Annotated in this window: 49 protein-coding genes (1 of these 49 running past the window's edge); 35 read left to right on the plus strand and 14 right to left on the minus strand. The window is 63.2% G+C overall.

What is annotated here, in order from left to right; all coding sequences use genetic code 11:
* The first annotated feature begins 112 nt into the window (after positions 1-112).
* Positions 113-1,135 carry a LacI family DNA-binding transcriptional regulator gene (locus NKG99_RS10760; RefSeq protein WP_352867090.1) on the plus strand — a complete coding sequence of 341 codons (1,023 nt, stop codon included), beginning with the start codon at positions 113-115 and terminating at the stop codon, positions 1,133-1,135.
* A 351-nt stretch (positions 1,136-1,486) separates the two neighbouring features.
* On the opposite strand, the gene NKG99_RS10765 is transcribed toward NKG99_RS10760, so the two are convergent.
* Complete coding sequence (locus tag NKG99_RS10765) at positions 1,487-2,077, minus strand: TetR/AcrR family transcriptional regulator (protein WP_352626440.1); 591 nt, start codon at positions 2,075-2,077, stop codon at positions 1,487-1,489.
* Between the two features lie 260 nt (positions 2,078-2,337).
* Here NKG99_RS10765 and NKG99_RS10770 point away from each other — a divergent pair, with 260 nt between their 5' ends.
* From NKG99_RS10770 to NKG99_RS10815, 10 genes are all read left to right on the plus strand, one after another.
* Positions 2,338-2,592, plus strand: a complete 255-nt coding sequence (locus tag NKG99_RS10770) for a hypothetical protein (protein ID WP_352867094.1) — start codon at positions 2,338-2,340, stop codon at positions 2,590-2,592.
* A complete protein-coding gene (locus tag NKG99_RS10775) occupies positions 2,586-5,762 on the plus strand; it encodes an efflux RND transporter permease subunit (RefSeq protein WP_352867096.1) in 3,177 nt (1,058 codons plus the stop codon). Before NKG99_RS10770 ends, NKG99_RS10775 begins: the two co-directional genes overlap by 7 nt.
* Before the next feature lie 15 nt (positions 5,763-5,777).
* Entirely contained in the window at positions 5,778-6,929 is a 1,152-nt protein-coding gene (locus NKG99_RS10780) for an efflux RND transporter periplasmic adaptor subunit (RefSeq protein ID WP_352867099.1), read from the plus strand.
* A gap of 249 nt (positions 6,930-7,178) precedes the next feature.
* A complete protein-coding gene (locus NKG99_RS10785; protein WP_352867101.1) occupies positions 7,179-7,871 on the plus strand; it encodes a GntR family transcriptional regulator in 693 nt (230 codons plus the stop codon).
* 35 nt (positions 7,872-7,906) lie between these two features.
* The gene (locus NKG99_RS10790; protein WP_352867103.1) at positions 7,907-9,013 is read left to right on the plus strand and encodes a mandelate racemase/muconate lactonizing enzyme family protein; all 1,107 of its coding nucleotides are present in this window, start codon (positions 7,907-7,909) and stop codon (positions 9,011-9,013) included.
* Position 9,014: 1 nt separating this feature from the next.
* Complete coding sequence (locus NKG99_RS10795) at positions 9,015-9,149, plus strand: hypothetical protein (protein WP_352867105.1); 135 nt, start codon at positions 9,015-9,017, stop codon at positions 9,147-9,149.
* A 38-nt stretch (positions 9,150-9,187) separates the two neighbouring features.
* Complete coding sequence (locus NKG99_RS10800; RefSeq protein ID WP_352867107.1) at positions 9,188-9,952, plus strand: SDR family oxidoreductase; 765 nt, start codon at positions 9,188-9,190, stop codon at positions 9,950-9,952.
* A gap of 436 nt (positions 9,953-10,388) precedes the next feature.
* On the plus strand, positions 10,389-11,363 hold the full coding sequence (locus NKG99_RS10805) for an ABC transporter substrate-binding protein (RefSeq protein WP_352867110.1): 975 nt from the start codon (positions 10,389-10,391) through the stop codon (positions 11,361-11,363).
* A 77-nt stretch (positions 11,364-11,440) separates the two neighbouring features.
* Positions 11,441-12,526 carry a quaternary amine ABC transporter ATP-binding protein gene (locus tag NKG99_RS10810; RefSeq protein WP_352867113.1) on the plus strand — a complete coding sequence of 362 codons (1,086 nt, stop codon included), beginning with the start codon at positions 11,441-11,443 and terminating at the stop codon, positions 12,524-12,526.
* Positions 12,523-14,505 (plus strand): ABC transporter permease, encoded by a 1,983-nt coding sequence (locus tag NKG99_RS10815; protein ID WP_352867115.1) that lies wholly within the window; start codon positions 12,523-12,525, stop codon positions 14,503-14,505. Before NKG99_RS10810 ends, NKG99_RS10815 begins: the two co-directional genes overlap by 4 nt.
* Before the next feature lie 15 nt (positions 14,506-14,520).
* Here NKG99_RS10815 and NKG99_RS10820 read toward each other — a convergent pair whose 3' ends face one another.
* Complete coding sequence (locus NKG99_RS10820) at positions 14,521-15,879, minus strand: trimethylamine monooxygenase (RefSeq protein WP_352867117.1); 1,359 nt, start codon at positions 15,877-15,879, stop codon at positions 14,521-14,523.
* A 338-nt stretch (positions 15,880-16,217) separates the two neighbouring features.
* Between NKG99_RS10820 and NKG99_RS10825 the strand changes: the two genes are divergently transcribed.
* A complete protein-coding gene (locus tag NKG99_RS10825) occupies positions 16,218-16,934 on the plus strand; it encodes a helix-turn-helix domain-containing protein (RefSeq protein WP_352867119.1) in 717 nt (238 codons plus the stop codon).
* Here the strand turns inward: NKG99_RS10825 and NKG99_RS10830 are convergent.
* The 4 genes from NKG99_RS10830 to NKG99_RS10845 are packed head-to-tail and all read right to left on the minus strand — an operon-like array spanning position 16,931 to position 20,713.
* On the minus strand, positions 16,931-17,971 hold the full coding sequence (locus tag NKG99_RS10830) for a heme-dependent oxidative N-demethylase family protein (RefSeq protein WP_352867121.1): 1,041 nt from the start codon (positions 17,969-17,971) through the stop codon (positions 16,931-16,933). The genes NKG99_RS10825 and NKG99_RS10830 overlap by 4 nt on opposite strands.
* A gap of 9 nt (positions 17,972-17,980) precedes the next feature.
* Positions 17,981-18,946, minus strand: coding sequence for a PDR/VanB family oxidoreductase (locus tag NKG99_RS10835; RefSeq protein WP_352867124.1), 966 nt, complete (start codon positions 18,944-18,946; stop codon positions 17,981-17,983).
* Positions 18,943-19,539 carry a dimethylamine monooxygenase subunit DmmA family protein gene (locus tag NKG99_RS10840; protein WP_352867127.1) on the minus strand — a complete coding sequence of 199 codons (597 nt, stop codon included), beginning with the start codon at positions 19,537-19,539 and terminating at the stop codon, positions 18,943-18,945. Before NKG99_RS10840 ends, NKG99_RS10835 begins: the two co-directional genes overlap by 4 nt.
* Before the next feature lie 40 nt (positions 19,540-19,579).
* On the minus strand, positions 19,580-20,713 hold the full coding sequence (locus tag NKG99_RS10845; protein WP_352867130.1) for an aminomethyl transferase family protein: 1,134 nt from the start codon (positions 20,711-20,713) through the stop codon (positions 19,580-19,582).
* Between the two features lie 296 nt (positions 20,714-21,009).
* Between NKG99_RS10845 and NKG99_RS10850 the strand changes: the two genes are divergently transcribed.
* The 16 genes from NKG99_RS10850 (at position 21,010) to NKG99_RS10925 (ending at position 38,811) form a co-directional block, all read left to right on the plus strand.
* On the plus strand, positions 21,010-21,288 hold the full coding sequence (locus tag NKG99_RS10850) for a hypothetical protein (protein ID WP_502913063.1): 279 nt from the start codon (positions 21,010-21,012) through the stop codon (positions 21,286-21,288).
* A 12-nt stretch (positions 21,289-21,300) separates the two neighbouring features.
* A complete protein-coding gene (locus tag NKG99_RS10855; RefSeq protein WP_023759015.1) occupies positions 21,301-21,678 on the plus strand; it encodes a hypothetical protein in 378 nt (125 codons plus the stop codon).
* Positions 21,679-21,710: 32 nt separating this feature from the next.
* The gene (locus NKG99_RS10860) at positions 21,711-21,872 is read left to right on the plus strand and encodes a hypothetical protein (protein ID WP_352867136.1); all 162 of its coding nucleotides are present in this window, start codon (positions 21,711-21,713) and stop codon (positions 21,870-21,872) included.
* 14 nt (positions 21,873-21,886) lie between these two features.
* Complete coding sequence (locus NKG99_RS10865) at positions 21,887-23,281, plus strand: APC family permease (RefSeq protein ID WP_352867138.1); 1,395 nt, start codon at positions 21,887-21,889, stop codon at positions 23,279-23,281.
* Between the two features lie 45 nt (positions 23,282-23,326).
* Complete coding sequence (locus NKG99_RS10870; protein ID WP_352867140.1) at positions 23,327-24,016, plus strand: hypothetical protein; 690 nt, start codon at positions 23,327-23,329, stop codon at positions 24,014-24,016.
* Entirely contained in the window at positions 24,013-24,336 is a 324-nt protein-coding gene (locus NKG99_RS10875) for a hypothetical protein (protein WP_352867141.1), read from the plus strand. Before NKG99_RS10870 ends, NKG99_RS10875 begins: the two co-directional genes overlap by 4 nt.
* Before the next feature lie 85 nt (positions 24,337-24,421).
* Positions 24,422-25,318: a class II glutamine amidotransferase gene (locus NKG99_RS10880; RefSeq protein WP_352867143.1), complete on the plus strand. Its 897-nt coding sequence runs from the start codon at positions 24,422-24,424 to the stop codon at positions 25,316-25,318.
* A 4-nt stretch (positions 25,319-25,322) separates the two neighbouring features.
* Entirely contained in the window at positions 25,323-26,048 is a 726-nt protein-coding gene (locus tag NKG99_RS10885) for a GltB/FmdC/FwdC-like GXGXG domain-containing protein (protein WP_352867145.1), read from the plus strand.
* Positions 26,049-26,054: 6 nt separating this feature from the next.
* Complete coding sequence (locus NKG99_RS10890) at positions 26,055-27,383, plus strand: FMN-binding glutamate synthase family protein (RefSeq protein ID WP_352867147.1); 1,329 nt, start codon at positions 26,055-26,057, stop codon at positions 27,381-27,383.
* Positions 27,384-27,446: 63 nt separating this feature from the next.
* Positions 27,447-28,754: a type III glutamate--ammonia ligase gene (gene glnT / locus NKG99_RS10895; protein ID WP_352867149.1), complete on the plus strand. Its 1,308-nt coding sequence runs from the start codon at positions 27,447-27,449 to the stop codon at positions 28,752-28,754.
* 36 nt (positions 28,755-28,790) lie between these two features.
* On the plus strand, positions 28,791-30,044 hold the full coding sequence (locus NKG99_RS10900; protein ID WP_352867150.1) for a sarcosine oxidase subunit beta family protein: 1,254 nt from the start codon (positions 28,791-28,793) through the stop codon (positions 30,042-30,044).
* Positions 30,045-30,060: 16 nt separating this feature from the next.
* A complete protein-coding gene (locus NKG99_RS10905) occupies positions 30,061-30,336 on the plus strand; it encodes a sarcosine oxidase subunit delta (RefSeq protein ID WP_352867152.1) in 276 nt (91 codons plus the stop codon).
* 196 nt (positions 30,337-30,532) lie between these two features.
* Positions 30,533-33,514, plus strand: a complete 2,982-nt coding sequence (locus NKG99_RS10910) for a sarcosine oxidase subunit alpha (protein WP_352867155.1) — start codon at positions 30,533-30,535, stop codon at positions 33,512-33,514.
* On the plus strand, positions 33,507-34,133 hold the full coding sequence (locus NKG99_RS10915) for a sarcosine oxidase subunit gamma (RefSeq protein WP_352867156.1): 627 nt from the start codon (positions 33,507-33,509) through the stop codon (positions 34,131-34,133). Before NKG99_RS10910 ends, NKG99_RS10915 begins: the two co-directional genes overlap by 8 nt.
* A 343-nt stretch (positions 34,134-34,476) precedes the next feature.
* Entirely contained in the window at positions 34,477-36,846 is a 2,370-nt protein-coding gene (locus NKG99_RS10920; RefSeq protein WP_352867158.1) for a trimethylamine N-oxide demethylase, read from the plus strand.
* A 255-nt stretch (positions 36,847-37,101) separates the two neighbouring features.
* Positions 37,102-38,811, plus strand: coding sequence for a trimethylamine N-oxide permease (locus NKG99_RS10925; RefSeq protein WP_352867160.1), 1,710 nt, complete (start codon positions 37,102-37,104; stop codon positions 38,809-38,811).
* Positions 38,812-38,891: 80 nt separating this feature from the next.
* Here NKG99_RS10925 and NKG99_RS10930 read toward each other — a convergent pair whose 3' ends face one another.
* From NKG99_RS10930 to NKG99_RS10945, 4 genes are all read right to left on the minus strand, one after another.
* On the minus strand, positions 38,892-42,032 hold the full coding sequence (locus tag NKG99_RS10930) for an efflux RND transporter permease subunit (protein ID WP_352867161.1): 3,141 nt from the start codon (positions 42,030-42,032) through the stop codon (positions 38,892-38,894).
* 193 nt (positions 42,033-42,225) lie between these two features.
* Positions 42,226-43,374, minus strand: a complete 1,149-nt coding sequence (locus NKG99_RS10935) for an efflux RND transporter periplasmic adaptor subunit (protein ID WP_352867162.1) — start codon at positions 43,372-43,374, stop codon at positions 42,226-42,228.
* Between the two features lie 51 nt (positions 43,375-43,425).
* Positions 43,426-44,031: a TetR/AcrR family transcriptional regulator gene (locus NKG99_RS10940; protein WP_352867165.1), complete on the minus strand. Its 606-nt coding sequence runs from the start codon at positions 44,029-44,031 to the stop codon at positions 43,426-43,428.
* Positions 44,032-44,218: 187 nt separating this feature from the next.
* Positions 44,219-45,859, minus strand: a complete 1,641-nt coding sequence (locus NKG99_RS10945; protein ID WP_352867167.1) for an acyl-CoA synthetase — start codon at positions 45,857-45,859, stop codon at positions 44,219-44,221.
* A gap of 190 nt (positions 45,860-46,049) precedes the next feature.
* On the opposite strand from NKG99_RS10945, the gene NKG99_RS10950 reads away from it, so the two are divergent.
* From NKG99_RS10950 to NKG99_RS10965, 4 genes are all read left to right on the plus strand, one after another.
* Positions 46,050-47,015, plus strand: a complete 966-nt coding sequence (locus tag NKG99_RS10950) for a sugar-binding transcriptional regulator (RefSeq protein WP_352867169.1) — start codon at positions 46,050-46,052, stop codon at positions 47,013-47,015.
* 90 nt (positions 47,016-47,105) lie between these two features.
* The gene (locus tag NKG99_RS10955; RefSeq protein WP_352867171.1) at positions 47,106-49,160 is read left to right on the plus strand and encodes a bifunctional aldolase/short-chain dehydrogenase; all 2,055 of its coding nucleotides are present in this window, start codon (positions 47,106-47,108) and stop codon (positions 49,158-49,160) included.
* 123 nt (positions 49,161-49,283) lie between these two features.
* The gene (locus NKG99_RS10960; RefSeq protein WP_502910873.1) at positions 49,284-49,544 is read left to right on the plus strand and encodes a type II toxin-antitoxin system ParD family antitoxin; all 261 of its coding nucleotides are present in this window, start codon (positions 49,284-49,286) and stop codon (positions 49,542-49,544) included.
* On the plus strand, positions 49,537-49,824 hold the full coding sequence (locus NKG99_RS10965; protein ID WP_352867175.1) for a type II toxin-antitoxin system RelE/ParE family toxin: 288 nt from the start codon (positions 49,537-49,539) through the stop codon (positions 49,822-49,824). Before NKG99_RS10960 ends, NKG99_RS10965 begins: the two co-directional genes overlap by 8 nt.
* Positions 49,825-49,894: 70 nt before the next feature.
* On the opposite strand, the gene NKG99_RS10970 is transcribed toward NKG99_RS10965, so the two are convergent.
* The 3 genes from NKG99_RS10970 to NKG99_RS10980 all read right to left on the minus strand — a co-directional run bounded on the left by NKG99_RS10970 (position 49,895) and on the right by NKG99_RS10980 (position 53,585).
* On the minus strand, positions 49,895-50,947 hold the full coding sequence (locus NKG99_RS10970) for a substrate-binding domain-containing protein (protein ID WP_352867177.1): 1,053 nt from the start codon (positions 50,945-50,947) through the stop codon (positions 49,895-49,897).
* A gap of 50 nt (positions 50,948-50,997) precedes the next feature.
* Positions 50,998-51,993 carry an ABC transporter permease gene (locus tag NKG99_RS10975; protein WP_352867179.1) on the minus strand — a complete coding sequence of 332 codons (996 nt, stop codon included), beginning with the start codon at positions 51,991-51,993 and terminating at the stop codon, positions 50,998-51,000.
* 80 nt (positions 51,994-52,073) lie between these two features.
* Positions 52,074-53,585: a sugar ABC transporter ATP-binding protein gene (locus NKG99_RS10980; RefSeq protein WP_352867181.1), complete on the minus strand. Its 1,512-nt coding sequence runs from the start codon at positions 53,583-53,585 to the stop codon at positions 52,074-52,076.
* 135 nt (positions 53,586-53,720) lie between these two features.
* On the opposite strand from NKG99_RS10980, the gene mtnK reads away from it, so the two are divergent.
* Positions 53,721-54,995 carry an S-methyl-5-thioribose kinase gene (gene mtnK / locus NKG99_RS10985; protein WP_352867183.1) on the plus strand — a complete coding sequence of 425 codons (1,275 nt, stop codon included), beginning with the start codon at positions 53,721-53,723 and terminating at the stop codon, positions 54,993-54,995.
* Positions 54,992-56,086, plus strand: a complete 1,095-nt coding sequence (gene mtnA, locus NKG99_RS10990) for an S-methyl-5-thioribose-1-phosphate isomerase (protein ID WP_352867184.1) — start codon at positions 54,992-54,994, stop codon at positions 56,084-56,086. Before mtnK ends, mtnA begins: the two co-directional genes overlap by 4 nt.
* A gap of 18 nt (positions 56,087-56,104) precedes the next feature.
* Here mtnA and NKG99_RS10995 read toward each other — a convergent pair whose 3' ends face one another.
* Complete coding sequence (locus tag NKG99_RS10995; protein ID WP_352867186.1) at positions 56,105-56,644, minus strand: Lrp/AsnC family transcriptional regulator; 540 nt, start codon at positions 56,642-56,644, stop codon at positions 56,105-56,107.
* A 48-nt stretch (positions 56,645-56,692) separates the two neighbouring features.
* Between NKG99_RS10995 and NKG99_RS11000 the strand changes: the two genes are divergently transcribed.
* Positions 56,693-57,671, plus strand: the 5' portion of a protein-coding gene (locus NKG99_RS11000; protein ID WP_352867188.1) for an MFS transporter. It continues 197 nt past the right edge of the window; only the first 979 of its 1,176 coding nucleotides appear in the window; the start codon lies at positions 56,693-56,695; its stop codon lies off the right edge, out of view.

The raw sequence follows: 57,671 nt of genomic DNA on the forward strand, positions 1-57,671 counted from the left end.
TGCGGCATGAAAGCCACCGTCTCGGATATCGCCCGCTATTGCGGGCTGTGGGTTGCGGCATGAAAGCCACCGTCTCGGATATCGCCCGCTATTGCGGGCTGTGGGTTGCGGCATGAAAGCCACCGTCTCGGATATCGCGCGCAATTGCGGGCTGTCGACCGCAACGGTCGACAGGGTGCTCAACAACCGGCCGGGTGCGAGCGCCGCCAACCGGCAGCGCGTCATGGAGGCGGCCAAGCAGCTGGGCTATCTGCCGGTCGCCGATCAGGTGACGCTGCCTTCGCGGCCCGCGCACCTCGAATTCCTGCTGCCTATCGGCAGTAATGCCTTCATGCGCGATCTTGCCGGGCATATCGAGGACTACGCCGCGCGCCTGCCGCTCGTCGCCTCGTGCCGGATCCACAATCTCGCTGGCATCTCGCCGAACGCGCTGCAGAGTGCCGTCGAAAATCTCTCACTGCGGGCCAATGGCGTCGGTGTCATCGCCGTCGATCATCCGCGTACGCGCAACATCCTGCGCGACATTGTCGACGCCGGCATGCGCCTGGTGACGCTGGTATCAGATGTTCCGGCGGCACCGCGATCGGCCTATGTCGGCATCGACAACCGGGTGGCGGGACGAACGGCGGCGCTGTTGATGGGACGCTTCCTTGGCGGCCGCACCGGCCATCTGGCGATGGTCGTAGGTTCCCGCTCCTATCGCGGCCACGAGGAACGCGAAATGGGTTTCCGCTCGGTGCTCAATGAAGAGTTTCCCAACCTGACTGTGAGCAGCGCCGTCGAGATCAACGACGAACCCGACGTCAGCTACATCGAAACCATGAAGGCACTGCACAACGAGCCGGAACTGCTGGGCATCTATTGCGTCGGAGCCGGACACTCGGGCGTTGCAAGGGCGATCCGGGAAGCCAGGCCGAACCGCAAGCCGGTGTTCATCTGCCACGACCTTACCAAGGACACGCGCGGCCATCTCGTCGACGATCTGCTCGATGTCGTCATCGACCAGAATGCCAGGCTGATCGCGGAACAGTCGGTCATTCGCCTGCTCGGCTCGATTGCATCCTCGGCGCCCTATCTGACGCGGAAGTTTATCGAGCCGCGGTTGATCTTCAGGGAAAACGTTCCAGTGCAGTGAAGGCGCGTCTGATTGCAGACTGAGCTTTTCCTGCCACAACCCGCAACTTTCGCGGGCGTCACGGCAAATCTGCACAGCAGCTATGCACGATTCATTATTGCCGAATCATTGGGCAAATCGTAGTTTCTGGTTGTCGGCCATCTACTCCTCCCAGATGCGATGCCGACGCTGAATGGGGCGCACCTCCTCCCGCGCCACATTCGAAATCGAGCCCGCTGCCACCTCCTCCCGGCAGCGGGCTTTTTTCGTTCCAGCGACGGTTTGCAACATTGCTCACGTCAAAAGACGCGAGACATCGTTCACTCTCGGTCGCAAGATCGAATAAGGCCAGTCAGCTGCCGCAGTAAGACTTCAGCCGGCAGCGGTGCCTCTGAAGGAGACGATCAGCCCTTCCGCCATGCGGACGAACTGCGCGCTCGGGCCTTCCGTGCCGACGCTCTGAACACTGACACGGGCGCCTTCAAGCAGAAGCGACAGAGTGTCGGCGAGCAACTCGGCCTGGCCGATGCCGGCATCCCTGCACAGCGTCACGAGGCGATCGCGCTGTGCTTCCTTGAGTTCCTTGATCACGCGCCTGGCCGGATGATCGGTCTCGCTCAGTTCGACGGCGGCATTGGCCATATCGCAGCCGCGGCCGTCCGCCCTGAGCATATCGGCGGCAACCCGGACCCAGGCATGCAGTTGCGCCAGCTTGTCGCCAGGGTGCTCGGTTTCGAACTTTTCCCACATTGCACCAGCCTTGCAGGCGGTGGCGCGCAGGCATTGGATGATGAGGTCGTCCTTTGAATCGAAATGACGATAGAGCGTCATCTTGTTGGTTCCGGCGGCCTCAGTGATCGCGTCGATGCCGACGCCCTTGATGCCATGCTTGTGAAACATGTCCTGCGCCGTCTCCAGGATCCTGTCCCGGGGGCGGGCGCGCTCCACAGTGCCGTCTTCCATCAAAACCTCCTTGGTTTCCCAAAAATCCCTCGGTACGCCTCTTGACTAGGGTGTTACCGGTCTGTAACGTCACGAATGTTACTTACTGGTAACACCTATGTCGCCTTTCGTCAATCACAAGGCCGTGATCTGGTCCTACCAGATCAAAACAGGCCAGATCGAGACAGGCGAAAAATTGCAGATCATGCGGCCTCGGCCGGTGAAGAGATGAAAACGGTTCGCGAGCATGGGCTGCGAATCGATAGACAAGGAGCCGGCCAATGCCACAGCGCCGCGATCTTACCATAGATGAAGCCGTCCGGGATCCGATGATCCGGCTGGTCATGAAAGCCGATGGCGTCGACCCGCGCGCCTTCGAGACGATGCTGCGCTCGCTCGCCGATGCACAGCGCCGCGAGGTGCCGTTGCTGCGTTCCCTGGAGGAACACAGTGACGGGCGCGGCCAAAGGCTGTCCAGGGTTGCCAGCGCCTTCGGGCGGGCAAGAGCAGCCGGGGAGGCGTGCGTGTCGTGGTAAACTTTTTCATCCACCGTCCGATCTTCGCCTCGGCGATCGCCATCATCATGGTGCTCGCCGGGACGATTTGTTATTTCCTGCTGCCCGTTTCGCAGTTTCCCGACATCACGCCGCCACAGGTCGTGGTCAGCGCCCACTATCCAGGCGCCAGCGCGCAGGTGGTCGCGGACACCGTGACGACGCCGCTCGAGCAGCAGATCAACGGCGTGCAAGGCATGACCTACATGTCGTCGACGAGCTCCAATGACGGCTCCTCGACCATCACCATCACCTTCGATGTCGGTTATTCGCTCAGCACCGCCGCCGTCGACGTCCAGAACCGCGTCTCGCAGGCTGCCTCATCGCTGCCGGCGATCGTCAACCAGGGCGGCGTGACCATCAAGAAGCAGAATCCGAACTTCGTCCTCATCGTCAACCTGACCTCGCCCGACAGTTCGGTCGATCCGGTGGCGCTGAGCAACCTTGCCTATCTGCAGGTGGTCGATCCGCTGAAGCGGTTGCCCGGCGTCGGCGACGTGCAGATCTTCGGCGAACGGCGATATTCGATGCGCGTCTGGCTCGATCCGGACAAGCTCGCCAATCTCGGCATTACCGCGGTCGACGTTCAAAACGCCATCTCCGAGCAGAACGTCCAGGTGGCGGCCGGCAAGATCGGCCAGTCGCCGGCCCCGGCCGGCACCGCTTTCGAATTGCAGGTCAATGCCGTCGGCCGCTTGAGCGATCCCAAGGAATTCGGCGACATTGTCGTGCGCGCCAACACGGACACCGGCTCGCTTGTCAGGCTGCGCGACGTCGCCCGCATCGAGCTCGGCGCGCTGCAATATTCGTCGTCGGCCTTCTTCGGCAAGGACCCGACAGTGGTGCTCGCCGTCTACCAGATGCCCGGCTCGAACGCGCTCGATCTGCAGCAGCGCGTCAAGGACAAGATGCAGGAGCTTTCGGGCCGTTTCCCGAAGGGCGTCTCCTATGCGATGCACTATGACACGACCCGCTTCGTCTCGGCGTCGATGCATGACGTGCTGATCACGCTCGGCGAAGCGCTGGTGCTGGTCGTCGCCGTGGTGTTCCTTTTCCTTCAGAGCTGGCGCACGACGATCATCCCGACTATCGCCATTCCGGTGTCGCTGGTGGCGACGCTGGTCGTCATGGAGATGCTCGGCTTCTCGCTCAATATGCTCAGCTTGCTCGGCATGGTGCTGGCGATCGGCCTCGTCGTCGACGATGCCATCGTCGTGGTCGAAAACGTCGAGCGGCAGCTGGAGGCCGGGCTCAGACCGCTGGCGGCGACGAAGGCCGCGATGGCCGAGGTCACCGGTCCGATCATCGCCACCACAGCCGTGCTGATGGCGGTGTTCGTGCCGGTCGCCTTCATTCCGGGCGTCTCCGGCAAGCTCTACAACCAGTTCGCGCTGACGGTGGCGATTTCCGTCGGCATCTCCGCCTTCAACTCGCTGACGCTCAGCCCCGCGCTCAGTGCCGCTTTCCTGCGGCATCGCGAGCCGACGCAGTTCGTGCTGTTCCGCTGGTTCAACACCGGCTTCGACAGGCTGTCGCATGCCTATGCCAATGGCGTGCGCATTCTCATCCGCTTGCGTTGGATCATGCTCGGCCTGTTCGCCGCCGGACTGGTCGCCACTTACTTCGTCTGGCAGCGACTGCCCTCGACATTCCTTCCGGTCGAGGACCAGGGCTATTTCTTCGTCGTCATCCAGTTGCCCGACGGCGCTTCGCTGGAACGCACCGACGCGGTGGCGCAGAAGGCGCGCGACATCCTGCAGGCAACGCCCGGCGTCGACATCGTCGGCTCGATCAGCGGACTGAACTTCCTGACCAGTGCCGCCCAGTCGAATTCGGCGGTCGAATTCGCCATCCTCAAGCCATGGGAGGAACGCGGTCCCGACCAGAGCGCCTCGAAACTCGTCGCCGACGTGCGCGGCAAGCTGATGCAGATTCCGGAAGCCTTCGCGCTGAGCTTCGATCCGCCCTCGATCCCCGGTATCGGCACCACGGGCGGCTTCGAGTTCGTCGTCGAGGATCTCACCGGTCGCGGCAGTTCAGCCCTCAACGATGCGACGCAAGCCGTGATCGCCGAGGCGCGCAAGCAGCCGGAGATCAATCCGCAGCAGCTGTTCTCGCCGTTCTCGACCTCGACGCCGCAGTTCAACTACGACCTCGACCGCAGCAAGGCCAAGCTGCTCGGCCTCAACCTGCCCGATGTGTTCAGCACGCTGCAGATCTATCTCGGCTCACTCTACGTGAACGATTTCAACCTGTTCGGCCGCACCTTCCGTGTGACCATCCAGGCTGACAAGGATGCACGTGCGGGTGCCGCCGACATTTCGCGGCTCTATGTGCGCAATGCCTCCGGCGGCATGGTGCCGCTCAGCACGCTGGGCAAACTCGTGCCCTTCGTCGGCCCGGAAACCGTGCCGCACTACAACAACAACGCCTCGGCCTCGATCAATGGCGGCGCTGCACCCGGCTTCTCCTCGGGCCAGGCGGTCGCCGCGATGGAACGGGCCGCTGCCACCGCGCTGCCCAGGGATTTCGGTTTCGAATGGACCGGCATCACCTTCCAGGAGCTCAAGGCAGGATCGATCGCGTCCGTCGTCTTCGGCCTCGCCATCGTCTTCGTCTTCCTGATCCTGGCGGCGCAGTATGAAAGCTGGGCGATGCCGTTCATGGTGCTGCTGGCGGTGCCGCTCGCTCTGTTCGGCGCGTTCGTGGTGCTGTGGGCGCGCGGCATGCAGATCGACGTCTACTCGCAGATCGGCTTCGTCATGCTGATCGGCCTGGCGGCGAAGAACGCGATCCTGATCGTCGAGTTCGCAAGGCGACGGCGCGAGGAAGGCTTGAGCATTGTCGAGGCGGCGATGGAAGCCGCACGGCTCAGGCTGCGGCCGATCCTGATGACGGCCTTCGCCTTCATCCTCGGCGTGCTGCCGCTGATGTTTGCGACCGGCGCCGGTGCCGCGAGCCGGCAGTCGATCGGCACCACCGTCTTCGGCGGCATGGTCGCCGCGACCATCCTGTCGCTGGTGTTCGTGCCGGTGTTCTACGCGGTCATCGAACAGCTGCGCGAACGCCGCGGCAATGACGAGCCCGCTACTCAAGACAATGAGCCAACGACTGACCACGCCTTCCCGCCCCTGGCGGAAGCGGCCGAATAAGATTGGAGACTGATCATGCGTAAATGGAAAATCGCGTTGGGAACAGCCGTCGCGCTGGGTGCGATCTCGGTGGCCAGTGTCCACCTGCTCGACATGGGCAACCTTAGCCTCAATGCCGGCACGGCCGGTGCCGCACCCGCTCCGGCGGCGTTCGTCATGCCGGTGCCGGTGGTCAGCGTCGTCAGGAAGACGATCCCGATCTACCTCGACTACGCCGCGCGGACGGAACCGATCCGCAGCATCACGTTGCAAGCCAGGATTCCAGGCTATCTGCAGGAACAGACCGCTGCTGACGGCGTTGACGTCCGGCAAGGCGATCTTCTCTACAAGATATCGCCTGACGACTTCCAGGCCGCTCTTGACCAGGCGAAGGCGCAGGTGCAGCGCGACATGGCGACGCTCGACTATGCCCGCTCCAATCTTGGCCGTGGCACCGAGCTCGCCAAGAGCGGTTACCTCGCCAAGGATGGCTTCGACCAGCGCACCAGCACCTTGCGCGAGGCACAGGCGTCGCTCGCGCTCAACCAGGCGGCGGTCCGCACGGCAGAGCTCAATTTGAGCTATGCCGAAATCCGGGCGCCGTTTGGCGGACGCCTGGGCCGCAACCAGGCCTCTGTCGGAACGCTGGTCAGCGTCGCCGGCACGGTGCTCAACACGCTGGTGCAGCTCGATCCGATCTACGTCACCTTCAATCCGAGCGAGACGGATCTGGCCGAGATCGAGCAGGCCCGCGCCAACGGCCCGATCGAGGTCGAGGTGCTGCTTCCCGGCCAGACCGAGGCGAGCCAGAAGGGCGAGCTGACCTTCATCGACAATTCGGTCGACCGTTCGACCGGCACCATCACCGCGCGAGCGACGATCGGCAATGGCAAGTTCACCCTGTTGCCCGGCCAATATGTTCGTGTCCGGCTGCATGTGAGGCAGCAGCCCGATGCGCTCATGGTGCCGCAGACGGCGCTGGGCTCGAGCCAGCTCGGCAAATATCTCTATGTCGTCGGCAAGGGCAACACGGTCGACCAGCGGCTGGTTTCGCTCGGCCCGACGAGCGGCGGTCAGGTCGCCATCTTGAGCGGCGTCGCCGAGGGCGATCAGGTCATCACGGGCAATCTGCAGAAGATCGGACCCGGAATGCCTGTATCGCCAATGCCGGAAAAGCCGGCCACCTGAACACCCCCGTCAGGACCGGCTTCAGCGCGGCGCCCCGGCCTTCCCACAGGTCGCGGGCGCCGTTTTCGTGAGCAATTCCACGAGGCGGGCGACATCGGCGCGGTCGGCCTTGGCCGGCTGCTTCAGCGGCCGCGCAGTCTGAGGCTGAAGAGGCAACATTCCAGCGGTCCCCAAGAATCCAAAGATGACCTCTTGTTAGATTGTCGACAATCTGCTTGTCTTGCTTTCGGTTACCTTGGGAGCAGCCGAATGGGGAAAGCGGACTTCAGTCCGATTGCGGACACGACGCGCCGCGCCGAGATTGTCGCGCTGCTGCGGCGCGCGATCCTGACCGGGCAGCTCGAACCCGGCCAGAAGCTCAACGAGCTTAGGATTTCCGAACAGATGCGGGTCAGCCGCGCGCCGCTGCGCGAGGCGATGCGCGAGCTGGTCCAGGAAGGCATCCTGACCAGCATTCCCTATGCCGGCACCTTCGTCATCGAGGTCACGGCCAAGGACATCGACGACGCCTATTCGTTCAACAAGGTGATGGACGAGCTGGCCATCGAGCGGGCGTGGCCGCTGCGCGACCAGCGCTTCTTCGACGAGCTCGACCGGCGCCACGAAGCAGTGAAGCAGGCGACCCGTGAGTTGGACACGACGCGCCAAATCGAAACCGCGCTGCAACTGCATGGCCTGATCTACGAATGGGCCGACAATTCGGTGCTGCTGGAAACCTGGCATCGGCTGACCAGCCGGCTGCAGATGTATTTTGCGCTCCACCAGCATGCCCGCAATGAGCCGGTGCCGGCCGAAGACGCTCACGAAACCTATGTGCGGTTGCTGAAGGGCAAGGACATGCGTGCAGCGCAACGCCATGCCAGGGAGCACATCGATCTCGATTTCGAGGAGTTGCTTTCCTACGCGCGCGGCCTCGAACAACGCCCATCGAAGGGCGCCTGACCCGTTCCCAACATCACAGACAACGGAAAAGACACGTGCAGATCGAAATCATCAAAGCCTACCATGTCGTGCAGCCCTTCGTGGACGGGCCCTACCGCATGTCGAAGGGGCGCGTTGCCGACGCCTTCGACGCGGTGATCGTGTCGATTACATCAGACAGCGGCATCACCGGCTGGGGCGAAATGGCGCCGCTCGGTAATTTCTACTCGCCCGCCTTCGCCGCCGGCGTCCGTGCCGGCGTGGTGGAGATCGCGCCGCATCTGATCGGCCAAGAGCCGCGCGGACTGGCCGGCATTGGCCGGCTGATGGACACGGTGTTCAAGGGCCATCCCTACATCAAATCGGCGCTCGACATGGCCTGCTGGGATCTCGCCGCACGTGCCGCCGACGTGCCGCTGGTGACACTGCTCGGCGGCCGGGAGAGCGAGACCACCGAACTCTACAAGGTCGTCACCCATGGCAGCGTCGACGCCATGGCCGCGCTGGCCAAGCGCATCGTCAAGGACGGCTTTCACCGGCTGCAGGTCAAGGTCGGCGGCAATGTCCATGACGACATCGAGCGCGTCACTGCGGTCGCCGCTTCGGTGCCGAAAGGCACGGTCATCTTCTGCGACGCCAATGCCGGCTGGACACCCTACCAGGCGCGCCAGTTCGCCGATGCGACGCGCGCCATCGACTACACGTTCGAGCAGCCCTGCACGACGATCGACGAATGCATGTCGGTGCGCCGCTCGCTCGACAAGCCGATGGTGCTCGACGAGTCCGTCGCCTCGCTGGATGACATGCTCGACATCCGTCGCAAGGGTGCGGCCGACGGGCTGACCTTGAAGATTTCGCGGCTCGGCGGCGTCAGCAAGACACGCCAGATCCGCGACCTCGCCGTCGACCTCGGTTTCATGATCACCGTCGAGGACACCGGCGGCGCCGAGATCGACACCGCTGCCATGGCGCATCTGTCGCTGTCGACGCCCGAAGAGCGCCGGCTGCACGCGATCGCCTTCCATGAATGGGTGACCGTGCGCACGGCGTCGAACGTGCCCCCGGTCACCGGCAGCCGCATGGGCATTCCGGACGGACCGGGCCTTGGCATCGACGTCGTTCCCGACCTGCTCGGAAAACCTTTCTTCGAGGTCGGTCGCTGAGATGAAAATCCGCGGCATCAAAGCCACGCCGATCAGCTTGCGCCTCGAAGCGCTCTATGCCTGGGCGTTCGGCGAGTTCGACGGGTTTTCACCGACCATTGTCGAGGTGGAGGATGGGAGCTTGCTCGGGACATAGCGCGGCGCGTACCCTCCCGAAGGCAGGGAGGGCTATCGATGGATCTTTTCAAACTTAAAGGCGATGTCGCGCTGGTCACGGGCGCCGGCAGCGGCATCGGCCAGGCGATCGCGATCGGGCTGGCCGAGGCGGGTGCCGACGTCGCCTGTTTCGGCCATGCCTCGAAAGGTGGACTGGACGAAACCGCGCACCGGATCACGGCACTCGGCCGCAAGGCGCTCGTGCTGGCCGGCACGGTGACGTCTGAGGGTGATCTCGCGGCGGCGATCGAACGCGTCGAGAGCGAACTCGGTGCGCTGACCGTCGCCGTCAACAATGCCGGCATTGCCGGCTCCGAGCCGGCCGAGACGCTGTCGCTGGAGACATGGCGGAAGGTGCACGAGGTGAATGTCGCCGGCGTCTTCCTGTCCTGCCAGGCCGAGGCCCGCAAGATGCTGGCGCGACGCAAGGGCTCGATCATCAACATCGCCTCGATGTCCGGCACCATCGTCAACCGCGGCCTGACGCAGGCGCACTACAATTCCTCGAAAGCCGCCGTCATCCACATGTCGAAGAGCCTCGCCATGGAGTGGGCCGACCGTGGGCTGCGGGTCAACGTCGTCAGCCCGGGTTACACGCTGACGCCGATGAACAAGCGGCCGGAGGTGGCGGAAGGGGTCAAGATCTTCAAGCGCGACACGCCGATGGGGCGCATGGCGGCGCCGGAGGAAATGGTCGGACCGACAGTGTTCCTGGCCAGCCGCGCATCGAGCTTCGTTACCGGCCTCGACCTGATTGTCGATGGCGGCTACGTCTGCTGGTAAGGCTTTTCGTGGACCGGGTGCCGTGACCGACTTCGCCCTCAGTCTGGAATTCCGCAGTGCGCAGAGGCGTCAGCCGTTGCGCCGCATGAACGTTGGTATATATACTTTCATCCTATGAAACGGCGTCGACGAGGATGGAGCTCGCCGGCCGAGATCATGGGATTTTGATGGCTCGCACGTCTCAGAGCGCCGCCGGAGCGGCGATCGATCCGTTGACGATTGCTCGCGCAGCAATCCATCCGATGCCATGACGCGGATCCACCCGATATCACACCATCACCAGATTGAGCACCATTTTGCCTGCGCCGATCGCGGCTGCAGCATGGGCATGGTGCGAACGAGCTTGCGTAACGACCAGCCTTTCCAACACAATTAAGCAAAGACGCAAGAAGGGAACGACTGAAAACATCCACATGGTTTGATAGGAGAACCAAGCATGTCATTTCGCAGTGTGATTTCGAATCTATCAATGGGAGCCTTCGCGCTTGCCGCCGCAAGTGCGCTTACATCGCCGGCCCAAGCCGCCGCACCGGAATCCAACGACCCGATCAAGATCGCGCTGTTCGACTGGACCAGCGTCAATCTGAACGCCAAGATCCTCGGCGGCATCCTGGAAAAACTCGGCTACACTGTAGAATATCCGACCGCCGACTACCTCTCCAGCCTGACCACGGGTCTCACCAATGGCGATCTCGATGTCGGCCTGGAGTTCTGGGACACGACCGCCGGCGAGGCGATGAAGGCTTCCGATGCGACCGGCCAGACCGAACGGCTGGGCAAGCTCGGACCTAAGGCCAAGGAAGAGTGGTGGTTTCCCGAATACATGAAGGAGAAGTGTCCGGGCCTGCCCAATTGGGAAGCGCTGAAGGAGCCGAAATGCGCCGAAGCCTTTTCAACGGCGGAGACCGCACCGAAGGGCCGTTATCTCGGCGGCCCGGTAACATGGGAAGGCTTTGACGACGAGCGCGTCGAGGCGCTGAAGCTGCCCTTCACCGTCATCCATGCCGGCACCGACGCGGCGATGTTCGCCGAACTGGACTCCGCCTATCAGCGCAAGGCGCCGATCATGCTGTGGATCTATTCGCCGCATTGGGCGCCGGCCAAATACAAGGGCGAATGGGTCGAATTCCCCGAATATACGCCCGAGTGCTACAACGATCCGAAATGGGGCACCAACCCCGACGCCAAATACGATTGCGGCAAGCCGCATGGCGAGATCTGGAAGTACTCCTGGGCCGGCATGAAGGACAAATGGCCGGTCGCCTACAAGGTGGCGAAGGCCTACACGGTCGACACCGACGAACTCAACAAGATGAGCGGCGACATCGATCTCGGCGGCAAGACGCCCGAAGACGTCGCCGCCGCCTGGATTGCTGCCCACGAGGCCGACTGGAAAGCCTGGGCGCAGTAATCGTTCCAACTGGAAAAATGAGACCCGGCTGTTGATCAGCCGGGTCTCAATTCTTGATGTTCCAGAAGGACGTTTGAATGACGGACAAGACTGAACAGGGACCAAGCGCGGCGGGCACGCCAAAGGATGCCCGCCCGATAAAGCTTGCCTGCCGCAATGTCTGGAAGCTGTTCGGATCGAACGCGGCCAACTTCATCCGCGAACGCGACGGCAAGGCCAGCATGGCCGATGTCACTGCCGCCGGACTGGTCGGCGCGGTGCGCGCCGTCGACCTCGAAATCCGCCAGGGCGAGATCTTCATCATCATGGGCCTGTCGGGCTCCGGCAAGTCGACGCTGGTGCGCTGCATGTCCAGGCTGGTCGAGCCGACCCACGGCAAGGTCGAATTCGAGGGCAAGGACCTCCTGAAAATCTCGGATGCCGCGCTCATCGAACTGCGGCGACACCGCATGGGCATGGTGTTCCAGAATTTTGCGCTTCTGCCGCATCTCAACGTGCTGGAGAACATCGCCTTCCCGCTCAGCATCCAGGGGCAGGACCGGGCGACGCGCGAGGCACGGGCCCGCGAGGTCATCGAGCTTGTCGGCCTGCGCGGTCGGGAACATTTCTATCCGCGCGAGCTTTCCGGGGGCCAGCAGCAGCGTGTCGGCATCGCCCGCAGCCTGGCGACAAAACCGGAGATCTGGTTTCTCGACGAGCCGTTCTCGGCGCTCGATCCGCTGATCCGGCGCGAGATGCAGGACGAGCTGATGCGGCTGCAGACCATGCTGCACAAGACCATCGTCTTCATCACCCATGATTTCGACGAAGCCATCCGGCTGGCCGACCGCATCGCCATCATGAAGGACGGCGAGGTCATCCAGATCGGCACGCCGGAGGAGCTGGTGGTCAATCCGGCGACCGACTATGTCGCCGAGTTCACCCGCGACGTCGACCGCGCCAAGGTGATCTCGGCACGCAGCCTGATGCGCGCCTGCGACGGCTCGGAGCATGGCGGCACGGTGGCGCCGGATGCCAAGATCGCAAGCTTCTCGGCCGGTATCGTTGCCGCCAACAAGCCGTTCGCGGTGGTCAACGGCACCGGCAAGCCGATCGGCGAGGTGACGCCGCAAGCGGTGATCGATCTGCTGGTCGGCATCGACCGCTCGAGGGCCGGCGCATGACGGTGACGGCAAGCGCCAGCGAGGCAAGGTCGCGCCCGATTCAGGTCTGGCTGCTGGTCTGGGCGTTCGCGCTTGCCGCCGTGCTTGTCGTGTTCCTGCTGCAGGACCGGCTGCCCTGGGCCGTCAACTATCCGGCAAGCGCGGTTGTGCCGGTCGCCGACTGGGTCAGCGCGCTGATGCGCTGGATCAAGTCGAACCTGTCGTGGCTGACCCGCTCGATCACCGCGGTGCTCGGCGTGCCGCTCGATTTCGCGCTTAACCTACTGGCCAAGAATTTCAAGATCGGCCATGGCACTGATGCCTATGTCCTGCCGCGCCTGTCCTGGGTCGGTGCCTGCGCTGCCGCTTTCCTTGCTGGACATGCCGTTGGCGGCCGGAAACTCAGCCTGCTGGTTGGTGGCTGCTTCCTCTACATCGCGCTGTTCGGCCAATGGACCAGCGCCATGCTGACGCTGGCGCTGATCTCCATCGCCGTGCCGTTCTGCATCGTCACCGGGCTGTTCGCCGGCATCTGGGCGTGGCGCAAGCCATGGGCGGAAAGGCTCATCGTCTCCCCGGCGCTCGACCTGATGCAGACGATCCCGACCTTCGCCTACCTGATCCCAATGCTGCTGCTGTTCGGCAACAGCCCGGTCTCGGCGATGATCGCCACCGCAATCTTCGCCACCCCGCCGATGGTGCGGGCGACGATGCTGGGCCTGTCGCGGGTGCCGTCGGAGATCGACGATTTCAGCGAAATGGCCGGCTGCACGGCGCGGCAGAAACTGTGGCGGGTGCTGCTGCCGTCGGCGCGACCGACACTGATGGTCGGCGTCAACCAGGTGATCATGCTGGCGCTGAACATGGTGATCATCGCCTCGATGATCGGCGCCGGTGGCCTCGGCTACGACGTGCTTCTGGCACTGCGCGCGCTGAAGGTCGGCGAAGCGATGGAAGCCGGTCTCGCCATCGTCGCGCTCGCCGTCGCGCTCGACCGGCTGAGTCAGGCCATCGCGCACAAGCAGGCCAAGGGTCATGTCCATCAGGAGATGAGCCCGAGCCTCTGGCGGCGCTACCCCAATCTGACGCCGGCCATCGCCATCCTTGTCGTGACAACGCTGCTCGGCCTGTTCGTGCCGACCTTCGCGGCGGTGCCGAAGGCGATCACCTTCACCACCGCGCCGCTGTGGAAGGCGGCCGTGAACTGGATAACGATCAATTTCTTCGATGCGATCGAGGCGTTTCGCGTGGCACTGATCCTCAACGTGCTGAACCCGCTGCGCGCCTTTTGCGAAGGCTTTCCGTGGCTGGGTGCCGTCTTCCTGCTCGGCCTCGCCGGCTACCAGCTCTCCGGCCTGCGTCTAGCCGCCCTGATCGCCGCTCTGACCGCCTTCTGCGCCATCACCGGCCTGTGGGAAAAAACCATGGCGACCGTCTATCTCTGCGGCATCTCGGCCTTCATCGCTTGCCTGATCGGTATCCCCATCGGGCTGATGGCCTCGCGTAGCGACCGCTTCGAAAAGATCGTCACCCCGCTCATCGACACGCTGCAGGTGCTGCCGTCCTTCTGTTTCATCATTCCGGTGGTGATGCTGTTCCGGGTCGGCGACGTCACGGCGATGATCGCAACGATAGCCTTCGCCGTGGTGCCGGCGATCCGCTACACCAATCATGGCATCAGGCAGGTGCCGCCGGCGCTGATCGAGGCCGCCAAGGTTTCCGGCTGCACGCCGCGCCAGACCTTCTTTCGCGTGCAACTGCCGCTGGCACTGCCGGAAATCATGCTCGGCGTCAACCAGACGATCCTGATGGCGCTGGCGATGATCATCATCTGCGCCATGGTCGGCACGCGCGATCTCGGCCAGGAAGTATTCATCGCCCTGTCCAAGGCAGATTCCGGCCGCGGCATCGTCGCCGGCCTGGCGATCGCGTTCATCGGCATCGTCGCCGACCGGCTGTTCAGCGCCTGGACGGCAAGGGCACGGGCAAGGCTAGGGTAGCTTGAGGCGCGACGGCTATTCCGCCGCCACGCCTTTGACTTCCAGATAGCTCTCCATCGAATCGTCCAGCGCCTGCAGCCACGGCGTATGGTGCAGCGGCGCCATGGTGCCGGTCATCAACGAACGGTAGGCGTGGTCGCGGAAGCTCATAATGTCTTCCACCTTGTGGTGTTCCCACTCCATGAAGGTCTGGTTGACCGCCTCGACATCGAAACCGGGATAGTCGGTCTGGTCCATCAATTCCTTGGTGTAGTCGCCCTGGAACCAGATCATCTGCTCGGCGTCTTCCAGCGTTTCCTCGCGCGCGCGCCACTTCGCGCCGTGCTCGGCCATCGCCTCGGCGGACGGCAGCTTGATGCGGCCCAGGATGACGTCTCGCGCGAACCATGCCTGCGCGTCGAACATATTGAAGGTGTAGAACTGGTCCTGCATGCCGATATAAGAAAGCTGCGGGTTCTTCTCCCAGACGACGCCTTCATAGAGATCGAGCGGCCACATGCGGTTGGCGGTCTTGAGCTTCAAATCGTCGGTCAGGAACGGGAAGGAATGCAGGTAGCCGGTGCACAGGATGATGGCGTCGACGTCCTTGGTGGTGCCATCCTTGAAATGCGCCGTCTTGCCGACGACCTTCTGCAGCAGCGGCACCTCTTTCCAATTCTCCGGCCATTTGAAGCCCATCGGCTTCGAGCGGTAGCTGGAGGTGATCGATTTGGCACCGTATTTGTAGCATTGCGAGCCGATGTCCTCGGCCGAATAGGAACGGCCGATGATCAGGATGTCCTTGCCCTTGAACTCCATAGCGTCGCGGAAGTCGTGGCTGTGCAGGATGCGGCCGTTGAAGGTCGAGAAACCCTCGAAGTATGGCACGTTGGGCACCGAGAAATGCCCGGAGGCGACGACGACGTTGTCGAACTCTTCCGAGTAGGTGACGTCGTTGGTGCGGTCATGCGCGGTGACCGTGAATTTTTTCGTCGTGTCAGAAAAGGTGACCATGCGCACCGGGCTGTTGAAGCGCACCCATTTGCGCACACCTGATTTTTCGACGCGGCCCTTGATGTAGTCCCACAGCACGGCGCGCGGCGGATAGGAGCCGATCGGCCGGCCGAAATGCTCCTCGAAAGTGTAGTCGGCGAATTCCAGGCATTCCTTCGGGCCGTTCGACCAGAGGTAGCGGTACATCGAGCCGTGCACCGGATCGCCATGCTCGTCGAGACCGGTGCGCCAGGTGTAGTTCCACAGGCCGCCCCAGTCCGACTGCTTTTCGAAGCAGACGATCTCGGGAATGTCGGCGCCCTTGTCGGCCGCCGACTTGAAGGCCCTGAGCTGTGCCAGGCCGGATGGCCCGGCTCCGATGACGGCAACGCGACTTTTCATTGCAGGCCTCCCGATCTGATTTCGGCTTTTGTCTTGACGCAATCCCCAAGGGAAAGCGCTATGGGCTTTTCCCGGGAAAACCGGTTTACGCTTTTCCTGGAATTGCTCTTACGAAACAAATTTCACTCACAGGACAGTAATTGGCCGTTTCGTGCTGTCAACAGGCCGGTGCTGAAACAAGGTTGCACCGTGGTGGATTTTCGCAAAAAACTGGCGCGGCCAAACGCGGGATCACGCGCATGCGCCTTCAGGCAACTTGCCGTCGCAGTTGCTCTGCTGTATCGGCAGCTTACATGTTCACCTAGAGTGAAATAAATCCGCGGAGTCCCGGGGCCGACATGGCGAAGACAGTTTCCGATTCCAAGGCTGATCCTGCGGCCGCGAAAGCCAAGCCGCTGCCAAAGGTTTCGGCCGACGGGAAGACCATCCGCGCGCCGCTGACGCAGAACCCGCATGCCATTCGCGACACGCGCGAAAAAGTGCTGGAGGTCGCGATCGGCCGCGAGGTGCGGGCTTTCCGCAAGAAGCTCGGTATCACCGTCGCCGACCTGGCGGTCGCCACCGACATTTCGCTAGGCATGCTGTCCAAGATCGAGAACGGCATCACCTCGCCGTCGCTGACCACCTTGCAGGCACTGTCGCGGGCGCTCGGGGTTCCCGTGACCGCCTTCTTCCGCCGCTTCGAGGAAGAGCGCAGCGCCGTCTTCGTCAAGGCCGGCCAAGGTCTCGATGTCGAGCGCCGCGGCACCCGCGCCGGCCACCAGTACAATTTGCTCGGCCATATCGGCTCCAACACCAGCGGCGTCGTCGTCGAACCCTATCTGATCACGCTGACCGAGGATTCGGATGTGTTCCCGACCTTCCAGCATGAGGGCATGGAGTTCCTCTATATGCTCGAGGGCGAGGTCGTTTACCGGCACGGCAGCAACCTCTACCCGATGAAGCCCGGCGACAGCCTGTTTTTCGACGCCGATGCACCGCACGGGCCCGAACAGCTGACCAAACTGCCGATGCGCTATCTCTCGATCATCTGCTATCCGCAGAGTGCGAGTTAGTCCGGCCCAAACCCCGGGCTCGTCAGGCTGCCATCATCGAGCTTCGACAGCCATTCGACCAACGCCGGGCGATAGCGTGTCAGGCCCTTGTAGTTGGCCAGTTCGTCGGGCAGGTCGCGGATGACGCGGTGCAGGCGCCGCGCCCATTTCGGCTGGGTCACCAGTTCGTCCATCTTGATCAGGTAGCAGCGGATCGGAAAGACGATGCCGTTCGAGCGCGGCAGGCGCCAGAAGCTCTGCAGTTCGACCCGCAGATGCACCTTGTCGCCGACATTTTCGGGCGTCACCGTCGCCCGGTCCGGACCCCATTTGTGATAGTTCTCAGGGCTCGTATCGAGGCGTGGATTGACGGTCATCGTCCAGTTCAGGCGCCGCGCCGGCTTGCCTTGCTGGATGTTGGTGAGGAATTTCAGCGCCCTGACGAAAATCCCCTTCTCATGCGCCAGCGGCACCGGCGCGTGCCATTCGAAGAAGTTCATGCCGATGTCGAAATCGAGTGACCAGTCGGCCTGGGTGGTGACCATGCCGGCATCCATCCACAGATTGCCGTCGCGCTGGTCGAGGATGCAGAAATCGCCCTGGCTCTGGCGAGTGATGTACTCCATCGGTCCGTAAGGCAATGTCGAGGTGTCGCCGAAGGTGAAGGTGTCATCGATGCCGAGCGGCCGGTTGATCCAGCGCCAGCGGTCGCCATCGCGCGTCAGCGTGAAGTGCTCGGGATAGCCTAATGCCTGCTGCTCCATCAGGAGTTCGAGCAGGTCCCAGCCGGCCAGCGTCATGTGCGGCAGCGACTGGCAGCGCAGCGGATCCTCGGCCAACACCAAGGCACGGTCCTGCATCTCGGCGACATAGTGCTCGTCGACGTCGATCAGGTTTTCCAGCACGCTGCCCTTCGGCCCGACGACATGCGGCTCGATGTTCACCGCGTACATGTAGGCATCTTCGTGGAACGGGAACGGAAACCGCCTTATGTGTTCCGGGCTGTTCTTGAAGGTGAAATCGTCGCGGAACGTTTCCTTGCGAAAGGTGATGCCCATGATTTCCTCCTAGCGCTCCAGGACCAGCGACCGGCCCTCGAAGCGCGACACGCACGGCATGATCTTTTTGCCTGAACGGTGCTCTTCCTCGCTCAGCCAGTGGTCGTTGTGGATGAACCTGCCGTCCGAAGAGATGACGTTGGTTTCGCATTGGCCGCAGACGCCGCCGCGGCAGAGATAGGGTGGATCGACGCCGGCCGCCTCGATCGCCTCCAGAAGGCTCTGCTGTTCATCGACACGGATCGTCTTGGCGCTGACGGCAAGCGTCACGTCGAACGGCAACCCGGGCTGAGGTGCCGCGAAATGCTCGAAATGCACGGTCTCCCGCGGCCAGCCAAGGGCTGCTGCGCGATCCCGCGCCCAATTGATCATGCCGGCCGGGCCGCAGACATAGAGATGCGTGCCGAGCGGCTGCGTCGACAGCAAGCGGTCGAGCTCGATGCGTTCCTCGCGGTCGTCGTGATAGAGCCTGATGCGGCTGCCGTAGCGCTCGCGCAGCACATCGGCATAAGTGCCGAGCGATGCGGTGCGGCAGGTGTAGTGCAGCTCGAAATTGCCGCCTTCGGCCGCCAGCTGCGCGGTCTGCGCCATGAACGGCGTGATGCCGATGCCGCCGGCCAGCATCAGGTGCTTCCTGGCGCGCAGGTCGAGCGAGAACAGGTTGACCGGATAGCTGACCACCATCTCCAGTCCAGGCCGGACATTACGGTGCATGAACAGCGAGCCACCGCGGCCGACATCGTCGCGGCGCACCGAGATCGTGTATTCACGTGTGTCGAGCGGCGAGCCCATCAGCGAATACGGATTGAGCCTGGTGCGCTCGCCGTCGCGCATCTCGACCACGACATGGGCGCCGCCGGAAAAGGTCGGCAAAAGCTCGCCGTCGCGGCGGCGGAAATGGAAGCGGGTGACCAGGTCGTTGACCGGGACGACATCGCTGACGACGACGTCGAGTTTTGTTGTTCCGGTGCTCATCGAAAAATCTCCTCCATCGGAGGAATCTCCGAGCGATCTTCCGCATTGATGCAGACGCCCTGGAAGGCGGCGATGCGCCGGGAATAATGATCGCGCACCAGGAGCAGCAGCCCGCAATGCGCGCAGGGCGCCGGCTGCGTCGTCACATTGTCGGTGATGCCCTTGCAGTGCACGCACTGCATGCGCCGCGCCAGCGAGCCGCGGTGCTCGGTCTGGATCGAGGTGTGGTCGATGCCGGCTTCAAGCGCCACCTGCATCGCCTGGCCGATCAGGCCTTCAGTGCCCGAGAGATAGAGGCGCAGGCCCATATGCGCGTTGGCGAGCGTCTGCCTGAGCCGTGGCAGCAGGCTGGCGAAGGATGGCGCCTGGTGAAACCGCGCCGGCTTCAGCGCTTCGAGCGCGGCGATGTGCTTGCCGTCCGACCCTGGAATGAAGATGATTTCGGCATCGTCGAAGAACCCGGCGGGCGCGCTCCCCGCCATGTCCTTTATCGCCAGCGCCCCTTCCGCATCCGCGATAAAAAGATGATGCTTGCCAGGCTGCGGAGACAGGGTTCCGTAAACGGGCCGGCTGATGATGCTTTTGACTGCCATCTAACTCTTCGTGCCTCGAACCTCTCGACCTGACTATGCCTCAACCTTTCGCCGTGCGCTTGGTCTTCTTGGGATCATCGAAGGGAAGCGGCTGCGCCGTCGCTTTGATGGCACCGCTCTTGTTGCGGATTTCGAGTTTGGTGTCCTTGACCGCGCAATCGACGTCGAGCCGGGCGATGCCCATCGATTTCTCGACCAGCGGCGAATACATGGCGCAGGTCACCACGCCGACCTTTTTGCCGTCGCGATAGACCGGCGCGCCCTCATCGGCCGGCTCCTTGCCGTCGAGCAGAACCCCATAGATCTTGAAGCGCTCCTTGCCCTTCAGGCGGTGGTGCTCCTCGGCGCCACGAAAGCCCGTCTTGCCAGGACTGACGGTGAAGTCGAGGCCGAGTTCCCACAGCGTGTCGCCGGGGCCTTCATTGTCGAACGGATACTTCTGGGAGTTGTCGTAGGGATAAAAGAGCAGATAACTTTCGACGCGCAGCATGTCGAGCGTGGTGAAGCGGCACGGAATGATGCCGGCGCTCTTGCCCTCGTCGAGGATCCTGTCCCAGATCGTGCCGGCATCCTGGCCGCGGCAGAAGATCTCATAGCCGCGCTCGCCGGTGTAACCGGTGCGCGAGATCATCACCGGAAAGCCGAACAGTTGCGTCTGCATGTGATGGAAATAGTTGAGATCGCGAATGCCCGGCACGTGCTTGGCCAGGTAGTCGACTGATGTCGGCCCCTGCAGCGACAAATCGTGGAGATTGTCGTCGAAGCGGAGTGATACGTCGCGGCCCATGGCCGCGCGCTGCAATTCCTCATGGCCGGTGCCCGAGCCATGCACGACCATCCAGGCATTGGGGCCGGTGCGGTAGAGGATGCAGTCGTCGGTGAATTTTCCCGCCTCGTTCAGCATGCAGGCATAGGCCGACTTGCCGGGATAGATCTTTTCGACATCGCGCGTCGTCGCCAGATCGATCAGGTGCGAGGCATGCGGTCCGGTGATGTGGACCTTCTTGAGGCCGGAGACATCCATCAGACCGGCCTGGGTGCGGATGGCGATGTATTCCTCGTCGGCATCCTTGTCGTAGGTCCAGGCGGTTCCCATGCCGCTCCAGTCTTCGAGCTTCGAACCGAGCGCGCGATGGCGATCCGCCAGGGTCGAAAATCTCCAGGATGCCGTCATCCGCTCGTCCTCCGTTTCGAAAATTCTTTAGCTGTTCCCTGCCCCCTGCGCAGCGGCGGGAGCTTTGACCGAATATTGACCGCAAACGTCGAGGCGCCGCAATACCCATAAGCAATTAATTTCATTGTCAGGCAAAATCCGCCACGCTAGGCAAACGGTTAACCCCACGTAAATCGCGCTTGACAATTGCGGAATTCGGACGGAATTTATGAAAAAAATTTCACTCTCTTGAAAGAGGGCAGCGGGCGGCCAATTCGGGGTCGAGCGTTGGAAAAGGGGAAAAACCGATGTCAGACATGCAGCAGCGCATCGAAACGCTGTACCGCTCCGACGTGCGCGGGTCCGCGCTCCTGATCGTGTGCCTGTGGGCGACGATCCTCTTTGTCCTCTTCATGACATGGCCGTACGTCCCGAACGCGGGGATCAAGGCGGTCGTCGCCGCCGCCGCCGCTGCCGTGCTGATCTTCAACACGGCAGCCATCCTGGCGATGGTCAAGCACTACAAGGAAGACAAGGAATTCATCTACGGGCTCGATATCAAGAACGCCGACGCGTTCCGCAACCGCAAGTCCTGAGGGGTAGAAGAGATGCCGCGCTACACGCCACCGGAGCAGAGCAAGGCCGGGCAGGTTTTCGACATCGCCGTCGTCGTGGTCGCCATTTTCGTGGCGCTGTGGCTGCCGCTCAAGCTGGGTCTTGCCGGTGCGGCGAAATCAATCGACGCGCTCGACGCCAAGACGTGGGAAGCGCTTGGCCAGAACCCGACAATGGCCTCGATCTGGGAAAAGCTCGGCTACACACCCGAGACCGCGCATGACATCATCCAGAACCGCTTCCACTATGTCATCGACTGGCCGACGCTGATCATCATGGCCGCGGTGCTGATCGGCTATTTCGTCTTCCTGTTTCGCGCGTCCGACCGCGAATATCGCGACGTCATCAACGAAAAATTCGACGACAAGTAAAAGATTCGACGGCAAAAATTGGGGGACGCACCATGTGGACCGCACTCTCTTACGCATGCTGGGGCATCTCGATCGTGCTTGCCCTGTGGATGCTCTATGACTGGTTCAAGGTCGATACGACCTTCTCCGAAGAGGTGCTGACCTCATCGCGCGAAGGTGAGCTGGAAGCCGTTTCCGAAAAACACCGGATCTGAGTGGGGATTGAACAATGACGGTTACACTTGAACCGGCAATCCACGGAGACAGGGTTTCACTGCTCCGCGTGCTTGGCCCGGCCCATGTCTGGGCGCTTGGCGTCGGCATCGTTCTCGTCGGCGAATTCACAGGCTGGAATTTTGCCGCCGACAAGGGCGGCGCGCTGGCCGCGCTGATCGTCTGCTGGGTCGTCGGGCTGCTCTACACCTCGGTCGCGATGATCGATTCCGAGGTCACATCGACCGTCGCCGCCGCCGGCGGCCAATATGCGCAGGCCAAGCACATCGTCGGACCGCTGATGGCGTTCAATGTCGCGCTGTTCCTGGTCTTTGCCTACACCATGCTCGAAGTCTCCGACGCCATCCTGCTCGGCGACACGATCGTCGCCAAGGCGGGGGTCGAAGGGCTGACCCACAATTCCTTCATCGCCGCGACCATCGTCGTGCTGGCGTGGCTGAACTATCGCGGCGTGCTGATGACGCTCAACGTCAACTTCGTCATCACCGCGATCGCCTATGTCTCGATCGTCATCCTGTTCTTCTCGGTCACCCCGTGGACGCAAGGCGCCGTGCTGAAGCTCAACGAACTGGTCACCCCCGGCAACGCCCTGCCCTATGGCTGGATCGGCGTCATCGCCGCCTTCCAGTTCGGCATCTGGTACTATCTCGGCATCGAGGGCACCACGCAGGCCGCCGAGGAAGTGCGCTCACCGGCCCGCTCGCTGCCTTACGGCACCATGGCCGGCATGATCACGCTTTTGATCGCCGCCGCCATGACCTGGTATGTCTGCGCCTCGATGATGCCGTGGGAATATCTGGGCATCACCTATTATCCGCTGTGGGACGCGGGCAAGCTGACCGGCAGTCCGTTGCTTGAGAACCTGCTATTCGTCGCCACGCTGCTTGCCGCGCTGGCCTCGGCCAATGGCTGCATCAACGACGCGGCGCGCGCCTGGTTTTCGCTCGGCCGTGACCGCTATCTGCCGACCTGGTTCTCGGCCGTGCATCCGAGATATCGCACGCCCTACCGCTCGATCCTGTTCCTGCTGCCGATCGCGCTGGCATTCGCCTTCATCGCCGACCTCAACCAGGCGATCACCTTCTCGATCCTGTCGGGCGTGCTGCAATACACGTTCATGAGCATCAACATCATCATGTTCCGCAAGAAGTGGCCGCTGGGCTCGATCCGCCGCGGCTACACCCACCCCTTCCACCCGGTCCCGGCCATCGTACTGTTCTGCCTTTGCGTGGTGACCTTCTTCGCCATCTTCCTCGGCTTCGGTTCGCAGCTGATCGCGATGGTCGCCTTCTATTTCCTGATCTCGCTGTGGTTCCATTTCTACCGCTACAGATTCGTGCGGCGCGGCGACCAGTTCACCATGCCGTGGCCGAAGCCGCAGGGTTATTGATGGGGGTTGGCCCGTCTGGATCCCGGGCGGGCCTGGCATGAGAACATGTCCGAGGTGACATCAGCACTGCTTGCCGGGGCCATTGTCCTGGCTCTCGTCCTCCACCTTGCCTGGCAGGCGCGTACCAGCCGCAACAGGGCATCGATGGCGCTCGCCGTCGAGCAGGGCCAGATCCGCACGGTCATCGCCGACGCAGCCGATGTTTCGGACGGCACCGCCGGTGTCACCACCTGGCAAGGGTCATGGAACAGTCAACGCGTCCAGGTGCGCACCATCGTCGATACGCTGGCGACCAGGAAACTGCCGGCGCGCTGGCTCAGTGTTTCGGTCACCGAAGAGGTGGCGGTGCCAGCTACCTTCGACATGATGATGCGGCCGGGTTCGCCGACGACCTTCTCCAATTTCGATCACCTTGAGCATACGCTGCCCAAGGCCCCGGGGTTTCCTGCCGAGGCGGTGCTGCGCACCGACCGCAGGGCGGCGCGCTTTCCCCAGGGCCTCATCGCCAGCCATATCGAGATCTTTGCCGAGGGGCGTGCCAAGGAACTGCTGATCACCCCGAACGGAGTGCGTATCGTCTGGCTGCTGGCCGAGGCCGAGCGGGCGCGCTATGGCGTCTTCCGGCAAGCCGAATTTGGCGGTGCCACTCTCGATCCGTCCCTGATCGAAAGGCTGCTGGTTTCGGCGTCGGCGCTGCGCGACGCCATCAACAAGAACGAGCGGCAGGCCGCATGACCAGTTCCATCCCCGCACCCACCAATCCCTATCTGGTTCTCGGCGCCGCAATCGTGCTGCCGGCAAGCGGACATGTCATTCTCGGCGTGCCGGTGCGCGGCTTGCAGTTCCTCTTCTTCATGGTGATCCTGGCATGGGTCACGGCCAAGATCGCGCCGCCTGACGCCAGCTTCGTCGGCCGGCATGCCGGCGGCTTCCTGATCTATGCCTTGTCGATCCTCGACGCCTACAAGACCGCCCGCATCCGCACCGCCAAATGGGTTCACAATGCCCGGCGGGACGGCGACAATGCACAGAGCGGCATTGGGCCGCACACGTAACTAGAGGAAAATTTTTTTCATATGATTGAATTTATGAGACTCATTCGATACATCATCTCTTAGCTGCAAACGTTGGGAGGCTGACATGTGTGGAATTGTCGGACTGTTCTTGAAGGACAAGGCGCTGGAACCCCAGCTTGGGGCGATGCTGTCGCAGATGCTGATCTCGCTCAGCGATCGCGGCCCGGACAGCGCCGGCATCGCCATCTATGGCGCGCCTTCCAAAAATGAGGCCAAGATCACCATCCAGTCAGCCAAGCCAGAGCGCGATTTCCGAGATCTCGAGGCGGAACTCGCCAAGGCCATCGGCACGCCGGTGACGATCGCGGTGAAATCCACTCATGCGGTCGTCAGGATCACGCCCGCCAAGATCGACGAGGCACGCGAGACCATCCAGGCGCTGCGCCCCGACATCCGCATCATGGGCGCCGGCGACGTTGTCGAGATCTACAAGGAAGTTGGCCTGCCCGAGGCTGTCGTCGATCGCTTCGATGTCCGCAAGATGACCGGCACGCATGGCATCGGCCATACCCGCATGGCGACGGAATCGGCGGTGACGACTATGGGTGCGCATCCGTTCTCGACTGGGGCCGACCAGTGCCTGGTTCACAATGGTTCGCTGTCCAACCACAACAATGTCCGCCGCGAGCTGATCCGCGAAGGCATGACCTTCGAGACCGAGAACGACACCGAGGTCGCCGCCGCCTATCTCTCCTCGCAGATGGCGCATGGCAAGAATCTCGGCGAAGCGCTGGAAGGCACGCTCTCCGATCTCGACGGCTTCTTCACCTTCGTCGTCGGCACCAAGAACGGCTTCGGCGTGGTGCGCGACCCGATCGCCTGCAAGCCCGCCGTGATGGCCGAGACCGACCAGTATGTCGCCTTCGGCTCGGAATATCGCGCGCTGACCAAACTGCCCGGCATAGACAATGCGAGGGTCTGGGAACCCGAGCCCGCAACCGTCTATTTCTGGGAGCACTGAGTTCATGTCGGCAATCACCCTTTCAAAGACGGCGGCGCACGACCCTCGGGTCTTCGATCTCGACCAATTGTCGCTGCGCGAACTCAATCAGGCGCTTCACAATCTGGCTCCCGGCTCGAATGAAACAGCCTGGGAGGTGCTCCATCCGAAAGGCAGTCACTCGGTCGCCGTTGGCGTCGACCAGCCTGTCGCCATCGATGTGCGCGGCAGCGTCGGCTATTACTGCGGCGGCATGAATTCCGGCGGCACGATTACCGTGCATGGCTCGGCGGGGCCCGGTGTCGGCGAGAACATGATGTCGGGGTCGATCACCATCAAGGGCGACGCCAGCCAGTATGCCGGCGCCACCGGCAGGGGCGGCCTGCTGGTCATCGAAGGCAACGCATCGTCGCGCTGCGGCATTTCGATGAAGGGGATCGACATCGTCGTGCATGGCAATATCGGTCACATGTCGGCATTCATGGCGCAGTCGGGCAATCTGGTGGTGCTGGGAGACGCGGGCGACGCGCTGGGCGATTCCATCTACGAGGCGCGGCTGTTCGTGCGCGGCAAGGTCGACAGCCTGGGGGCAGACTGCATCGCCAAGGAGATGCGAGCCGAACATCTGGAGTTGCTGCAGGGTCTGCTCGACCGCGCCGGCGTCACCGGCGTCAAGCCGTCGGAATTCAAGCGCTACGGCTCGGCGCGCACGCTCTACAATTTCAATATCGACAACGCCGACGCGTATTGAGGCAGCATGACCTACAGGAACCCGCCGACGACGCCACGCAAATCCGCGACCTTCGACGACTACACGCTTTCCGAAATTCGCCGTGCCGCGGCGACCGGAATCTATGACATCCGAGGCGGCGGCGCCAAACGCAAGCTGCCGCATTTCGACGATCTCTTGTTCCTCGGCGCCTCGATCTCGCGTTACCCGCTCGAAGGCTATCGCGAACGCTGCGACACCAGCGTGGTGCTGGGTTCGTGCCATGCCAAGAAGCCGATCGAGCTGAAGATCCCGATCACCATCGCCGGCATGAGCTTTGGTTCGCTGTCGGGGCCCGCCAAGGAAGCACTTGGGCGCGGCGCCACGCTGGCCGGCACCTCGACCACCACGGGCGATGGCGGCATGACCGAGGAAGAGCGCGGCCATTCCAAGCAGCTGGTCTATCAATACCTGCCCTCCCGCTATGGCATGAACCCGCGCGATTTGCGCCGTGCGGATGCAATCGAGGTGGTCGTCGGCCAGGGCGCCAAGCCCGGCGGCGGCGGCATGCTGCTTGGCCAGAAGATCTCCGACCGCGTCGCCGAAATGCGCACGCTGCCGAAAGGCATCGACCAGCGCTCGGCCTCGCGCCACCCGGACTGGACCGGACCCGACGATCTCGAGATCAAGATCCTCGAACTGCGCGAAATCACGGACTGGGAAAAGCCGATCTACGTCAAGGTCGGCGGCGCGCGACCCTATTATGACACCGCCCTTGCCGTGAAGGCCGGCGCCGATGTCGTCGTCGTCGACGGCATGCAGGGCGGCACCGCCGCGACCCAGGAAGTGTTCATCGAAAATGTCGGCATGCCGACGCTTGCCTGCATCAGGCCGGCGGTGCAGGCGCTGCAGGATCTCGGCATGCACCGCAAGGTGCAGCTGATCGTCTCCGGCGGCATCCGCAACGGCGCCGATGTCGCCAAGGCGCTGGCGCTCGGCGTCGATGCGGTCTCGATCGGCACGGCTGCCCTTGTCGCGCTCGGCGACAACGATCCCCATTGGGAGGCGGAGTATAACGAACTCGGCACCACGGCCGGCGCCTATGACGACTGGCACGAGGGGCGCGACCCGGCCGGCATCACCACGCAGGACCCAGAACTGATGAAGCGGGTCGATCCTATCGCCGCCGGACGCCGGCTGGCGAACTACCTCAAGGTGATGACGCTCGAGGCGCAGACCATTGCGCGCGCGTGCGGCAAGAACAGCCTCCACAATCTCGAACCCGAGGATCTCGTCGCGCTGACGATCGAGGCAGCCGCCATGGCCGGCGTGCCGCTGGCCGGCACCAACTGGATACCGGGGAAGAACGGCTTCTGATCAACGAAGGGCCGAAGCCCACATGCTCTGGGGCCAACAATCGACAAAAAATGGGGAACTGCGGTGACAATTGATCTTGCTGAATTCGCAAGGGCGAAAAACGTCAAATACTTCATGATTTCCTACACCGACCTGTTCAGTGGCCAGCGTGCCAAGCTGGTGCCGGCGCAAGCGATCGCCGACATGCAGAAGGACGGCGCCGGCTTTGCCGGTTTCGCCACCTGGCTCGACCTGACGCCGGCGCATCCCGACATGCTGGCGGTGCCGGATCCGGATTCGGTCATTCAGCTGCCGTGGAAGCCGGAGGTCGCCTGGGTCGCAGCCAACTGCATCATGGACGACAAGGAGGTCGATCAGGCGCCGCGCAACACGCTGAAGCGGCTGATCGCGGAAGCCGCCAGTGATGGCATGCATGTCAAGACCGGGGTCGAGGCCGAGTTCTTCCTGATCTCACCCGACGGCAAGACGATTTCCGACGAATACGACACGGCGTCGAAACCTTGCTACGACCAGCAGGCGGTGATGCGCCGCTACGATGTCATCGCTGAGATCTGCGACCATATGCTGGCGCTCGGCTGGGGCGCCTACCAGAACGACCACGAGGACGCCAACGGCCAGTTCGAGATGAACTGGGCCTTCGACGACGCGCTGGCGACCGCCGACAAGCACTCGTTCTTCAAGTTCATGGTCAAGTCGATCGCGGAAAAGCATGGCCTGCGCGCCACCTTCATGCCCAAACCCTTCCAGGGGCTGACCGGCAATGGCTGCCATGCCCATATCTCGGTGTGGGACAAGGCCGGCAAGACCAATGTCTTCGCCGACAATGCGATGGAACTCGGCCTGTCGGCCAAGGGCAGGAATTTCCTCGGCGGCATCATGAAGCATGCTTCGGCCCTGGCTGCGATCACCAACCCGACGGTGAACTCCTACAAGCGTATCAACGCGCCGCGCACCATTTCGGGTGCGACCTGGGCGCCGAACACGGTGACCTGGACCGGCAACAACCGCACCCACATGGTGCGCGTGCCCGGCCCCGGCCGCTTCGAACTGCGCCTGCCGGATGGTGCCGCCAACCCCTATCTCCTGCAGGCCGTCATCATCGCGGCCGGCCTAGACGGCGTCCGTTCGAAGGCCGATCCCGGCAAGCGCTACGACATCGACATGTACCAGAATGGACATACTGTGAAGGGCGCGCCGAAGCTGCCGCTCAACCTGCTCGACGCGCTGCGCGAGTTCGACAAGGACAAATCGCTGAAGGCGGCGCTGGGTGAGGAATTTTCGTCGGCCTACCTAAAGCTGAAGCACCAGGAATGGAATTCCTATGCTTCGCACTTCACGCAATGGGAGCGCGACCACACGCTGGACATCTGACCACCAGCGCGATGCGAGCGACCTCGGAATGAACGCATGAAATACTCGATCTTCTCGCTCGCCCGCGCCGCCCTGTCCGGCCACAAGAACTGGCAACGCACCTGGCGCGACGCCACGCCGAAGGACCGTTACGACGTGGTGATCATCGGCGGCGGCGGCCACGGGCTGGCAACCGCCTGGTTCTTGGCCAGCGAGTACGGCATCAAGAACGTCGCTGTGCTCGAAAAAGGCTGGATCGGCTCCGGCAATGCCGGCCGCAACACCACCATCATCCGCTCCAATTACGGCCTGCCCGGCAACACCGGCTTCTACGAGCTATCGATGAAGCTGTGGGAAAGGATGGAGCAGGACCTCAACTACAACACGATGGTCAGCCAACGCGGCGTCATCAACCTCTACCACTCCGACGCGCAGCGCGACGCCTATGCGCGGCGCGGCAACACGATGCGCATCAACGGCATCGACGCCGAACTGCTCGACCTTGCCGCTGTCAGGAAGATGATACCGTTCCTGAACTTCGATAATGCGCGCTTTCCCGTGCAGGGCGGCCTCTTGCAGCGGCGCGGCGGCACGGCACGGCATGACGCCGTTGTCTGGGGCTACGCGCATGCGGCGAGTGAACTCGGCGTCGACATCATCCAGAACTGCGAGGTCACCGGTTTTACCCGCGACGCCAATGGCAAGGTGACCGGCGTCGAGACATCGCGCGGCAGGATCGGCGCCGGCAAGGTCGGCATGGCTGTTGCCGGCAGTTCGTCGCGCGTGGCGGCGATGGCCGGCCTGCGCCTGCCGATCGAAAGCCATGTGCTGCAGGCCTTCGTCTCCGAGGCGATCAAGCCACTCATTCCCGGTGTCATGACCTTCGGCGCCGGCCATTTCTATGTCAGCCAGTCCGACAAGGGCGGGCTGGTCTTCGGCGGCGACATAGACGGCTACAATTCCTACGCCCAGCGCGGCAACATGCCTGTGATGGAGGACGTCTGCGAGGGCGGCATGGCGCTGATGCCGATGATCGGCCGCGTGCGGTTGCTGCGCCAATGGGGCGGCATCATGGACATGTCGATGGACGGTTCGCCGATCATCGACAAGACGCCGGTCGACGGGCTCTATCTCAACGCCGGCTGGTGCTATGGCGGCTTCAAGGCGACGCCGGGCTCGGGCTTTGTGTTCGCCCACCTTCTGGCCCGCGATGCGCCGCACGAAGAGGCGGCGCGGTTCCGCCTCGACCGCTTTCGGCGCGGCGCGATGATCGACGAGAAGGGCCAGGGCGCCCAACCGAACCTGCATTGAAGGCGGTTAGAAGCAAATGCGCATTGTCTGTCCCTTCTGCGGTGAACGCGAACTCGGCGAGTTCACCTATCTCGGCGACGCCAAGCCGGTGCGGCCAGTGGCCGGCGCCTCGGAAGACGAAGTCTTCGACTATGTCTATCTGCGCGACAATGTCGCCGGGCAGACCAGCGAATACTGGTACCATGGCGGCGGCTGCAGGGCCTGGCTGAAGGTTGCACGCAACACGCTGACGCATGAGATTTCGGCCGTGGAGCCGGCCGCGGGTGCTGGGGCGAGGCAGGTCGCGAAATGAGTTTTCCTGTCCAAGTCAGCGCTGCCCCTCATCGCCCTGCCGGGCACTTCTCCCCGTATAGTGACGGGGAGAAGGGAGCTGGCCGCAACGAGAGCGCCCCTCTCCCCGTCACTATACGGGGAGAGGATGCCGGCAGGCAGGTGAGGGGCAGCGCCACGCTCCCGCATGACATCGAATCGATGAGAGGCCGGCAATCGTGACGTCCAGCCAATCCCATCGTCTCCCTTCCGGCGGTCTGATCGACCGCTCGGCGCCGCTGAACTTCCGCTTCGACGGCAAGGCTTTCTCCGGCTTCCAGGGCGACACGCTCGCCTCGGCGCTGATCGCCAACGGCGTCAAGCTGGTCGGCCGCTCGTTCAAGTACCATCGCCCGCGCGGCATCCTCACCGCCGGTTCGGAAGAGCCCAACGCGCTGGTCGAGTTGCGCACGGGCGCACGGCGCGAGCCGAACACCAAGGCGACGACGGCGGAGCTCTATGACGGGCTCGAGGCTGCCAGCCAGAACCGCTGGCCGTCGCTGCGCCACGATGTGATGTCGGTCAACCAGCTGTTCGCGCCGATCTTCGTCGCCGGCTTCTATTACAAGACCTTCATGTGGCCGGCGAAGTTCTGGGAAGCGATCTACGAACCGGCGATCCGCCGCGCCGCTGGCCTTGGCCGCGCTGCCGGCGTTGCCGATCCCGACCACTACGACAAGGCATGGGCGCATTGCGATGTGCTGATCGCAGGCTCCGGCCCGGCCGGTTTGGCCGCGGCATTGGCAGCCGGCCGCGCCGGCGCCCGCGTCATCCTGTGCGAAGAGGATTTCACGCTCGGCGGCCGCTTGCTGTCGGACGGCGGCACAATCGATAGCCTGCCGGCAGCCGAGTGGCTGTCGCGGTCACTGGCAGAACTGGCTGATATGCCCGATGTCCGCATCATGACCCGCACGACATTGTTCGGCGTCTACGATGGCGGCACCTATGGCGCGATCGAGCGGGTCAACGACCACCTGCCCTCGCCGCCTGAGCATCAGGTGCGCCAGCGCTTGTGGCGGATCGTGGCCAGGCGCTGTGTCGTCGCGGCCGGCGCCATCGAACGGCCGATCGTCTTTGCCGGCAACGACACGCCCGGCGTGATGATGGCCTCCGCCATGCGGACCTATATCGCGCGCTACGCGGCAACGCCGGCCAAACGCATCGCGCTGTTCACCAACAATGAGGATGGCTGGCGAACGGTCGAGACGGCCCTCGGTGCCGGACTGCGGATTGCCGCGGTCATCGATGCGCGGCCTGATGTATCTCCAGCCCACCGATCGCTCGCCTCCAAGGGCGGCTTCGCGGTGCTGCACGGTTCCGTCAGTGGTGTCGAGGGCGGCAAGGACGGCGTCAGGAAAATCGGGGTGTCGCTCACCGGCGGTGCGCGCGCCGAGGTCGAAGCCGACGGGCTCGCTGTCTCCGGCGGCTGGAACCCGGCGGTCGGGCTGACCTCCTACCATCGCGGCCGGCCGACATGGCGCGACGATATCGCCGCCTTCGTGCCGGACGGTGCCCCTCCCGGAATGGTTGCCGCCGGCGCCGCGAACGGCGACTTCGGCCTCGGCGCCTGCCTGAGCCAGGGATTTGCCGCCGGCGCGGCAGCGGCGCGTGACGCGGGGCACAATGGTACGGCCGGCGCTGCTCCTGTCGCCGACGACGAGGCGTTTTCACTGACGCCGCTATGGCATGTCGCCGGAAAGGGCAAGGCCTTTGTCGATTACCAGCACGATGTGACCGCTTCCGACATCGAACTGGCGCAGCGCGAGGGCTTTGAATCCGTCGAGCACCTGAAGCGCTACACGACGCTCGGCATGGCCACGGACCAAGGCAAGACCTCGAATGTCGCCGGTCTCGCCATCATGGCGGCGGTCAGCGGCCGTTCCATTCCAGAGACCGGCACGACGATCTACCGGCCGCCCTATGTGCCGGTCGCCATCGGCGCCTTCGCCGGTCATCACCGCGATGAGACTTTCCATGCGACGCGGCTGACGCCGTCGCATCACTGGGCGGCCGAACAAGGCGCGGTGTTCGTCGACACCGGCCTGTGGAAGCGTGCGCAATGGTATCCGCGCGCCGGCGAAAAAGACTGGCTGGAATCGGTGACCCGCGAGGTCAAGGCGGTGCGCGGCGGCGTCGGCTTCTGCGATGTCTCGACGCTCGGCAAGATCGACGTGCACGGTCCGGATGCCGGCGCCTTCCTCGACCGCGTCTACATCAACACCTTCTCCAGTCTTGCGGTGGGAAAAGCGCGCTACGGGCTGATGCTGCGCGAAGACGGCATCGTCTACGACGACGGCACGACGTCGCGGCTGGCCGAGGACCACTATTTCCTGACGACGACCACCGCCAAGGCCGGGCTGGTGATGCAGCATCTTGAGTTCTGCCGGCAGGTGCTGTTCCCCGAACTCGACGTGCAGCTAACCTCGGTCTCCGACCAGTGGGCGCAATTCTCGATCGCCGGACCCAAGACTCGTGACCTGCTCCAGGAGATAGTCGATCCGTCGGAAGACCTGTCGAACGAAGGCTTTCCGTTCATGGGCGCGCGCGAGGTCAGCTTACGCGGCGGCCTCAAGGCACGGCTGTTCCGCATTTCGTTCTCCGGCGAAATGGCCTTCGAGATTTCAGTGCCGGCACGCTTTGGCGACGCCATGGCGCGCAATCTGATGCTGGCCGGCGCGCCATTCGGCGTCACACCCTACGGCACCGAGGCACTCGGCGTCATGCGTATCGAAAAGGGGCACATCGCCGGACCGGAACTGAGCGGCACGACGACCGCGGCGGATCTTGGCCTGGGCAAGATGATGTCGACCAAGAAGGATTTTATCGGCCGCGTCATGGCCGGGCGCGAGGCGCTGGTCGCACCGGACCGGCAGGTCGTTGTCGGCGTCAAGCCGGTCGACAAGGCTCGCCGGCTGCGCTCCGGCGCGCATATCATTCCGAAAGGTCAGACACCTGGCCCTGATAACGACCAGGGCTACGTCACCTCGGTGTGTTTCTCGCCGACGTCAGATCAATGGATCGGGCTGGCCTTGGTCGAGCGCGGCCGCGAGCGCATCGGCGAGATCGTACACGCGCATGACCCATTGCGCGGCGAGGACTATGACGTCGAACTGTGCAATCCCGTCTTCTACGATCTGGATGGAGGGCGCCAGCGTGGCTGATTTTTCCTGGGCTTCCCGCAGTCCCCTCGAGCATGCGCTGGTCGCCGGTGGGCATGGTGCAAGCAGCATCGAGGCCGGCGTTTCGTTGACCGAGATCCGCAATTTCGACCTGATCCAGGTAATGGCGCGGCGCGGCCAAGCGGCCGAGCTGGCAAAGGTGGCCATAGCCCGTTTTGGCCTGGCGGCTTCCGATGTGCCCAAGGCGATACAGGCTCAGGACGCCACGCTGATCTGGTCCGGACCGGATCAGTTCTTCGTCCTGTCGAAGGGCGGCAAGCACGCAATGCAAATGCTGGCACCGGCATTGTCCGGACCTGCCTCGCTGTCCGACCAATCGCATGCGCGAGTGGTGGTCAGCATTTCCGGAGCCAAGGCGCGGATGATGCTGGCGAAGCTGTCGTCGATCGATCTGCATGCGGGAGCATTTCCGATTGGCGCTGCCGCCGCAACCTCGATGGACCATACCAGCGTGACGCTCTGGCGCGGGAATGACAGGGCGGATGGGGTGGCGGTGTTCAGATTACTGGTGTTTGCGACGTTTGCCGAAAGCCTTTGGCATGCGATGCTCGACTCGGCTGCGGAATATGGAGTTGCTGTCAGCCATTCCGAGGAATTTTAACTCGCCAATTCCAGATCTCGGCGCTGCCATTGCCCTGCCGGGCATTTCTCCCCGTAAACGGGGCGAAAGAGGCTGGCCGCAATGCCGGTGCCTTTTGGATCGCTGGCGATTGGCGAAAGCAACGAGGACAGCGTCCTTCGCCCCGTTTACGGGGAGAAGATGGCGGCAGCCAGATGAGGGGCAGCGCCGACGTTCGGAGACAAGCCTGATCGGCGAAATTCAACCTGAGCCGACTGCGCCCGAAATGCCACCTCAGCCTTGCCAAACGCAACCGCACTGCTATTCTTGCTGCTAAAATAATTTCACACACAGGCAAACTTGTTTCTCGAACCGCAAGGCTGAGATGAGCCAGTCGCCCTACCCCGCAATTGCAGCCGGACCGCCCCGGCCGAGCCTCATCCTGAGGCCCGGCCAGATCGCGCTGCCGCCGGGCATGGAGCGTTATACGATACAGGGCAACGGCGCGGTGCTGATCGACATCGAGCCCGGCGACACGATCAGCGTGCGCAATGTCGAAGGCGGACAGGCTTGTGAATTACTGGCCTGGGACAAGACCGGCGCGACCGATGCCGGCATTTTTGGGGAAACATCGAACAGCAATGCAGCCGGCATCAAGGCGCTGCTCGCGGAGGGCGACGATAGTCTCGCATCGCTACGGGGCGGGCTCGCGCGCCGGCAGGTGCAGCTTGATCAGGCGAAGGCCGTGCGCGTATTTGGCGGCACCACGCCAGCCGGCACCGAGCAGGGTTTCACGGTCATACGCGACGGCGCGATGGTCATCGCCGCTCCCGGCGGGCCGATGCTGGTCGACGGCCACGACCCGGCAACGCCACTTACCGTCATCGTCCGGCGCGCCACCATCCGCCCAGTGGCGAAATCGCAATTGGCTGATCCCCTGGCCGATCCGGTGCTCGACCTGCGTGTCCACTCGGCGACGGCGGAATCCTACTTCGTCAAGGCCGGCGACTATCTGCAGATCATCGATGTCGACGGGCGCCAGTGCACCGACTTCCAGTGCTTCTCGGCCCGCAAGCTGGACAAGGGCTTCGACCATCCACTCGATGTGACGACGACCCGCACGCTGATGGGTGCAAGTTATCCGATGCCCGGCCTGTATTCGAAATATTACGACCAGGACATGGAGCCGCTGGTCGAAGTGGTGCAGGATACATGCGGCCGGCACGATGCGTTCGCGCTCGCTTGCGCGGCGAAATATTACGACGACATCGGCTATCCCGGCCACATCAACTGCTCGGAGAATTTCAACCGCGCGCTGGCCGACAAAGGCGTCAATCCTCGTGCCGGCTGGATGGCGATCAACTTCTTCTTCAACACCGCGATCGACGCGCATGGTGTCATGGTGTCCGACGAGCCGTGGTCACGGCCCGGCGACTATGTGCTGCTGCGCGCGCTCACCGACATTGTCTGCGTTTCCTCCGCCTGCCCCGACGACACGACGCCGGCCAATGGCTGGAACCCGACCGACATCCATGTGCGCACCTATTCCGGCCAGCACAAATTCTCGCGAGCGATCGCCAGACGCATGACGCCTGATTCGGAACCGAAAATGACCCGCGAGACATCCTTTCATTCGAGCTTTGCCAAGCACACCCGCAACTTCGTCGAGTACAGGGGCTACTGGCTGGCCAATTCCTTCGCCAAGGAAGGGCCGATCGCCGAATACTGGGCCTGCCGGCAGGACGCGGTGATCATGGACCTGTCGCCGCTGCGCAAGTTCGAGGTCACCGGCCCGGATTCCGAAGCGCTGCTGCAGTACACGCTGACCCGCGACGTGAAAAAGCTCGGCGTCGGCCAGGTCGTCTATTCCGCCATGTGCTACGAGCATGGCGGCATGATCGACGACGGCACGCTGCTGCGCCTCGGCAAGGATAATTTCCGCTGGGTCGGCGGCGACGATCTGTCCGGCGAATGGCTGCGCGAAACAGCGGCGAAGCTCGGCCTCAAGGTGCTAGTGCGCTCGTCGACCGACCAGATGCACAATGTAGCCGTGCAAGGGCCGAAGAGCCGCGACATCCTCCGAGAAGTCATCTGGACCTCGCCGCTGCAGCCGTCGATCGACGAGCTCGAATGGTTCCGCTTTGCGGTGGCGCGCATCGGTGGCGGCAACGGAATTCCGGTCGTCATCTCCCGCACCGGCTATACCGGCGAACTCGGCTACGAGATCTGGTGCCATCCGCGCGACGCCGAAAAAGTGTTCGACGCCATCTGGGAGGCCGGCCAGCCGCACGGACTGAAGCCGATGGGGCTGCAGGCACTCGACATGGTGCGCATTGAGGCCGGGCTGATCTTCGCCGGCTACGAATTCTCCGACCAGACCGACCCGTTCGAGGCCGGCATCGGCTTCACCGTCCCGCTGAAGAGCAAGACCGACGATTTCATCGGCCGCGAGGCGCTGATCCGCCGCAAGGAGCACTCGCGGACGAAGCTGGTCGGCCTCGATATCGATGCCAATGTCGCCGTCGGCCATGGCGACTGCGTGCATGTCGGCCGCGCCCAGATCGGCGTGATCACGTCAGCCATGCGCTCGCCGGTGCTGAACAAGAACATCGCGCTGGCCAGGCTCGACATCACCCATGCCGCCGTCGGTACCGAGGTCGAGATCGGCAAGCTCGACGGCCATGCCAAGCGGCTGCCGGCGCGCGTCGTCGCCTTCGCGCACTACGATCCGCAAAAGACCAAGCCGCGTTCCTGACCGCCGCCTTCGCGATGGTTTGGCCGGCTGACCGGCGATGTCGCCGGGCGTGTGAGTCCGTGCGCTCACAAGCGTGATGTGCACGACTTCACAAAACGCTTGACCTGAAAGCGCGCCGGATCAATCTTCACTGTTAAGAAAAAAATGCGACTGAGTGGAAACACCGGCAGTCGCTCAATGCACGCGTCGATGATGAAGCCTCGCAAAGCCGCGGCCGTCACGAACGGGGAACATCAAAAAGGGGAACAAAGACACATGAGCACGATTACGACTGCCCTGGAGCCGCTTGCGGAAGGCAAGCTGCATCGGAACATAGATTGGCGCGGCGCCTTCTGGGTGGCGAGTGGCGTCCCTGCCCTCGTCCTGTTCTCGATCGGCGGCATCGCCGGCACGACCGGCACGCTGGCCTTCGCGATCTGGATCGCCTCCATGATCATGGGCTTCCTGCAATCCTTCACCTATGCCGAGATCGCCGGCCTGTTCCCGAACAAATCCGGCGGCGCCTCGATCTACGGCGCCACGGCCTGGCTGCGCTATTCCAAATTCATCGCGCCGCTGTCGGTCTGGTGCAACTGGTTCGCCTGGTCGCCGGTGCTGTCGCTCGGCTGCTCGATCGCCGCCGCCTACATCCTCAACGCGCTGGCGCCGGTGCCGCTGTTCACCGAAACCTCGCCCGATGTCGTTGCCTATATCGCCGCGCATGCCGGAACGAGCGCCGCCGACGCCATCACGGCGGCGACCGCCGCCGCGACGCCGGCGATCCGCAGCTGGACGCTTTACAGCCACACGCTGGGACCGGTCTCCTTCACGTTCAACGCGACCTTCTTCATCGGCGCGGTGCTGATGCTGATCATCTTCGCTATCCAGCATCGCGGCATCCTCGGCACGGCCAACGTGCAGAAATATATCGGCCTGCTGGTCATCATCCCGATGCTGATCGTCGGCGTCGTGCCGATCATCACCGGCCAGATCAACTGGGCGAATTTTTCGCCATTTGTGCCGCTGGCTGCTGCCTACGCGCCCGAGCCCGGCTCGTGGAACATTGCCGGCTGGACGCTGGTGCTCGGCGGCATGTTCATCGCCGCGTGGTCGACCTACGGATTCGAGACCGCCGTCTGCTACACTTCGGAGTTCAAGAACCCGGGCACCGACACGTTCAAGGCCATCTTCTATTCCGGTCTGCTCTGCATGCTGCTGTTCATCCTGGTGCCGTTCACCTTCCAGGGCGTGCTTGGCTTGAACGGTATGCTGGCCACCCCGATCGTCGACGGATCGGGCGTTGCCGACGCTCTGGCCGGCATGGTCGGCGGCGGCGCGCTCATCCACAGCCTCTTGGTGATGCTGATGATCCTGGCGCTGGTGCTTTGCATCATGACCGCCATGGCCGGCTCTTCGCGCACGCTCTACCAGGGCTCGGTCGACGGCTGGCTGCCGCGCTATCTCAGCCACGTCAACGAGCACGGCGCACCGACCCGCGCCATGTGGACCGATCTCGTCTTCAACCTGATCGTGCTGGCCATCGCCTCGGCCGACGCGACGAGCTTCTTTTTCATCCTCGCCGTGTCGAACTGCGGCTACATCATCTTCAACTTCCTCAACCTCAATGCCGGCTGGATCCACCGAATCGACAACGGCCATATCGCGCGGCCTTGGAAGGCGCCGAGCTGGCTGCTCGGGATTGGGGCGATCTTCGCCTATGTCAACGCCATCTTCATGGGCGCCGGCGCTAAGGTGTGGAACCCGATGGCACTGTGGGCCGGACTGATCACAGCGGCGCTGATCATCCCGGTGTTCTGCTTCCGCCACTACGTCCAGGACAAGGGCAAGTTCCCCGACCACATGCTGGCCGACCTCGGCATGACGGGAGCCGACCTCTCGGTCAAAAAGGCAGGCATGCTACCCTATCTGACGCTGGTCGCCGGCGTGGTGGTGATGCTGCTCGCCAACTGGTTCTTCGTCATCTGACGACTTCCGGAAAAGTCGGCAGCGGAAAGCCGTAACAGGATGGACAATCGGCCGGTCGAAACTCGACCGGCCGATATCGTTTATTCAGCCGCCAGGGCCAGTTGAGGCCTTTCGGCTTCTTCGCCGGATGCCAAATCGTCTTCCTTCTCGGCAACCCTCTTGGGCTCGCGCCCGAAGAACAGGGCATAGCCAGCCGGCAGGACCAGGATGGTCAGCACGGTGGCAACGAGGATGCCGCCCATCATGGCGTAGGCGAGCGGCCCCCAGAACACGCCGCGCGAGATCGGGATCAGTGCCAGCACCGCCGTCATCGCCGTCAGCACGATCGGCCTGAAGCGGCGCACGGCCGAGCCGATGATCGCTTCGGAGCGGTCCATGCCTCTCGCAATATCCTGGTCGATCTGGTCGACCAGGATGATCGAGTTGCGCATGATGATGCCAAGCAGAGCGATGACGCCGAGGATGGCGACGAAGCCGAACGGCGCGCCGCTGATCAAAAGGGCCGCCGCAGCACCGATGATGCCGAGAGGACCGGTCGCCAGAACCAGCATCGCCTTGCCGAAATGCTGCAGTTGGATCATCAACAGCACGACGATGACGGCCAGCATGATCGGCGCCTTGGCGGCGATCGAAGCCTGGCTTTCGGCCGAATCCTCCGCACCGCCCTGAATCTCGATCTTGTAGCCGGGCGCCAGCCCGTCACGCAGGTCCTGCATGTCCTTGTACATCTTGGTGATGACGTCGTTGGACTGCACGCCATCCGGCAGCGTCGCCCGCACGCTGATGGTCGGCAAGCGGTCGCGGCGCCATTCGATGCCTTGCTCCAGCACCGGCACAACCTTGGCTACCTGCGACAGCGGCACGAAGCCGCCGAAGTCGGTCGGAATGTAGACGGAGTCGACCGAGGACAGCAGGCTGCGGCTGGCATCCGGCTCGCGGGCGACGATCGACACCGTCTCCTCGCCGTCGCGGAAGTCGTCGAGCGGCACGCCGGACATGGCCGCCTGCAGCATCTGGCGGATGCGCTGCGAGGTGACGCCGAGCGCACGGGCGCGATCCTGGTCGATGACCAGCTTCATTGCCGGCACCGGTTCGAGCCAGTCGTCATGGACTGCGCCAAGCAGTGGATCCTCGCGGAACTTCGCCTTCACCTGGTCGGCGATGCGGCGCACCTCCTGGCGATCCGGCCCCATGACGCGCATCTGCACCGGCCAGCCGGTCGGCGGCCCAAGGAACAGGCGGTCTACCTTGGCGCGGATCGACGGGAAATCCTGCGCCAGGACGGTGCGCAATTTGACGATCAGCCGTTCGCGGGCCGGTTCGTCATTGGCCATGACGAGCAGTTGGGCGAAGTTCGGATTGCGCAATTGCTGGTCGAGCGGCAGGAAGAAGCGCGGCGCACCCTCGCCGATATAGGTAGCGATGAAGCGCTTGTCCTTGTCGTCCATCATCTTGGCTTCGAGCGCCTTGGCCTGCGCCTCGACCTCCTTGATGCTGGTGCCTTCCGGCAGCCAGAGATCGACGAGGATTTCCGGCCGCGAAGACTGCGGGAAGAAGTTCTGCGGGATGAACTGGAAAGCCCACAGGCTGGTGCCGAAGGTCACCAGAGTCATCGTCAGGACGATGATGCGATGGCGCACCGCCCAGCCGACGGTTCCGCGCAGCCGGCGATAGAAGCGCGTGTCGAAGGCATCGTGGTGGCTGCCGGCATGCTTGCGCTGCTTGAGGATCATGTTGCCGAGCCACGGCGTGAAATACACCGCGACGAACCAGGAGACGACCAGCGCGATGCCGACGACATAGAACAGGGTGCGGACATATTCGCCGGCCGTCGAGGCGGCGAAACCGACCGGGATGAAGCCGGCCGTGGTGATCAGCGTGCCGGTCAGCATCGGGAAGGCGGTCGAGGAATAGGCGAAGCTTGCCGCCTCGATCTTGACCAGCCCCTCTTCCAGCTTGCGCTCCATCATTTCGACGACGATCATGGCGTCGTCGACGAGCAGGCCGAGCGCGATGATCAGCGCGCCGAGCGAGATGCGCTGCAGGTCGATGCCGAGCTCGTACATGATGGCGAAGGTGGCGGCGAGCACCAGCGGGATGGTGATGGCGATGATCAGGCCCGAGCGCCAGCCGATCGACAGGAACGAGACGACGAGCACGATCAGCAGCGCTTCGCCGAGCGCATGCATGAACTCGGCCACCGCATCCGTGACGACGCCCGGCTGGTCGGAAATCTGGTCGACCGAAACGCCGTAAGGCAGCGCCTCCTCGAAGCGCTTGTAGGTGGCCTCGACGTCCTTGCCGACATCGGTGACCTTAAAGCCCTTGGCCATGACGACGCCAAGCTGCACGCTGTCATGACCGTTGAAGCGGTATTTGCGCTGGAACGGATCTTCCAGCCCCGAGGTCACCGTGGCGATGTCGCCCAGCCTTGTGACCTGACCGCCGGCGCGCAGGCGCAGGTTCCTGATGTCCTCGACCTTGCCGACATCGCCTTCGACGGAGATGCGGACCGAATTGGTGCCGGTTTCGACGGAGCCGGCCGGGTCGACATTGTTCTGTCCCTTGATCGCGTTCTGCAGATCGGTCAGGGTCAGACCACGTTCGGCGAGCGCCTTGGACGAGACGTCGATGTAGAGTTTTTCCGGCTGGTCGCCGATGATGACGGCTTTCTCGACGCCGGGCGTCGTCAAAAGCATGTCGCGTGCCTGGATGGCAAACTTCTTCAACTCGGGGTAGCTGAAGCCATCGCCGCTGATCGAATGCAGCGTGATGAAGGTGTCGCCGAACTCGTCGTTGAAATAGGGGCCGAGCAGACCCTGCGGCAGGTCGCCTGATATATCGCCGACCTTCTTGCGCACCTGATAAAAGGCGTCGGTCACTTCCGCCGTGTTGGTGTCGCCCTTGATCTGCACCGTGATGATGGCACTTCCCGCGCGGGTGAAGGAGCGGACGAAGTCGAGATGCGGCGTCTCCTGCAGCTTGCGCTCGATCTTGTTGACGACCTGATCTTCCATCTCCTTGATCGAGGAGCCCGGCCAGATCGCCTGGACCACCATGACCCGGAAGGTGAAATCGGGATCTTCCTTCTGGCCCATGCGCATCAGGCCGAGCGCGCCGGAAATGATGATCAAGCCGAACAGGAACCGCGCAATGGACGGATGGCCGATTGCCCAGCGCGACAGGTTGAAAGGCCGATTTTCTTCCGTGGAATTGGTCATGGATGCAGATCCATCTGTTCAACAATCGAGTTCGGATCGGCTTCCGGGCGGCAAGGCTCTCCGAGCGGAGAAACACTCATCGCGGTGGGACGCGAGCATCGATGTGGGGGTTACATCAATCGAGCGTCTCAGGTCGGGCGCTTGCCGCCCGGAAACCAGCGGCTGCGGGAACGCGCAGCCGGTTGTCTGTCGTTCAGCGCACCTGCTTGGCGTCGCCGTCGTCACCCGCCGCGGAGGCCGATTGCAGCACCGTATCGCCGGCGAGTTTCACCTTGAGGTTCTCGGTCATGAACTGTGTGCCGGCGGCGACCACGATGTCGCCAGGCTTCAAACCCTCCGCGACACGCACACCATCGGCGGCGAACTTGGCTATCTTGACCGGACGGGCATGAACGGTGTCGGCGTCCCGATCGACGGTCCAGACGATCGACTGGCTGTCTTTCTCAGCCAGTGCGCTCAGCGGGATCGAAACGAGTTGCCGCTCATTGGCCGCCGACGCTTCGATGCTGGCGGTCATGCCGAGAAGCACACGCGGATCCTTGGGCAGGCTGACGCGGACGGCAAAGGTGCGCGACTGCGGATCGGCGCTGCCGGCGACTTCACGGACCTTGCCGTCCAGCGCCAGCGCGTCGTCGGACCAGAAGCCCGCCTTGACGATCTTGCCTGGCTTGAATTCGGCGATCTCCATCTCAGGGACAGCGATCAGCACTTCCTTTTCGCCGTCAACGGCGACGGTGACCACCGGCGATCCGGAGCCGACCACCTGGCCGACATCGGCGCTGACCGCGGTAACGATGCCATCCCTGTCGGCCTTGAGGTCGGTATAGCCAACCTGGTTCCTGGCCTGGGCAAGCGTCGAGCGAGCGGAATCGCGAGTGGCGACGGCTTGGTCGTAGGCCAGGGTCGCCTGCTCCAGCTGCGATTTCGGCGCGAATTTCTTGTCGAACAGCTGTTCGGCGCGCTTGCGGGCAAGCTCTGATGTCTCGACCTGCCGATCGGCGGCATCAAGGGCTGCCTGCGCGCTCTTGACCGATAGGTCGTAATCGATGGGATCGATGCGGGCGAGGACATCGCCCGAGGCCACGTGCTGGCCGATGTCGACGAGGCGCTCTGTGATCTTGCCGTTGACCCGGAAAGCCAGCGCACTTTCGGTGCGAGCCCGCACCGAGCCGGAATAGGAGAGCGTGCGGGTATCATGCGCCTGGGCGATCTCGACGACCTTGACCGGCCGGATGATGTCCTTGACTTCGGCTTTTTCTTGGCTGCAGCCGGCGAGCCCGAGGGCCGCGACCATCAGGCCGGCAACTGGTAGTTTGCGGAGGATGGAATTGGACAAAGACATCTTATTACTCCCGACTGGAGATGAACGGTCGACACCGGCCTTCGGTGGCTATTACTTCAGAGCCCTGATCGCATAGTCGATCAGGTCGTCGGGCATCGCCCGGTTGGTCTTGGCAAGGCATTGCGCCACCATCTGCGGATGGCACAGGATGACGGTCGTGGCGCCGAAACACCGCGACGCGATCACCGGATCCTGCTCCCTGAACTCACCGGCCGCGATGCCGTCGCGGATCACTTCCGCAAACAGGTCATGAATGCTGTCGACATGCTTGTCGATGACGGCCCAGTCCCGTTCGAGTGCGACGACGACCATCTCGTGGACCTTCTGCTCGTCGAGCATGACCTCCATGGTCATCTTGTATTGGGCGTGCACGTAGCGCCGAAGGCGCTCCTCGGCGCTGATCGGCAGGTGCGCAATCTCGTAGGCCATCTTGTAGCTCGCGCCGAGCATCCGGCCGCAGACTGCCTGGTGGATTTCCACCTTGGAGGCGAAGAAGCGGTAGATGTTGGCCGGCGACATGCCGAGTTCGCGGGCGATGTCGGCGACATTGGTCTTGCCGTAGCCATAGTGGCGGAACAGGCGCTCGGCGCAATCGAGAATGCGCGTCACATTTTCCTGTCGGGCGGCGTCGGCGACGATGGTGGCGGCTTCGGACATGATCCTCTATCGATTTACGAGTGACGAATTTCAATTTTCATCACTCGTAAATCGAAATGGGCGGCCTGTCAATGCGATTTCAACGTACTTGTACGATTGGTGACAGATGGTGACATTCGATAGACGTCACGAAGGCACCCGAGGATGCGGACTGCTGAAAATATTTCCGCGAGAGGCCGTCGGCGTTTCAGGCGACCTTTGCCATTTCGCGCAGCCGGAACTTCTGGATCTTGCCGGTCGAGGTCTTCGGGATTTCGGCGAAGATCACCGCCTTCGGCACCTTGAAGCGGGCAAGCAGCGCGCGGCAATGCTCGATGATTTCGGCTTCGGTCGCGGCCCTGCCGGGTTTCAGCTCGACATAGGCGACCGGCACCTCGCCCCATTTGTCATCGGGCCTGGCGACAACACCGCAAGAGGCAACGGCAGGGTGTTTGTAGAGCGCATCCTCGACCTCGATCGAGGAGATATTCTCGCCGCCCGAGATGATGATGTCCTTGGAGCGATCCTTGAGCTGGATGTAGCCATCGGGATGCATGACGCCGAGATCGCCGGAATGGAACCAGCCGCCGGCAAAGGCTTCGTCGCTGGCCTTGCGGTTCTTCAGGTAGCCCTTCATGACGATGTTGCCGCGGAACATGACCTCGCCGATGGTCTCGCCGTCCGCCGGCGTCGTCCGCATCGTCTCGGGATCCATGATGGTCAGGCCTTCGAGTGCCGCGTAGCGTACGCCCTGCCGTGCCTTTTTGGCACTGCGCTCGCCCTTTTCGAGATCGTCCCAGGCGCCATGCCATTCGTTGACGACCGCCGGGCCGTAGGTCTCGGTGAGGCCGTAGAGATGGGTGACGGCGAAGCCGGCGTCGACCATCCCCGACAGCACGGCTTCCGGCGGCGGTGCTGCCGCGGTGTTGAAGGTCACTGTCTGCGGAAATTCCCGCTTGTCCTCGTCCTTCGCATTGATCAGCACCGACATGACGACCGGCGCGCCGCATAGATGGGTGACGCCGTGATCGGCAATCGCATCGTAGATCGGCTTCGGCCGCACCCAGCGCAGGCAGACATGGGTGCCGGCCTGGACGGCGAGCGTCCAGGGAAAGCACCAGCCATTGCAGTGGAACATCGGCAGCGTCCATAGATAGACCGCATGCTTGGCCATGCCTGCATGGATGGTGTTGGTGTAGGCCATGAGGGCAGCGCCGCGATGGTGGTACACCACGCCCTTCGGATTGCCTGTCGTTCCGGAGGTGTAGTTGAGCGAGATGGCGTCCCATTCGTCGTCGGGCATCGACCAGGCGAAATCCGCGTCGCCGCCGGCGACAAAGGCCTCATAGTCGAGCGAGCCGATCAGGTCGCCTTTCGGATAGGGCGCGTCGGCGGCGTAGTCGGGATCGTCATAATCGATGACCAGCGGCTTGACCTTGGCCAGTTCCAGGGCCTGCTTGACGACGCTGGAGAACTCGCGGTCGACGATCAGCAACTTGGTCTCGGCATGATCGAGCTGGAAGGCGATGACCGCGGCATCGAGGCGTGTGTTGAGCGAATGCAGCACCGCCTTGGTCATCGGCACGCCGAAATGCGCCTCCAGCATCGGCGGCGTGTTGGACAGCATGACCGTGACCGTGTCGCTCTTGCCGATGCCGCGCTTCTGAAGCGCCGAGGCGAGCTTCAGCGACCGCCGCCAGAAATTGCGATAGTCGATGCGCTGGCGGCCATGGATGATGGCGATATGGTCGGGATAGGTCCTGGCCGCGCGCTCCAGATAGGTGAGCGGCGTCAGCGGCTGATGGTTGGCCGCGTTCTTGTCGAGATCCTGTTCGTAAGGATTGCCCATCACATGCTCCCCGCGCTTTTCTCTAGGACCTTCTAATCTCAGGCTCGGGCCGCGTCACCATCAACGATGCCCCGTTGGAGCGCATTTGGCGCAATGATGATCCAGATTCGCAGGGCGGAAGGGCATTGCATACCCTTGCCGAGTTTGACTTTTGTCGAGAGCCATGAATAATGTCAGCCGAGGAGACGGCATGGCGATCCGACCGGCAGAACAGCTCATCCATAAGGCCGCCTGGCTCTACTACGCCCATGGCCTGCGGCAGGACCAGGTGGCGAGCCAGCTTAACATTTCCCGCGCTTCGGTCGCCATGTATCTGCGCAAGGCGCGCGAGACCGGCATCGTCAACATCTCGACCTCGACCCAACTTTTCACCGACGATGTGCTGGCGCGCAAGCTCGAGGATGCGCTGGGCCTCGACGCCGTCTGGATCGCGCCGGAAAACGCCCATATCGCCGACCCGTCGACGGAAATCGCCGTGCTGGCGGCAAGCGTCTTTCTCGAACTGGTCAAGAAGGGCGACCGCATCGGCGTCGCCTGGGGCCGCACCGTCTACATGATCGCCGACATCATGTCCTATGCCGACCTGCAGGCTGTCACGGTGGTGCAACTCTGCGGCAATCTCGGTGCGCCCTATTCCTATCGGCCCGACCAATGCACGATGGAGATCGCGCGGCGGCTCAACGCCAAGGGCCTCAATTTCTACGCGCCGCTGGTGCTGTCGACGGAAGAGCTGGCACGCGCGCTGCGGGCCGAACCGGTGATCCGCGAACAATTGTCGGGCGTCGGTGAATGCGATCTGGCGCTGTACTCGGTCGGCGCGGTCGACGCCGACAGCCACCTGGTCAAATGCGGCGCGCTGACACCAAGTGAAATGGCGGAGCTGCGCGGCCGAGGCGCCGCCGGCGTCATTGCCGGGCAGATCATCGACGCCGACGGCAAGGTGCTCGACTGCAGCTACAACCGACGTGTGATATCAGCCGAGCTTGCCTCGCTACGCGCCATCGCCAGGCGGCTAATGGTGGTGCAGGAGGACAGCAAGTTCGAACCGCTGCTCGCGGCGATCACGGGCGGCCTTTGCACGCATCTGGTGGTCGGCGCGCGCATGGCGCAGCGGCTCTTGGATCACGCGGCCGCCGCGAAAGAAAAGGCCTCCTAGGAAACACCATCTCCGCCGCCGGCGCATTGTCATCAAAGCGTCGCGGCATTCCTGTTTCACCATCAAAGACAGCAACCGGACGAAGCGAACATGAAGAACCTGTGGAATGACGAAGCCGCCGAAAAGCTCGTTGCCGACTATGCAAAGAAGGGTGTCGGCCGCGACCTGGCCTTGCGCGTCTACACGACCCGGCTGCTGGGCCGCGAACCAAGGCTGGTCCTGCATGGCGGCGGCAACACCTCCTGCAAGACGACGGCCACCGATCTTGTCGGCGACAAGTGGGACGTGCTGTGCGTCAAGGGCAGCGGCTGGGACATGGGGGTCATCGAACCGCAGGGCCTGCCGGCGGTCAAGCTCAAGCCGCTGCTCAAGGCGCGCGCGCTGAACAGATTGGCCGACGAGGACATGGTTGCCCTGCAACGCGTGAACCTGATCGATCCGTCATCGCCCAACCCTTCGGTCGAGACGCTGCTGCATGCCTTCCTTCCGCACAAATTCGTCGACCACACGCACTCGACCGCCATCTTGGCCATCGTCGACCAGGAAGATTCGAAGCCGCTGGTGAAGACGGTGTTCGGCAGCAAGATGGGCTATGTGCCCTACATCATGCCCGGCTTCGACCTCGCCAAGGCAGCCGCCGACATCTTCGACGCCGACCCCACGGTTGAGGGCCTGATCCTCGACAAGCACGGCATCTTCACCTTCGGCGACGATGCCAAACAAGCCTACGACCGGATGATCCATTATGTGAACGTCGCCGAGGACTTCATTGCCGCAAGCGGCAAGCCCAAGGCAGCAAAGGCAGCCTTGCCGGCAAGGCTCGCGACACCGGCGTCCATCGCGCCGACGCTTCGCGGCGCCGTCGCCGTGGCACGCGGCGAAGGCCGCTTCGACCGCATGATCAGCGACTTCCGCACTTCGGACGCAATCGTCGATTTCATCAATTCGGCCGAGATTGCCGACTATGCCGGACGCGGCGTGTCGACGCCCGATCTGTCGATCCGCATCAAGACCGGACCGATGGCGCTGCCGGCGCCCGATGCCGACAAGGCCGACGACTACAAGGCCGTGATCAAGGACCACGTCGAAGCCTTCGCCAAGGACTACCGCGCCTATTTCGAAACCAATGACGCGCTCGACGACGTCAAGCGCACCATGCTCGACCAGATGCCACGGCTGACGCTGGTGCCGGGCCTCGGCATGTTCGGCCATGGCCGCACGCTGAAGGACGCGAAGATCGCGTCGGATGTCGGCGAGATGTGGATCGAGGCGGTGCGCGGCGCCGAGGCGGTCGGCCGGTTCCATCCGCTCTCCAAGGCCGATCTGTTCCCGCTGGAATACTGGTCGCTGGAACAGGCCAAGCTCGCCTTCAACAAGCCGAAGCCGCTGACCGGCCAGGTGGTGCTGATTACCGGCGGCGCCGGCGCGATCGGTGCGGCGACAGCAAAACTGTTCGCCGACAATGGCGCCCATGCCGTCGTCGTCGATCTCGACGCCGAAAAGGCCACCGAGGCCGCCAAGAAAGCCGGCAACAATTCGATCGGCGTCGCCGCCGACATCACCGATCCGGCACAGGTGCGCGCCGCCTTCGACAGAGCGGTCGCCGTGTTCGGCGGTGTCGACATCCTGGTGTCAAATGCCGGTGCCGCTTGGGAAGGCCGCATCGGCGAGCTCGACGACGCGCTTTTGCGCAAAAGTTTCGAACTCAACTTCTTCGCCCATCAGTCGGTGGCGCAGAATGCCGTGCGCATCATGCTCGAACAGGGCACAGGCGGCGTGCTTCTGTTCAACACCTCCAAGCAGGCGGTCAATCCGGGGCCGAAGTTCGGCGCCTATGGCGTGCCGAAAGCGGCGACGCTGTTCCTGTCCAGGCAATACGCGCTAGACTATGGCGCGCACGGCATCCGCTCCAACGCCGTCAATGCCGACCGCATCCGCTCAGGGCTTTTGACCGACGCCATGATCGCCAGCCGTTCGGGCGCGCGCGGCGTGTCGGAGAAGGACTACATGTCCGGCAATCTGCTCGGCCAGGAAGTGACGGCGCAGGACGTGGCGCAGGCGTTCCTGCATCACGCGCTGGCCGATCGCACCACCGCCGATGTGACGACGGTCGACGGCGGTAATATCGCGGCGGCACTGCGGTAGGGAAGCCTTGCCTTGATCACCCTGCTGCCTCGAGGCAGCGGGGCAAGGCGCGAGCGTAAAACCCTAACAACAATTGTTAGTTCTTGTTAGGTGTGGTACAGGTTGGGCATGAAAACCGAACCGATGCGTACCCTTACCATATCCCTCACCCCTCAGCAGGTTGCTCGCCTGCAAAGCGCCGTCGAAGGCGGAGGTTATGCCTCCAACAGCGAGATTGTTCGTGACGCCCTTCGTCTGTGGGAGCAGCGCGAAGAATTGCGAGCCTTGGAACTTGAACATTTGAAACGGGCCTATGCCGACGGCATGGCCAGCGGCAGGCCGGTGGAAGTCGAACCCGCTGAGTTTATACGCGGCCTGAAGGCAGAACGCCGCGCTCGTGGCTAGATATCGGCTCACACCACGCGCCTCGCAGGATTTGCGAGATATCTGGCACACCATAGCAATCGACAATGAAAAAGCGGCGGACAAGCTGCTTATGCGCATTTTCGACAAGCTGGAACTGGCGGCTCAACATTCCAAGATGGGCACCGCCCGGCCCGAATTGAGCGCAACTGCCCGTGTGCTCATAGAAGGCCGTTATGTCGTCATTTACGAACCGCAATCGGATGGCGTCCTGGTCGTGGCGATTGTCCACGGGATGCGCGATCCGGAACACTGGCTGTAACCCGGAGCGGCTGAGCATTCACATGGAAAGAGCGGCGCAACCGCCGCCCTTTCTTTGTCAAAGGTCCAAATTACTTCGCGTTCGGGTTCGGCATCCAGGCCGGCATCGCGACATCGGCATGGGCGAACTGCGGCAGCTTGGCCGACAGGTCTTCCATGTTCTTGATGTCCTTGTCGATGAGGTCCTTCTGCGTGATCAGCGTCGGCGGCACGACGACGTTGTGGCCGGGGTCTTCACCGGCCAGCAACTGTGCCAGCGCACGCACCGAGACCTGGCCAACGACGGCCGGGTTGGTGGCGGCCGTGGCAGCCCAGGCGCTGTCGGGCTCGCGCATCGCTGATATATCCGACGTCGAAATGTCCGCCGAATAGATCTTGATGCCCTTGTTCAAGCCCGCTTCGTCGACAGCGATCTTCACGCCCTTGGCGAATTCGTCATAGGGCGCGAACATCACCTTGATGTCGGAGTGAGCCGACAGCACCGAGCGCGCCTGGTTGGCGACCGAATTGGCGATCGGGTTGTCGAGCGTGCCGAACATCGCGACTTCGTCGATGCCGGCATACTTCTTCTTGACGTCGACCCAGGTCTCGTTGCGACGGTCGAGCGGCGCGATGCCGGCGACATAGACATAGCCGGCCTTCCAGCTCTCGCCATTGTCCTTGACGGCCTGTTCGAGGGCGAGGCGCGCCAAGTCGCGGTCGGACTGTTCGACCTGCGGGATCTTGGGGTTTTCGACGTTGACGTCGAAAGCCACCACCTTGATGCCTGCGTCGACCGCACGCTGCGCGGCGTCCTTCATCGATTCCGTCAGACCGTGCTGGATGATGATGCCCTGCACGCCGAGCGCGATGGCCTGATCGACCATATCGGATTGAAGGGCAGCATCCTGGCGGCTGTCGAGCACGCGCAGGTCGATGCCGAGCGCCTTCGACTGTGCTTCGACGCCCGAGAGATAGGCCTGGAAGAAGTCGCCGGTCGAGAGGTAGCGGACCAGCGCGATCTTGACGCCGGGCTTGTCGAAAGGCGCCGGCTTGTCCGCGGCCAGCGCCGGGAATTGCATCAGCATGGTCGCGCCGGCCAATCCGAGCGCCACCTTCCCCAGAAGTCTTCTTGTAATGCTCACTTTGTTTTCCTCCACTCTTGTTGAACCCAAAATCCTGTTCCGGTCGAAAGCTACCTCCTGCCCTTGCCCGAAAGCGCAAAGGTGAAGACAAGGGCGACGACCAGAACCACGCCCTTGACGAAATCCTGCGTGTAGTAAGGCGCGTTCATCATGGTCAGGCCTTGCAGCAAGATGCCGACGAACAGCGCGCCGATGGCAGTGCCGAAGGCGTTCGGCTTGGCGGCGCCAAGCACCGCGTAGCCGATCAGCGCCGCGGCAACCGCATCGAGCAGCAGATTATTACCCGAGGCGATGTCGCCGCGTCCAAGCCGGGCGGCGAGCAAAATGCCGCCGATCGAGGCAAAAACTCCTGAAATAACGTAGGCCCAGATCTTGTATGCCTTGACAGGCGCACCGGCGAGTTCAGCGGCGCGCTCGTTGCTGCCGACGGCGTACATCATGCGGCCGAAGCGGGTGTATTCGAGGAAGAACCAGATCAGCACGGCGAGCACGAGCAGCACCACGACCGACACCGGAATGAGATTGGGGATGAAGAAATCGAAGCGGTGGCGGCCAAGCGCCAGGAAGGCGTCAGAGAATTTGCCGTTGGCGACCGAACCGTCCGGCATGGTCATGCCGGTTGCGATCGAGCGGCCTTCGGTCGGGATGCGCTGCAGGCCGACGAGCAGGAACATCATGCCGAGCGTCGCCAGGAGATCGGGCACGCGCATGTAGACGATCAACCAGCCGTTGATCAGGCCGACAATGGCGCCGATCAGCAGGCAGACGACGACCGCGACAAAAGCGTTCTGCTCCAGCACCACCATCACATAGGCCGCCGCCATCATGGCTGATGTGGCGACCGAGCCGATCGACAGGTCGAAGCCGCCGACGACGAGCGTCGCGGTGACGCCGAGCGCCAACACGCCGGTGATGGCAACCGACTGGAAGATGAAGACGGCACTTTGCGGCGAGACGAAACCGTCGGCGGCGATCGCGAAATAGGCGACGAGCCCGAACAAGAGCACGATGAAGCCGTAGCGGATGGCGTGGTCGCGCAACGTCATTCAGCGCTCCCGCGCGCTGCTGCCGTCTTTACCCAACTCGAACCCATGGTCTCTCCGTTCCAATTCATATTACGCGCTCTTCAGGCGGCGCTGTGCAGCGGTCCGCCGGCGACCTCGGCCAGCAGGCGATCGAGATCAACGTCGGCATTGCGGTGCTCGCCGACGATGGTGTGCTCCGACATCACCAGGATGCGGTCGGCGGTCTCCAGCGCCTCGTCGAGTTCGGTGACGAACAGCAGCGTGGCGCGGCCGTTTGCACTGGCCCTGAGCTTGGCGGCAATGTCGCGCCGGGCGGAAATGTCGACGCCCTGAAACGGCTCGTCCAGAATGAACAGTCTGGCATCCTGGGCCATCCAGCGGGCGACCATCACCTTCTGCTGGTTGCCGCCGGACAGCTCCGACATTTCGTCCTTCTCGGAGCGGCAGACGATGCCCAGTTCCTGGATTTGCCGGCGCGCGGTAGCGCGTTCCAGACGGCGCCTGAAAACAGCGAAACGTGACATGCGCTTGTGAAACGGCAGGCTGATATTTTCCTGGATGTTGAAGCCGCCGACGATGCCGTTCTCGCCGCGGTCCTTGGCGACGAGGAACACGCCTGCGGCGATCGCCTCGCCGGCCGATCGCGGCGCATAAGGCTTGCCGTTCATCATCATGGTGCCGGCGAGCGGCTCGCGCACGCCAAACAGTGTCTCGGCGAGCGCCGTCTTGCCAACGCCGACGAGGCCGGTGATCGCAACGACCTCGCCGTCGCCGAGCGTCAGCGAGATCGGCTTGGCACCCTGCGCGATGCGCAGGCCCTCGATGTTCAGGATTGCCTTGGCCGAATTCCTGACAACGATCTGGTCGAGATGGATCTTACGGCCGAGCATGGCGTTGACCGCGCCTTCATAATCGAGCGGCTTCTTGTCGAAGATGCCTGAGATGATCCCGTCGCGCATGGATATGATGCGGTCGGCAAGCCGCCTGATATCCGACATGCGATGCGAGATGTAGAGGATCGCCACGCCTTGCTCGCGCAGCCTGTCGATCAGCGCAAATAGCCGATCGGCCTCGGTGCTCGAGAGCGATGAGGTCGGCTCGTCGAGGATCAGCACTTTCGGCTGGTGCGCCAGCGCGCGGGCAATCGCGACCATCTGGCGATCGGCCAGCGAAAGATCGCTCACCCGCGCCTTTAAATCGATGGCCAGCCCCATGCGGTCGGCGACCGCCTTGGCTTCCCGACGCACGCGGACCGGATTGAACAGGGTCGGCGCGCCTTTGCCGCTCAGCCTGTCGAGGGTCAAATTGGTGGCGACGTCGAGATCGGCGACGACACCGTCGTTGATGTTCTGGTGAACGGTGACGACGCCGGCGCGGATCGCCTCAGCCGGGGTTTTCGGTGCAAAATCCTGGTCGGCGAGCGCCATCGTGCCGCCGCCGCGCTCGTAGACGCCGCTGATGATCTTGACGAGGGTGGACTTGCCGGCGCCGTTGGCGCCCATCAGGACGGTCGCTTCGCCCGCATGCAATTCGAGCGAGACGCCGCCAAGCACCTCGTTATGGCCAAAGGATTTCCTCAGTCCCTCTACGCGGAACACGGCATTGCCGACCATGCGTTCCTCCCTGACATGACGCTATGGGCTACATCGGCAATTGTCAACACGATTGACAATTGCCAGATCGCTTCCTAGCTTGGCCCGGCCGCCATGCCTCAATTATATTCGGAGGGCATATGCGGGAGGATCACGATGACTGAAGAATTGCCGTTCGAAGCGCTGTCGGTGGAGACCTTGGCGGCCCGCCTTCGCACAAACGATGCGCTGTGCGCGAAGATCGGCAAGGACACGACACGCTGGAAGGTCCGCGAAGTCGGTGACGGCAATCTCAACCTGGTGTTCATCGTCGAAGGCGCCAGCGGTGCCGCGGTGGTCAAGCAGGCCCTGCCCTATGTCCGCCTGGTCGGCGACAGCTGGCCGCTGCCGCTGAAGCGCTCCTTCTTCGAATATCATGCGCTGACAAGGCAAGAAGCACGCGCGCCCGGATCGGTGCCGGCCATCCATCATTTCGATGAAGGCCAGGCGCTGATCATCATGGAATATCTTGCGCCGCCGCACGTCATCCTGCGGCGGGCGCTGATCGAAGGCCGGCAGCTGCCGAACATTGCCCGAGATATCGGCCTGTTCATGGCTCGCACGCTGTTTCGCGGCTCCGACCTGCACATGGCGGCCAAGGACCGCAAGGCGGACCTGGCGCTGTTCGCCGACAATGTCGAACTCTGCGATATCACCGAGAACCTGGTGTTTTCCGACCCCTATTTCGACGCCAAGATGAACCGGCATACCTCGCCGCAGCTCGACGGCCTCGTCGCAGAACTGCGCGCTGACCGCGACCTCAAGGTCGAGGCGCAGCGGCTGAAGCACATCTTCGCCGCCAATGCCGAAACGCTGCTGCATGGCGACCTGCATTCCGGCTCGATCATGGTCACCGATACAGAAACCCGGATGATCGATCCGGAATTCGCCTTCTACGGTCCGATGGCCTTCGATGTCGGCATGCTGCTCGCCAATTTCTGGATGTCATTCTTCTCGCAGCGCGGCCACGAGCAGGAGGGCAAGCGCGATGCCATGCGCGCCTATCTGCTCGAGGTGACAGTCGAGACCTGGTCGGTGTTCCGCGCCGAGTTCTCGCATCTGTGGCGCACCGAGCGCACCGGTATGCTCTACCAGAAGAGCCTGTTCGAGGATCGGGGCGACAGGCTCGGTGCCGAGCAGGCGCTCGACCATGTACTGCACCAGATCTGGACCGACCTGCTCGGCTTTGCCGGCATCGAGGTGCACCGGCGTATCCTCGGCCTCGCCCACAATGCCGATTTCGAGACCATTGCCGATGAGGATCTGCGCGCCATTTGTGAAGCAAAGGCGCTGAAATTCGGCCGCCACATCGCCGTCAACCGACGCCAGATTCACAGCATCGACGAGGTCAACCAACTGGCCGCGCTGATCGAACAGGAGAGCAGCATTTGAACGTCGGCGACCGCCACTATCGCACCATCTGGTTGAGCGACGACGGGCGTTCGGTGGAGATCATCGACCAGCGCTGGCTGCCGCATGATTTCCGCATCGAGACGATCGGCACGGTTGCCGGCATCGCCACCGCCATCCGCGACATGTGGGTGCGCGGCGCGCCGTTGATCGGCGTAACCGCAGCCTATGGTGTCGCCATGCAGATGGCGGCGGACCCATCCGATGCTGCGCTGGATGCCGCGTGGGAGACGTTGCACGAGACGCGTCCGACAGCGATCAATCTGCGCTGGGCGCTGGACGAGATGCGGCGCTTCCTCAAGCCGCTGCCAACGGAACAACGCGCCGAAGCCGCCTATCGCCGCGCCAAAGAAATCGCCGACGAAGATGTCGGGCTCAACCGCGCGATCGGCGAGAACGGTCTCGCCATCATCAAAGCGATCGCGGCGCGCAAGCAGCAGGGCGAGCCGGTCAACATCCTGACCCATTGCAATGCCGGCTGGCTGGCCACCGTCGACTACGGCACCGCCACCGCGCCGATCTACCTGGCCACCGAGGCCGGCATTCCTGTCCACGTCTATGTCGATGAGACGCGGCCACGCAACCAGGGCGCCCAGCTGACCGCCTGGGAGATGGCCGGCCACGGCGTGCCGCACACGCTGATCGTCGACAATGCCGGCGGCCATCTGATGCAGCGCGGCGAGATCGACATGGTCATCGTCGGCACCGACCGCACCACCGCCGACGGCGATGTCTGCAACAAGATCGGCACCTATCTCAAGGCACTCGCCGCCGCCGACAATGATGTGCCGTTCTATGTCGCGCTGCCGTCGCCGACCATCGACTGGACGGTGCATGACGGTCTGGCCGAAATCCCGATCGAGCAGCGCTCGGCCGACGAAGTGTCGCTGGTCTGGGGCAAGACCGCTGCCGGCGAGATCGCTCAGGTCCGCATTTCGCCGGAGACGACGCCGGCGGCGAACCCGGCTTTCGACGTGACGCCGGCGCGGCTGGTGACCGGGCTGATTACCGAACGCGGCGTCGCCAAGGCGTCGCGCGAGGGCCTGAAGGCGATGTTTCCCGAGCGCGGGTAAGGGCCGATCGTCGAACCCCTAATAGAGCGGCTTGGCCATATGCCTTGGCGTTGGCCACTCAGTGGTGGTGCCGGGCTGCACCGGTCGCTCGAGATAAGTCGACAGCACCACATAGCTGCGCGTCGAGGTGACGCCAGGCGTTTCGTAAAGGCGCGACAGCAATCCTTCGAGCGCCCTCGTGTCTTCGGTGCGAACCTTGAGCAGCATGCAGCTGTCGCCGGCAACCGAATGGATCTCCTCGACTTCCGGATACTCCGAGACTGCCATCAGTTCCGGGGTCTTTCCCCAGCCCTTGGTGTCGATATGGACAAAGGCAAGCAAAGGCTTTTTCACCGCCCGGGGATCGATGATCGCCGCGGTGTTGCGGATGGCGCCGCTGCGCCGAAGGCGTTTGACCCGCTCATGCGCGGCAGGAGGCGACAAGCCCACGCGGTCGCCCAGTTCGGCGTAGCTGATCGTGGCGTCATCGACCAGGACGCCTAATATTCTTCGGTCTATCGCGTCGAGGTCGCGGACCGCAGCCTTGTTCCGCGGAATACCATCTGTTTCTTCATCCATGGCGAATTTCCCAATTGCAGCTGAATAAAATACGGCGATTATGACAATATGTCGAACGCAGATCAAGTTGCATCACTGGCGCCAAGCGTCCGAGCGCCTATCCCGGCGCTTGCTTACCTGCTGACCGGATGCATCGCCGTCATCGGCTCGAACTCGCTTGTGCTGGGCCCGATAGCCCCAGCCGTGGCCGCGTCGTTCGGAACCAGCGTGCCGGCCGTGATGATCGCGGCCGCCGCGTTCGGGCTCGGCACCTCCGCAAGCGCCCTGTTCCTTGCCCGCTACATCGACCGGCTCGGCGCGCGCCGGATGCTGCAGGGGGCGCTGTTGCTGTTGGCACTGGCTCTTGTCGCAAGTGCCGTGGCGCCAACAGTGATCATGCTGGTCGCGGCACAGCTGCTTGCCGGCATCGCTGCCGGTATCGCCATGCCGGCGATCTATGCCAGCGCCGCCGCCATTGCACCGCCCGGCCGTGAAAGCGGCACGATCGGCGTCGTGTTGACCGGATGGACGCTCAGCATGGTGGCCGGCGTCTCGCTGTCGGCCGTGCTTGCCGATCTGGTGCATTGGCGTGCCGTTTTCGCCGCAGTCGCGTTGCTGGCAATGCTTGCATGGGCGGGGCTTACAATGACGTCGCTCAGCGACATCAGAAAGGCCGGGCCGGCACCCGCCCCGCTGGAAGCGCTCGGCATTCCCGGCATCGTGCCGCTTCTGATCGCTTGCGCCGCCTTCATGACCGCCTTCTACGGTGTCTATGGCTATCTCGGCGACCATCTTCATGTCGGGCTGGGAGAGCCGGTCAGCGCCAATGGCCTGGCGGCTCTTGCCTATGGCATAGGCTTCGGCACGGCTGCTCTCCTCGACGGTGTCATCGACCGGCTTGGCGCGCGGCGCGTCATGCCATTCACCTATCTTCTGGTCGCCGTCGTCTATGTCGCCATGGCCGCGACGAGCGACAGTTTCGGGCTAACCTTGACCATGGTGGCGGTCTGGGGACTGGCCAATCATTTCGGATTGAATGTCCTGGTGA

Source organism: Mesorhizobium sp. M1409 (genome assembly GCF_040317535.1).
GTDB lineage: Bacteria > Pseudomonadota > Alphaproteobacteria > Rhizobiales > Rhizobiaceae > Mesorhizobium.

Bases quoted from the DNA above. Each gene is read 5' to 3' on its own strand.
- NKG99_RS10800 (WP_352867107.1), top strand. From the start codon at position 9,188: ATGGATCTTTTCAAACTTAAAGGCGATGTCGCGCTGGTCACGGGCGCC.
- NKG99_RS10940 (WP_352867165.1), bottom strand. From the start codon at position 44,031: ATGTCCGAAGCCGCCACCATCGTCGCCGACGCCGCCCGACAGGAAAAT.
- NKG99_RS10760 (WP_352867090.1), top strand. From the start codon at position 113: ATGAAAGCCACCGTCTCGGATATCGCGCGCAATTGCGGGCTGTCGACC.
- NKG99_RS10850 (WP_502913063.1), top strand. From the start codon at position 21,010: ATGCAGCAGCGCATCGAAACGCTGTACCGCTCCGACGTGCGCGGGTCC.
- NKG99_RS10880 (WP_352867143.1), top strand. From the start codon at position 24,422: ATGTGTGGAATTGTCGGACTGTTCTTGAAGGACAAGGCGCTGGAACCC.
- NKG99_RS10815 (WP_352867115.1), top strand. From the start codon at position 12,523: ATGACGGTGACGGCAAGCGCCAGCGAGGCAAGGTCGCGCCCGATTCAG.
- NKG99_RS10770 (WP_352867094.1), top strand. From the start codon at position 2,338: ATGCCACAGCGCCGCGATCTTACCATAGATGAAGCCGTCCGGGATCCG.
- NKG99_RS10925 (WP_352867160.1), top strand. From the start codon at position 37,102: ATGAGCACGATTACGACTGCCCTGGAGCCGCTTGCGGAAGGCAAGCTG.
- NKG99_RS10905 (WP_352867152.1), top strand. From the start codon at position 30,061: ATGCGCATTGTCTGTCCCTTCTGCGGTGAACGCGAACTCGGCGAGTTC.
- NKG99_RS10840 (WP_352867127.1), bottom strand. From the start codon at position 19,539: ATGGCAGTCAAAAGCATCATCAGCCGGCCCGTTTACGGAACCCTGTCT.
- NKG99_RS10935 (WP_352867162.1), bottom strand. From the start codon at position 43,374: ATGTCTTTGTCCAATTCCATCCTCCGCAAACTACCAGTTGCCGGCCTG.
- NKG99_RS10920 (WP_352867158.1), top strand. From the start codon at position 34,477: ATGAGCCAGTCGCCCTACCCCGCAATTGCAGCCGGACCGCCCCGGCCG.
- NKG99_RS10945 (WP_352867167.1), bottom strand. From the start codon at position 45,859: ATGGGCAATCCTTACGAACAGGATCTCGACAAGAACGCGGCCAACCAT.
- NKG99_RS10835 (WP_352867124.1), bottom strand. From the start codon at position 18,946: ATGAGCACCGGAACAACAAAACTCGACGTCGTCGTCAGCGATGTCGTC.
- NKG99_RS10795 (WP_352867105.1), top strand. From the start codon at position 9,015: ATGAAAATCCGCGGCATCAAAGCCACGCCGATCAGCTTGCGCCTCGAA.
- NKG99_RS10875 (WP_352867141.1), top strand. From the start codon at position 24,013: ATGACCAGTTCCATCCCCGCACCCACCAATCCCTATCTGGTTCTCGGC.
- NKG99_RS10890 (WP_352867147.1), top strand. From the start codon at position 26,055: ATGACCTACAGGAACCCGCCGACGACGCCACGCAAATCCGCGACCTTC.
- NKG99_RS10960 (WP_502910873.1), top strand. From the start codon at position 49,284: ATGCGTACCCTTACCATATCCCTCACCCCTCAGCAGGTTGCTCGCCTG.
- NKG99_RS10825 (WP_352867119.1), top strand. From the start codon at position 16,218: ATGGCGAAGACAGTTTCCGATTCCAAGGCTGATCCTGCGGCCGCGAAA.
- NKG99_RS10865 (WP_352867138.1), top strand. From the start codon at position 21,887: ATGACGGTTACACTTGAACCGGCAATCCACGGAGACAGGGTTTCACTG.
- NKG99_RS10885 (WP_352867145.1), top strand. From the start codon at position 25,323: ATGTCGGCAATCACCCTTTCAAAGACGGCGGCGCACGACCCTCGGGTC.
- NKG99_RS10830 (WP_352867121.1), bottom strand. From the start codon at position 17,971: ATGGGCATCACCTTTCGCAAGGAAACGTTCCGCGACGATTTCACCTTC.
- NKG99_RS10855 (WP_023759015.1), top strand. From the start codon at position 21,301: ATGCCGCGCTACACGCCACCGGAGCAGAGCAAGGCCGGGCAGGTTTTC.
- NKG99_RS10785 (WP_352867101.1), top strand. From the start codon at position 7,179: ATGGGGAAAGCGGACTTCAGTCCGATTGCGGACACGACGCGCCGCGCC.
- NKG99_RS10975 (WP_352867179.1), bottom strand. From the start codon at position 51,993: ATGACGTTGCGCGACCACGCCATCCGCTACGGCTTCATCGTGCTCTTG.
- NKG99_RS10845 (WP_352867130.1), bottom strand. From the start codon at position 20,713: ATGACGGCATCCTGGAGATTTTCGACCCTGGCGGATCGCCATCGCGCG.
- NKG99_RS10780 (WP_352867099.1), top strand. From the start codon at position 5,778: ATGCGTAAATGGAAAATCGCGTTGGGAACAGCCGTCGCGCTGGGTGCG.
- NKG99_RS10900 (WP_352867150.1), top strand. From the start codon at position 28,791: ATGAAATACTCGATCTTCTCGCTCGCCCGCGCCGCCCTGTCCGGCCAC.
- NKG99_RS10765 (WP_352626440.1), bottom strand. From the start codon at position 2,077: ATGGAAGACGGCACTGTGGAGCGCGCCCGCCCCCGGGACAGGATCCTG.
- NKG99_RS10810 (WP_352867113.1), top strand. From the start codon at position 11,441: ATGACGGACAAGACTGAACAGGGACCAAGCGCGGCGGGCACGCCAAAG.
- NKG99_RS10870 (WP_352867140.1), top strand. From the start codon at position 23,327: ATGTCCGAGGTGACATCAGCACTGCTTGCCGGGGCCATTGTCCTGGCT.
- NKG99_RS10980 (WP_352867181.1), bottom strand. From the start codon at position 53,585: ATGGTCGGCAATGCCGTGTTCCGCGTAGAGGGACTGAGGAAATCCTTT.
- NKG99_RS10950 (WP_352867169.1), top strand. From the start codon at position 46,050: ATGGCGATCCGACCGGCAGAACAGCTCATCCATAAGGCCGCCTGGCTC.
- NKG99_RS10820 (WP_352867117.1), bottom strand. From the start codon at position 15,879: ATGAAAAGTCGCGTTGCCGTCATCGGAGCCGGGCCATCCGGCCTGGCA.
- NKG99_RS10995 (WP_352867186.1), bottom strand. From the start codon at position 56,644: ATGGATGAAGAAACAGATGGTATTCCGCGGAACAAGGCTGCGGTCCGC.
- NKG99_RS10860 (WP_352867136.1), top strand. From the start codon at position 21,711: ATGTGGACCGCACTCTCTTACGCATGCTGGGGCATCTCGATCGTGCTT.
- NKG99_RS10955 (WP_352867171.1), top strand. From the start codon at position 47,106: ATGAAGAACCTGTGGAATGACGAAGCCGCCGAAAAGCTCGTTGCCGAC.
- NKG99_RS10930 (WP_352867161.1), bottom strand. From the start codon at position 42,032: ATGACCAATTCCACGGAAGAAAATCGGCCTTTCAACCTGTCGCGCTGG.
- mtnK (WP_352867183.1), top strand. From the start codon at position 53,721: ATGACTGAAGAATTGCCGTTCGAAGCGCTGTCGGTGGAGACCTTGGCG.
- NKG99_RS10805 (WP_352867110.1), top strand. From the start codon at position 10,389: ATGTCATTTCGCAGTGTGATTTCGAATCTATCAATGGGAGCCTTCGCG.